General features: G+C 51.9%; 53 protein-coding genes and 1 pseudogene (2 of these 54 only partly in view). 26 read left to right on the forward strand and 28 right to left on the reverse strand.

Going from position 1 to position 57,451, the window contains the following annotated elements; genetic code table 11:
* The 3 genes from ACYVI1_RS19345 to ACYVI1_RS19355 all read left to right on the forward strand — a co-directional run.
* Positions 1-1,627: the 3' portion of a TonB-dependent receptor gene (locus ACYVI1_RS19345; protein ID WP_460912390.1), read on the forward strand. Its footprint begins 569 nt before the window's first position; 1,627 of the gene's 2,196 nt are visible here — the last part of the coding sequence; its start codon lies beyond the left edge, outside the window; the stop codon is at positions 1,625-1,627.
* A 33-nt stretch (positions 1,628-1,660) separates the two neighbouring features.
* Positions 1,661-2,578 carry a cation diffusion facilitator family transporter gene (locus ACYVI1_RS19350; RefSeq protein WP_460912391.1) on the forward strand — a complete coding sequence of 306 codons (918 nt, stop codon included), beginning with the start codon at positions 1,661-1,663 and terminating at the stop codon, positions 2,576-2,578.
* Positions 2,579-2,818: 240 nt separating this feature from the next.
* Positions 2,819-3,118: a putative quinol monooxygenase gene (locus ACYVI1_RS19355; protein ID WP_460912392.1), complete on the forward strand. Its 300-nt coding sequence runs from the start codon at positions 2,819-2,821 to the stop codon at positions 3,116-3,118.
* A 107-nt stretch (positions 3,119-3,225) separates the two neighbouring features.
* On the opposite strand, the gene ACYVI1_RS19360 is transcribed toward ACYVI1_RS19355, so the two are convergent.
* Both ACYVI1_RS19360 and ACYVI1_RS19365 read right to left on the reverse strand, forming a co-directional pair.
* Positions 3,226-3,957, reverse strand: a complete 732-nt coding sequence (locus ACYVI1_RS19360; protein WP_460912393.1) for a DsbA family oxidoreductase — start codon at positions 3,955-3,957, stop codon at positions 3,226-3,228.
* 8 nt (positions 3,958-3,965) lie between these two features.
* A complete protein-coding gene (locus ACYVI1_RS19365; RefSeq protein WP_460912394.1) occupies positions 3,966-4,349 on the reverse strand; it encodes a DoxX family protein in 384 nt (127 codons plus the stop codon).
* Positions 4,350-4,560: 211 nt separating this feature from the next.
* Between ACYVI1_RS19365 and ACYVI1_RS19370 the strand changes: the two genes are divergently transcribed.
* The 3 genes from ACYVI1_RS19370 (at position 4,561) to ACYVI1_RS19380 (ending at position 6,407) form a co-directional block, all read left to right on the forward strand.
* Positions 4,561-4,875: a winged helix-turn-helix transcriptional regulator gene (locus ACYVI1_RS19370; RefSeq protein ID WP_460912684.1), complete on the forward strand. Its 315-nt coding sequence runs from the start codon at positions 4,561-4,563 to the stop codon at positions 4,873-4,875.
* A gap of 112 nt (positions 4,876-4,987) precedes the next feature.
* Entirely contained in the window at positions 4,988-5,740 is a 753-nt protein-coding gene (locus ACYVI1_RS19375; RefSeq protein ID WP_460912395.1) for an SDR family oxidoreductase, read from the forward strand.
* Between the two features lie 82 nt (positions 5,741-5,822).
* A complete protein-coding gene (locus ACYVI1_RS19380) occupies positions 5,823-6,407 on the forward strand; it encodes a TetR/AcrR family transcriptional regulator (protein ID WP_460912396.1) in 585 nt (194 codons plus the stop codon).
* 16 nt (positions 6,408-6,423) lie between these two features.
* Here the strand turns inward: ACYVI1_RS19380 and ACYVI1_RS19385 are convergent, their stop codons facing one another.
* Positions 6,424-6,741 carry an antibiotic biosynthesis monooxygenase family protein gene (locus ACYVI1_RS19385; RefSeq protein ID WP_460912397.1) on the reverse strand — a complete coding sequence of 106 codons (318 nt, stop codon included), beginning with the start codon at positions 6,739-6,741 and terminating at the stop codon, positions 6,424-6,426.
* Between the two features lie 145 nt (positions 6,742-6,886).
* Between ACYVI1_RS19385 and ACYVI1_RS19390 the strand changes: the two genes are divergently transcribed.
* From ACYVI1_RS19390 to ACYVI1_RS19400, 3 genes are all read left to right on the forward strand, one after another.
* On the forward strand, positions 6,887-7,603 hold the full coding sequence (locus ACYVI1_RS19390) for a gluconate 2-dehydrogenase subunit 3 family protein (protein ID WP_460912398.1): 717 nt from the start codon (positions 6,887-6,889) through the stop codon (positions 7,601-7,603).
* A gap of 114 nt (positions 7,604-7,717) precedes the next feature.
* Positions 7,718-9,436, forward strand: a complete 1,719-nt coding sequence (locus ACYVI1_RS19395) for a GMC oxidoreductase (protein ID WP_460912399.1) — start codon at positions 7,718-7,720, stop codon at positions 9,434-9,436.
* Positions 9,437-9,459: 23 nt separating this feature from the next.
* The gene (locus ACYVI1_RS19400; RefSeq protein WP_460912400.1) at positions 9,460-10,086 is read left to right on the forward strand and encodes a Uma2 family endonuclease; all 627 of its coding nucleotides are present in this window, start codon (positions 9,460-9,462) and stop codon (positions 10,084-10,086) included.
* Positions 10,087-10,142: 56 nt separating this feature from the next.
* Here the strand turns inward: ACYVI1_RS19400 and ACYVI1_RS19405 are convergent, their stop codons facing one another.
* Complete coding sequence (locus ACYVI1_RS19405) at positions 10,143-10,598, reverse strand: hypothetical protein (RefSeq protein ID WP_460912401.1); 456 nt, start codon at positions 10,596-10,598, stop codon at positions 10,143-10,145.
* 72 nt (positions 10,599-10,670) lie between these two features.
* On the opposite strand from ACYVI1_RS19405, the gene ACYVI1_RS19410 reads away from it, so the two are divergent.
* Genes ACYVI1_RS19410 through ACYVI1_RS19435 form a run of 6 tightly spaced genes read left to right on the forward strand, consistent with a single transcriptional unit; the run spans position 10,671 to position 15,668 of the window.
* Complete coding sequence (locus ACYVI1_RS19410) at positions 10,671-12,479, forward strand: family 43 glycosylhydrolase (protein WP_460912402.1); 1,809 nt, start codon at positions 10,671-10,673, stop codon at positions 12,477-12,479.
* A 6-nt stretch (positions 12,480-12,485) separates the two neighbouring features.
* Complete coding sequence (locus tag ACYVI1_RS19415; RefSeq protein WP_460912403.1) at positions 12,486-12,995, forward strand: GNAT family N-acetyltransferase; 510 nt, start codon at positions 12,486-12,488, stop codon at positions 12,993-12,995.
* Between the two features lie 20 nt (positions 12,996-13,015).
* On the forward strand, positions 13,016-14,245 hold the full coding sequence (locus ACYVI1_RS19420; RefSeq protein ID WP_460912404.1) for an MFS transporter: 1,230 nt from the start codon (positions 13,016-13,018) through the stop codon (positions 14,243-14,245).
* A gap of 37 nt (positions 14,246-14,282) precedes the next feature.
* Positions 14,283-14,558: a hypothetical protein gene (locus ACYVI1_RS19425; RefSeq protein ID WP_460912405.1), complete on the forward strand. Its 276-nt coding sequence runs from the start codon at positions 14,283-14,285 to the stop codon at positions 14,556-14,558.
* A 19-nt stretch (positions 14,559-14,577) separates the two neighbouring features.
* A complete protein-coding gene (locus ACYVI1_RS19430) occupies positions 14,578-15,069 on the forward strand; it encodes a PIN domain-containing protein (RefSeq protein WP_460912407.1) in 492 nt (163 codons plus the stop codon).
* 56 nt (positions 15,070-15,125) lie between these two features.
* Positions 15,126-15,668, forward strand: a complete 543-nt coding sequence (locus tag ACYVI1_RS19435; protein WP_460912408.1) for a hypothetical protein — start codon at positions 15,126-15,128, stop codon at positions 15,666-15,668.
* 7 nt (positions 15,669-15,675) lie between these two features.
* Here ACYVI1_RS19435 and ACYVI1_RS19440 read toward each other — a convergent pair whose 3' ends face one another.
* Together ACYVI1_RS19440 and ACYVI1_RS19445 are read right to left on the reverse strand one after the other, a co-directional pair.
* On the reverse strand, positions 15,676-19,230 hold the full coding sequence (locus tag ACYVI1_RS19440; RefSeq protein WP_460912409.1) for a carboxypeptidase regulatory-like domain-containing protein: 3,555 nt from the start codon (positions 19,228-19,230) through the stop codon (positions 15,676-15,678).
* Positions 19,231-19,295: 65 nt separating this feature from the next.
* Entirely contained in the window at positions 19,296-19,595 is a 300-nt protein-coding gene (locus ACYVI1_RS19445; protein WP_460912410.1) for a putative quinol monooxygenase, read from the reverse strand.
* 84 nt (positions 19,596-19,679) lie between these two features.
* On the opposite strand from ACYVI1_RS19445, the gene ACYVI1_RS19450 reads away from it, so the two are divergent.
* Positions 19,680-20,651 carry an aldo/keto reductase gene (locus tag ACYVI1_RS19450; protein ID WP_460912411.1) on the forward strand — a complete coding sequence of 324 codons (972 nt, stop codon included), beginning with the start codon at positions 19,680-19,682 and terminating at the stop codon, positions 20,649-20,651.
* Between the two features lie 109 nt (positions 20,652-20,760).
* Here the strand turns inward: ACYVI1_RS19450 and ACYVI1_RS19455 are convergent, their stop codons facing one another.
* Together ACYVI1_RS19455 and ACYVI1_RS19460 are read right to left on the reverse strand one after the other, a co-directional pair.
* The gene (locus ACYVI1_RS19455) at positions 20,761-21,222 is read right to left on the reverse strand and encodes a type II toxin-antitoxin system VapC family toxin (protein ID WP_460912412.1); all 462 of its coding nucleotides are present in this window, start codon (positions 21,220-21,222) and stop codon (positions 20,761-20,763) included.
* Positions 21,219-21,422, reverse strand: coding sequence for a hypothetical protein (locus ACYVI1_RS19460; protein ID WP_460912413.1), 204 nt, complete (start codon positions 21,420-21,422; stop codon positions 21,219-21,221). The genes ACYVI1_RS19455 and ACYVI1_RS19460 overlap by 4 nt, the downstream gene beginning before the upstream one ends.
* A gap of 134 nt (positions 21,423-21,556) precedes the next feature.
* Between ACYVI1_RS19460 and ACYVI1_RS19465 the strand changes: the two genes are divergently transcribed.
* Complete coding sequence (locus tag ACYVI1_RS19465) at positions 21,557-23,764, forward strand: TonB-dependent receptor (RefSeq protein ID WP_460912414.1); 2,208 nt, start codon at positions 21,557-21,559, stop codon at positions 23,762-23,764.
* Positions 23,765-24,051: 287 nt separating this feature from the next.
* Here ACYVI1_RS19465 and ACYVI1_RS19470 read toward each other — a convergent pair whose 3' ends face one another.
* Entirely contained in the window at positions 24,052-24,774 is a 723-nt protein-coding gene (locus tag ACYVI1_RS19470; protein ID WP_460912415.1) for an SDR family oxidoreductase, read from the reverse strand.
* Between the two features lie 59 nt (positions 24,775-24,833).
* On the opposite strand from ACYVI1_RS19470, the gene ACYVI1_RS19475 reads away from it, so the two are divergent.
* Genes ACYVI1_RS19475 through ACYVI1_RS19485 form a run of 3 tightly spaced genes read left to right on the forward strand, consistent with a single transcriptional unit; the run spans position 24,834 to position 26,646 of the window.
* Positions 24,834-25,943 carry a DNA-methyltransferase gene (locus ACYVI1_RS19475; protein ID WP_460912416.1) on the forward strand — a complete coding sequence of 370 codons (1,110 nt, stop codon included), beginning with the start codon at positions 24,834-24,836 and terminating at the stop codon, positions 25,941-25,943.
* A gap of 2 nt (positions 25,944-25,945) precedes the next feature.
* Positions 25,946-26,515: an MjaI family restriction endonuclease gene (locus tag ACYVI1_RS19480; protein ID WP_460912417.1), complete on the forward strand. Its 570-nt coding sequence runs from the start codon at positions 25,946-25,948 to the stop codon at positions 26,513-26,515.
* Complete coding sequence (locus ACYVI1_RS19485; protein ID WP_460912418.1) at positions 26,512-26,646, forward strand: hypothetical protein; 135 nt, start codon at positions 26,512-26,514, stop codon at positions 26,644-26,646. The genes ACYVI1_RS19480 and ACYVI1_RS19485 overlap by 4 nt, the downstream gene beginning before the upstream one ends.
* A gap of 19 nt (positions 26,647-26,665) precedes the next feature.
* On the opposite strand, the gene treY is transcribed toward ACYVI1_RS19485, so the two are convergent.
* The 10 genes and pseudogenes from treY to ACYVI1_RS19535 form a co-directional block, all read right to left on the reverse strand.
* Positions 26,666-29,389, reverse strand: coding sequence for a malto-oligosyltrehalose synthase (treY, locus tag ACYVI1_RS19490; protein WP_460912419.1), 2,724 nt, complete (start codon positions 29,387-29,389; stop codon positions 26,666-26,668).
* Positions 29,389-31,251 carry a malto-oligosyltrehalose trehalohydrolase gene (gene treZ / locus ACYVI1_RS19495; RefSeq protein WP_460912420.1) on the reverse strand — a complete coding sequence of 621 codons (1,863 nt, stop codon included), beginning with the start codon at positions 31,249-31,251 and terminating at the stop codon, positions 29,389-29,391. The genes treY and treZ overlap by 1 nt, the downstream gene beginning before the upstream one ends.
* A gap of 178 nt (positions 31,252-31,429) precedes the next feature.
* Positions 31,430-31,846, reverse strand: a complete 417-nt coding sequence (locus ACYVI1_RS19500) for a hypothetical protein (protein WP_460912421.1) — start codon at positions 31,844-31,846, stop codon at positions 31,430-31,432.
* Positions 31,847-31,933: 87 nt separating this feature from the next.
* Positions 31,934-32,560, reverse strand: a complete 627-nt coding sequence (locus ACYVI1_RS19505) for a hypothetical protein (protein WP_460912422.1) — start codon at positions 32,558-32,560, stop codon at positions 31,934-31,936.
* An 88-nt stretch (positions 32,561-32,648) separates the two neighbouring features.
* Positions 32,649-32,818: pseudogene (locus ACYVI1_RS19510) on the reverse strand (Crp/Fnr family transcriptional regulator); the annotation flags it as partial.
* Positions 32,817-33,512 carry a hypothetical protein gene (locus tag ACYVI1_RS19515; RefSeq protein ID WP_460912423.1) on the reverse strand — a complete coding sequence of 232 codons (696 nt, stop codon included), beginning with the start codon at positions 33,510-33,512 and terminating at the stop codon, positions 32,817-32,819. The gene ACYVI1_RS19515 and the pseudogene ACYVI1_RS19510, both read right to left, overlap by 2 nt.
* Before the next feature lie 18 nt (positions 33,513-33,530).
* On the reverse strand, positions 33,531-34,112 hold the full coding sequence (locus ACYVI1_RS19520; protein WP_460912424.1) for a Crp/Fnr family transcriptional regulator: 582 nt from the start codon (positions 34,110-34,112) through the stop codon (positions 33,531-33,533).
* 390 nt (positions 34,113-34,502) lie between these two features.
* Positions 34,503-36,476, reverse strand: coding sequence for a sensor histidine kinase (locus tag ACYVI1_RS19525; protein WP_460912425.1), 1,974 nt, complete (start codon positions 36,474-36,476; stop codon positions 34,503-34,505).
* A gap of 74 nt (positions 36,477-36,550) precedes the next feature.
* Positions 36,551-38,011, reverse strand: coding sequence for a Gfo/Idh/MocA family protein (locus ACYVI1_RS19530; protein ID WP_460912426.1), 1,461 nt, complete (start codon positions 38,009-38,011; stop codon positions 36,551-36,553).
* A gap of 87 nt (positions 38,012-38,098) precedes the next feature.
* A complete protein-coding gene (locus ACYVI1_RS19535; protein WP_460912427.1) occupies positions 38,099-38,395 on the reverse strand; it encodes an SCP2 sterol-binding domain-containing protein in 297 nt (98 codons plus the stop codon).
* Between the two features lie 71 nt (positions 38,396-38,466).
* On the opposite strand from ACYVI1_RS19535, the gene ACYVI1_RS19540 reads away from it, so the two are divergent.
* A complete protein-coding gene (locus ACYVI1_RS19540) occupies positions 38,467-38,919 on the forward strand; it encodes a hypothetical protein (protein WP_460912428.1) in 453 nt (150 codons plus the stop codon).
* An 88-nt stretch (positions 38,920-39,007) separates the two neighbouring features.
* Here ACYVI1_RS19540 and ACYVI1_RS19545 read toward each other — a convergent pair whose 3' ends face one another.
* Complete coding sequence (locus ACYVI1_RS19545; protein WP_460912429.1) at positions 39,008-40,534, reverse strand: TolB family protein; 1,527 nt, start codon at positions 40,532-40,534, stop codon at positions 39,008-39,010.
* Between the two features lie 154 nt (positions 40,535-40,688).
* Positions 40,689-41,186, reverse strand: a complete 498-nt coding sequence (locus ACYVI1_RS19550) for a DinB family protein (protein ID WP_460912430.1) — start codon at positions 41,184-41,186, stop codon at positions 40,689-40,691.
* A 236-nt stretch (positions 41,187-41,422) separates the two neighbouring features.
* On the opposite strand from ACYVI1_RS19550, the gene ACYVI1_RS19555 reads away from it, so the two are divergent.
* The gene (locus ACYVI1_RS19555; RefSeq protein ID WP_460912431.1) at positions 41,423-41,878 is read left to right on the forward strand and encodes a DUF2147 domain-containing protein; all 456 of its coding nucleotides are present in this window, start codon (positions 41,423-41,425) and stop codon (positions 41,876-41,878) included.
* Positions 41,879-41,961: 83 nt separating this feature from the next.
* Here the strand turns inward: ACYVI1_RS19555 and ACYVI1_RS19560 are convergent, their stop codons facing one another.
* From ACYVI1_RS19560 to ACYVI1_RS19585, 6 genes are read right to left on the reverse strand one after another with little or no spacing between them, the layout of a single operon-like run.
* Positions 41,962-42,771 (reverse strand): SDR family NAD(P)-dependent oxidoreductase, encoded by an 810-nt coding sequence (locus tag ACYVI1_RS19560; RefSeq protein WP_460912432.1) that lies wholly within the window; start codon positions 42,769-42,771, stop codon positions 41,962-41,964.
* The gene (locus ACYVI1_RS19565) at positions 42,771-44,945 is read right to left on the reverse strand and encodes an alpha-glucuronidase family glycosyl hydrolase (RefSeq protein ID WP_460912433.1); all 2,175 of its coding nucleotides are present in this window, start codon (positions 44,943-44,945) and stop codon (positions 42,771-42,773) included. The genes ACYVI1_RS19560 and ACYVI1_RS19565 overlap by 1 nt, the downstream gene beginning before the upstream one ends.
* Positions 44,942-46,165 (reverse strand): mannonate dehydratase, encoded by a 1,224-nt coding sequence (gene uxuA, locus ACYVI1_RS19570; RefSeq protein ID WP_460912434.1) that lies wholly within the window; start codon positions 46,163-46,165, stop codon positions 44,942-44,944. Before uxuA ends, ACYVI1_RS19565 begins: the two co-directional genes overlap by 4 nt.
* 24 nt (positions 46,166-46,189) lie before the next feature.
* Positions 46,190-47,542 (reverse strand): MFS transporter, encoded by a 1,353-nt coding sequence (locus tag ACYVI1_RS19575; RefSeq protein ID WP_460912435.1) that lies wholly within the window; start codon positions 47,540-47,542, stop codon positions 46,190-46,192.
* Positions 47,543-47,589: 47 nt separating this feature from the next.
* Positions 47,590-48,873, reverse strand: coding sequence for a mandelate racemase/muconate lactonizing enzyme family protein (locus ACYVI1_RS19580; RefSeq protein WP_460912436.1), 1,284 nt, complete (start codon positions 48,871-48,873; stop codon positions 47,590-47,592).
* A 26-nt stretch (positions 48,874-48,899) separates the two neighbouring features.
* Positions 48,900-49,817 (reverse strand): RraA family protein, encoded by a 918-nt coding sequence (locus tag ACYVI1_RS19585; protein WP_460912685.1) that lies wholly within the window; start codon positions 49,815-49,817, stop codon positions 48,900-48,902.
* A 292-nt stretch (positions 49,818-50,109) separates the two neighbouring features.
* Between ACYVI1_RS19585 and ACYVI1_RS19590 the strand changes: the two genes are divergently transcribed.
* The 4 genes from ACYVI1_RS19590 (at position 50,110) to ACYVI1_RS19605 (ending at position 56,696) form a co-directional block, all read left to right on the forward strand.
* Complete coding sequence (locus ACYVI1_RS19590; RefSeq protein ID WP_460912438.1) at positions 50,110-52,623, forward strand: glutaminase family protein; 2,514 nt, start codon at positions 50,110-50,112, stop codon at positions 52,621-52,623.
* 358 nt (positions 52,624-52,981) lie between these two features.
* On the forward strand, positions 52,982-53,353 hold the full coding sequence (locus ACYVI1_RS19595) for a BlaI/MecI/CopY family transcriptional regulator (protein WP_460912439.1): 372 nt from the start codon (positions 52,982-52,984) through the stop codon (positions 53,351-53,353).
* Positions 53,350-55,260: a M56 family metallopeptidase gene (locus tag ACYVI1_RS19600; RefSeq protein WP_460912441.1), complete on the forward strand. Its 1,911-nt coding sequence runs from the start codon at positions 53,350-53,352 to the stop codon at positions 55,258-55,260. Before ACYVI1_RS19595 ends, ACYVI1_RS19600 begins: the two co-directional genes overlap by 4 nt.
* On the forward strand, positions 55,257-56,696 hold the full coding sequence (locus tag ACYVI1_RS19605; RefSeq protein WP_460912442.1) for a M56 family metallopeptidase: 1,440 nt from the start codon (positions 55,257-55,259) through the stop codon (positions 56,694-56,696). Before ACYVI1_RS19600 ends, ACYVI1_RS19605 begins: the two co-directional genes overlap by 4 nt.
* A 44-nt stretch (positions 56,697-56,740) precedes the next feature.
* Here the strand turns inward: ACYVI1_RS19605 and ACYVI1_RS19610 are convergent, their stop codons facing one another.
* Positions 56,741-57,451, reverse strand: the final stretch of a protein-coding gene (locus ACYVI1_RS19610; protein ID WP_460912443.1) for a M4 family metallopeptidase. 2,580 nt of this gene lie beyond the right edge of the window; the window shows 711 of its 3,291 coding nt (coding positions 2,581-3,291); its start codon lies beyond the right edge, outside the window; the stop codon is at positions 56,741-56,743.

Genomic DNA, 57,451 nt, shown 5'->3' on the forward strand with positions numbered 1-57,451 from the left:
TGGCTTTTCGAGCGGGTTGAGCCTCATGCAGGTGCCACCGCTGAATCTGAAGCAGGTAGAAGTTATAAAAGGGTGTCAGTCAACGCTCTACGGCAGCGGTGCCATTGCCGGGCTGGTCAATCTGGTGACGAAAGACCCGACCCGTGAGCGCAATCTGTCGTTTCTGATAAATGGCACGTCAGCCCTCGGTCTCGACCTGAACGGCTATTTCGCCCAGCGCAACGATAAAGTGGGATTGACATTTTATGCCACCCGCAATTTTCAACGCGCCTACGACCCTAACCGCGACCAGTTTTCGGACCTGCCCCAAACCAGCCGCACCACCCTGCAACCCAAACTGTTCTGGTATCCGAACCAAACTATGACCCTTTCGGCGGGCCTTATCTGGACCGACGAGCAGCGCACCGGCGGCTACCTGCCCACCATCCGAAACGAAGCCGCAGCGGGCTATACCGAAGCGAATGATTCCCGGCGGTTAGCCACGCAGTTCCGGCTGGAGAAACGCTTCGCCAATGATGCGCTTCTGACGATAAAAAACAGTTATAGCCTCTTCAATCGGGCTATTATTCTTCCCGGCTACCAATTCAAAGGACGGCAGCAATCGTCATTTACGGAGGTGAGTTATTTCAAACATCAGACAAAGACAGACTGGATTACTGGTCTGACTATCTGGACGGATAAGTTTGATGACATTAGTCCTCGCACGGCAGCTCTACTTGCCAATGTGTATCGGCAGAGTACAGTTGGCGTTTTTGTGCAGAACACCCTGACGCTTTCCGAAAAATTTATTCTGGAAACGGGTTTGCGGGGCGATGTGGTCGATACGCGCGTGCCTGTCAGTGCCGATGAAAGCAAACCAAAACTGTTTCTACTGCCCCGCTTTTCGCTGCTCTATCGCACATCAGGGCACTGGTCGAGCCGGTTGGGCGGTGGTTTGGGCTACAAAGCACCCACAATTTTTACGGAAGAGGCTGAGCGACAAAACTTTCAGTTTATCGACCTTCGTTCCATTCGGAACAGCCAGACTGAATCGTCGATTGGCGCGAACTGGGACATTAACTACCGCACCGAATTAGGCGATGAAACGACACTGTCCATCAATCAGTTATTTTTCTATACGCAACTGAACCGACTGACGGTGCTAACGACCACGGGCGTCTCTGCGTTTGCTACGGCCAACGGGCACCTTGATTCACGGGGTTTTGAAACAAACGTCCGGCTGGTTTTCCACGACGTTCATTCCTTTCTGGGTTACTCGTTCATTGACACGAAACAGCAGTACGACGGACTGACGGGCCAAATTCCGCTCACGGCAAAGCACCGGCTCTATTTCACGACGCTGTATGAAACCAAACGACTCAAAACGGGTTTTGAAGCGTTTTATACCGGAACGCAACAACGTACCAACAGGACCATAACCCGCTCTTATGTGACGCTGGGCTATATGCTGGAACGAAAATGGTCGTTTGGCAGTGTTTTCATTAATTTCGAGAACTTTCTGGATGTTCGACAGTCGCGGTATGAGCCATTGGTGAGTGGCACGAGTACACAGCCTGTTTTTGTTACCGATATTTATGCCCCTACCGATGGTCGAATTATTAACGGGGGTATTAAGCTGAAACTTTAGTCAGGTAGCCTAAACGTCCAGGCTACTCAACACATGGCACACGAACACACGCATAACCACCACCACGGCCCAACCGTGCTGACTTCCGTTAACCGGGCACTACTTATCGGGGCAGTGCTAAACGCGGTCTATGTGGCCGTAGAATTCGGCATGGGGTTCTATTACAACTCGTTAGCCCTCATTGCCGACGCCGGTCACAACCTCAGCGACGTAGCAGGTTTGTTGCTGTCGCTGCTGGCGTTTCGGCTGGCGCGAGTCCGGCAAACGTCGCGTTATACCTATGGCTATCGGAAAAGCACCGTGCTGGCATCGCTCACCAACGCGGTTATTCTGCTGGTGACGATTGGGGCCATTTTGTGGGAAAGCATTCAGCGATTCCGACACCCCGAACCCGTTGCCGGTTTGCCGGTGGCCTGGGTGGCTGGGCTGGGCATTGTGGTCAATACGGTATCGGCCCTGCTGTTTTTTCGGGATAAAGACCACGATATCAACATCAAAGGCGCGTACCTGCACCTGATGGCCGACGCGCTCGTCTCGCTGGGCGTGGTCGTGGCTGGTATCGTTATCAGCTACACGGGCTGGGTCTGGCTCGACCCGGTGATTGGGGTAGTCGTGGCGGCTGTAATTCTGGGGTCGACCTGGCGGTTGCTGAATGATAGTTTGCGGCTCTCTCTCGATGGCGTTCCGGCGGGCATCGACCTTGCCGTTGTGCTCGCCGACCTGCGGGCGGTGGCGGGCGTGCGCGATGTGCATCACGTACACGTATGGGCCATGAGCACGACCGAAAATGCCCTCACGGCTCATCTCGTGCTGCAACCGGGCCTCACCGACGTACAGATTACCACACTCAAACACGATGCCCGGCACCGGCTCGAACACCAGAACATCAGCCACGCGACGCTCGAAACCGAGACAGCAACCAAAGAAGAGCGCGAAGCCAACGATTGTTGAGAATCAGGATACGCTAAATTTAGTGGAGCCATGAATCTATTTTGGCTCAACGGTCGAACATACTGCATCCTCATTGGATCACTTTCTAAACTTAATCGAACGCTGATTTTTATGATTGGTAAGATTTATCACGATTTAATACAGTAAACGGGGAATAATACAAAAAATCAGTGAAAATCTTAACCGCAACGGCGGACCGTCACCATAAAAATCAGCGTTCGATTGTAAACTCAATCAATCATGGTTACTGTAGGACTATTGGTACGGCTGGAAGCCAAACCCGGCAAAGAGCAAGCCGTGGCTGATTTTTTAAAGAGCGGGTTACCGCTCGCCCAAAATGAACCAGCTACTGTTACCTGGTATGGCGTTCAGTTGGGACCATCGACATTTGGCATTTTCGACACCTTCCCCGACGATGCCGGTCGGCAGGCGCACCTCAGTGGTCCGATAGCCGCAGCCCTGATGGCGAATGCTGCCGAGTTGCTCGCATCCGACCCCGTTATCGAAATGGTCGATATTTTAGCCGCCAAAGGTGCCTGATTTATTGTTGACAAAAACACGGTTAGACCTCAATTTTCTGTAAATAGTTCGGCCCCGCAGCGTAGGTCTCCATGCACTGCGGGGCCGAACTATTCACAGAAAATCAGCTATTCGCAATCACCCTCAGGTGTACAAACCGGCCCCTCCACAACGGTTAATTCGGACTGACGATTGGCCTCCTTCCATTCGGAAAACGATTTTTCAATAGCGCCAGAAAATACGGTGCTGTCCTGCGCGCCCGATACGGCGTATTTTCGGTTGAACACAAAAAACGGAACGCCCTGTACACCCACTTGCCGGGCCTCACTGATGTCGGTCTGCACGGCGTCAGCGTACTTATCGCTTTGCAAAACCGCTTTTACTTCCTCGGCATCGAGGCCAATTTCGACGCCCAACTGAACCAGCGTGTCGTGGTCGGCGGTGTTTTTGCCTTCCGTAAAATAGGCTGCAAATAACCGCTCTTCGGCCTGGTCCTGAACGTCATATTCTTTCGCGAGGTGCGAAAGTCGGTGTGCATCGAACGAATTGGCGGTCACGGCCTTGTCGAAGTGATAGGTAAGCCCCACCTGACGGGCCAGGGCCGTTACATGGTCGGTCATTTGCCGCGCCTGTTCGAGGGTCCACCCTTTTCGTTCGGCTAAATACTGGTGAACCGTTTTATCCGTAACCGTTTCCTGGTCAGGAGCAAGCTGAAAGCTTTTCCAAACGATGTCAACCTGCTCTTTGTCAGGAAATTGGGCCAGGGCTGTTTCAAATTTCCGTTTGCCAATGTAGCAGAACGGGCACATCACATCCGACCAGATTTCTACCTGCATTTTTGTTGCTGCAATTGCATTCATATTCTTATTTAAGCTAACTGGCTGTGTTGTAACGTGTTCAATTTATGGAAGTAGCGATAAGACACCACCAGAAAAACTAAGAACATCAGGGGCGCAACAACCATTCCCGCAGCATCACCACTGCTGATATGAGCTATCACGGCAGAAATAAACGTAATGCCAATTGCGGCATAAGCCCACTCTTTCACCCAAAAAGATATGCCCGGCACCAGTAATACGACAGCCGCGATGAGTTTAGCGATGCCAAGTTCAATCCGAAAGTAATCCGGGAATCCCAGGTGCTTAAAACCAGCCTGCATCGCTGGATTTGTCAAATACGAATAACCCGAAAAGCCCAATCCGAGGGCGACAATGACCGTGATGCTCCAATAAACCACTTTATCCTTTTTCATCTGCTTATTTTTTAATAGCCAATTCGTTTGTTTGGCACTGCAAACCTATCTATATTTGCTATACTAAATAAAGTACTATACCAAACGATAGCACTATACTTCGGGATAGTGATGTTAGCAATAGATGGAAACTCAAGTTGAAACCCCGCCCCCGGCAATCAATGGCTGCCCCGGTAACCTGCCTGAGGGTACTCAGAGCGAATGCACCCGAATGATACTGCCCGTTCGGGATGCGCTGGACATGCTGAATGGCAAGTGGAAACTGCCGATTATTGTTGCCCTGTCGTTCGGCAACAAACGGTTCAGCCAGATTGCCAGAGAGATACCCAACATTACCGACAAGATGCTGTCGAAAGAACTGCGGGATTTGGAAATGAACGAGTTGGTAAAACGGACGGTCTACGACTCTTTTCCGGTTGTGATCGAGTACTCGCTAACCCCCTACGCCGAATCGCTCGGGCGAGTAATCGACGAATTGCGCGACTGGGGGTTGCAGCACCGAAAACGAATACTTGGAACAGCGTAGGGTGTTCTCTGGCCAGTTCAAAAAAAACATTCAAAATTTTCGATATATTTCTTGCAATCCTGAAAAACAACACACTACCTTTGTTTTGGAACAATCATTCTAAAACAAAATTATGAGCCGTTTAACAGGAAAAGTGGCCGTCATCACCGGCGGTAACAGTGGCATTGGGTACGCCACCGCGCAACAGTTTCTGGCCGAAGGAGCCGCCAAAGTCATTATCACCGGCCGCAATGCCGACGCCGTTGCCCAGGCTGCCCGCGAATTAGGCGAAAATGTGACCGGAATTGTGTCAGATACGGGTAATATGGCCGATATTGCCCAATTGGCCGACAACGTGAAAGCTGTTACTGACTCGGTCGATGTGCTGTTTGTCAATGCGGGCGTAGCTGGTTTTGCCCCAATCGATTATGTAGACGAAGCCGCGTTCGACCAAACATTCGACATCAACGTGAAAGGGGCTTATTTCACCATCAAGCACCTCCTACCGCTCATCAACGAAGGAGGTTCTATTGTGCTCAACGGCTCAATAAATGCCTATATTGGTATGGCCAACGCCAGTATTTATTCGGCCAGTAAAGCCGCCCTGCACAGTTTTGCCAAAGTGTTATCGGCGGAGTTGATTGGCCGAAAAATCCGGGTCAATGTGGTCAGCCCCGGCCCAATCAGCACCCCACTTTTTGGCAAAGTAGGTCTACCCGCCGATCAGGTTGAAGCCGCAATCGCCGGAATTCAGTCGCAGATTCCGCTTGGCCGGTTTGGCACCTCCAGCGAACTGGCCAAAGTTGTCACGTTCCTGGCGTCAGACGATAGTTCGTTCATGCTCGGTGCGGAAGTCGTTGCGGATGGTGGCATGAGCACCTTATAATTTTTTTTTCGTAATTTTGGAACAAGCATTCCATAAGATAGCCTGAGCCATTGGCCTGGGCTATCTTTATACAAAAAAACCTATGGCGCGTCCCAAAGCCTTTGACGAAAAAGTTGTCCTGAATCAGGCTGTCGATTTGTTTTGCCGTCGTGGTTACGAGGCCACGTCGGTGCAGGATTTAGTGGATGAACTCGGCATTAACCGCGCCAGTTTGTACGACACCTACGGCGACAAATACGCCCTTTACCGCCAGGCCCTTGAGCAATACCGGCAGTGTTCTCAACAGACGATTTACCAACTACTCGACCAGTCGCGCCCGGTTATTGATTTACTACACGACTTTCTTGAGGGTACCGTCAACGACATCATCAGCGATTCTGCTCAAAAAGGCTGTTTTATGGTCAATGCCGCTATCGAACTAGCCCCGCACGACACCGAAATCGCCAGACTCGTTGCTCAAAATCAGCAAACGATGGTGGATAAATTCGCTGAACTCATCGAGCGTGGTCAGCGTGAAGGTGACATCACCACCCGGCACCCGGCTGGCGATTTATCTCAATTCATTTTCAATACAGTATCGGGATTGCGCGTGCTTGGCAAAATGCAGTCTCCCGCAGCGACGTTGCAGGCCATTGTGGGCGTAGTCATCAGCAGTTTACATCCCTGACAATCAACGATTTTGTTCACGTTTCAAACCCATAATCCCGCTCGACTTTACAGATGCGGGTTTTATAGTTTTCGTACCAGCGGTCGCGGCCCGCTTGCTGGGCAATCTGGTGTTCGGCCTGTTGCTTCCACGCCCGAATCGACGCTAAACTATCCCAATACGAAACGGTAATGCCCAACCCGTCACGGGCCGATTCGACCCCCAGAAATCCCGGCTGTTCGTGGGCCAGTTCAAGCATGCGCGTGGCCGTATCACCGTAGCCCTCGGCATCGTCGGTGCGGATAGAGGTGAAAATAACGGCGTAGTACGGCGGGGGTGGGGTGTTGGCAATCATCAGGCTAAGATACGAATTTTAAGTAGGACCCCGGCCCTACTTCCCTTTCTGTGACAGACTTCAGCGCAACGGTCTTATCTTTACAGTCATCGGGATTACTGGCGTCAAAATACGGTATCAGCAACACGTTTTTACCTAATTTATCATGAAACGTAGAGAAGCAATTCTTCAGGTAGCCCTCACAATGGGCAGTGCGCTTTCGGCACCAACGATGGCTTCCATTCTTGAGGGCTATCAACCGCACCGCTCTGGCAAGCGCATGCCGTCAACATTTGTGTTGGGGGCTGAGCAGGCAGCCTTGCTCGACGAGATTACGGAGGTTATTATGCCCACTACGTCGACGCCAGGAGCCAAAGCAGCTAAGGTAGCGTCGACGATCCAGTTGATTCTAAAAGATTGCTACAAACCGGCCCAGCAGGCTCACTTCCAGAAAGGCTTAGATGCCGTTGAAGCCGAAAGCAAAAAGGCGTATAGCAAAGCCTTCATTGACTTGTCGATTGACCAGAAAACGGCTATACTGAAAGAATTTGAACAAAGGGCCAAAACCGAAGCGAAACAACACCCCAAACGCCAGGAGAAACCAGAAGCCACCAATACCGAAACCACGCTGGGGGCGTTTGCTCCGGCGGGTTCTGACCAGACTCAGGCTAAGGAAGTCGATGCCGAAACAGGCGTTGTTACGAAAGATGCGGAGAAAAATGCCCCGCTTTCGCCCTTTTTCACTTTAGTGAAGGAGTTAACGATTCTGGGCTATTTCAGTTCCGAGATTGGCTGCACTCAGGCACTGGCCTACGTCCCCATTCCGGGCCGCTACGAAGGCGTTGTCAAACTCAAAGACGGACAAAAAGCGTGGGCAACATAAATCAGTCAATCAGTTAGCGAGTCGGTCAGTCGGTCAGTGGCTGACGCCGAAATCAATACATGTGCGTCAGCCACTGACCGACTGACCGACTCGCTAACTGATTGACTATACACTATGAACCTCAACCTTGACGCAAAAAAAGCCGGAACCTACGACGCCATCGTGGTCGGTTCCGGTATATCGGGTGGCTGGGCCGCCAAAGAGTTAACCCAGAAAGGCCTGAAGGTGCTGATGCTGGAACGAGGCCCTGACCTGAAACACGTAACGGACTACCCCACGGCCATGAAAGACCCCTGGGAGTTTCCGCACCGGGGCAAAGTTGAACTCTGGGCCGCTGAAGAGTATTGGGCCAATGCGCGGTCGGGCGGTAAACCCGGCGAAGATCAGCGGCACATGTTTACCAAAGATGTCGATGTGCCGTATATCGAAAAACGCCCGTATGACTGGATTCGGGCGTATCACCTCGGCGGCAGGTCGCTGGTATGGGGGCGGCAGAGTTACCGACTCAATGAACGGGACTTCACGGCCAACCTCGAAGATGGGCACGGAACCGACTGGCCCATCCGGTACAAAGACCTGGCACCCTGGTATTCCTACGTTGAGCGGTTTGCGGGTATTTCCGGCAACCGCGATGGGCTGGCGGTCCTGCCCGATGGTGAATTTGTGCCGCCCATGCAGATGAACAGCGTTGAACGGCTGGCCAAAGCAGGCATTGAAAAGAATTTTAAAGGGCGTCATTTGGTCATCGGTCGACCAGCGATTATCTCGGTGGCCCAGAAAATTCATACCGATGTGGGTCGGGCTTCGTGCCAGTTCCGGAATTTATGTGTGCGGGGTTGTCCGTTCGGGGCCTATTTCAGTACACAGTCGGCTACGTTGCCAGCCGCCGTGAAAACGGGCAATCTGACGGTGATTACGGATAAGATTGCGTATCAGGTTATTTTCGATGAGCAGAAAAATAAAGCGACCGGCGTTCGGGTTATCGACCAGAATACGAAGCAGACCCAGGAGTATTACGCCAAAATCATTTTCCTGAACGCATCGACGATGAACACGGCCTGGATCATGATGCAGTCCACCTCAACGCGTTTCCCGAACGGGTTAGGCAATGATTCGGATCAGTTGGGCCGCAACCTCATGGACCATCATCTGGGAGCCGGTGCTTCGGGTGAGTTCGAGGGCTTGCAGGATATGTATTACTATGGTCGGCGGGGCAATGGCATTTATATTCCCCGTTTCGCCAACTGGGGCGACGATAAGCGTCAGGATTTCATCCGGGGATTCGGGTATCAGGGCCGGGGTGCCCGTCAGGATTGGGTGGCCGGAGCGGCCAAAGATGGGTTTGGACCAGCGTTTAAGGACAACTTAACGAAGCCGGGCCGCTGGGAATTCAACATTGGCGGCTTTGGCGAGACCCTGCCCGACCCAAACAACCGAATGCGCCTGTCCAACAGGAAAGACAACTGGGGATTGCCCATCATCGAATTCGATGCAGCCTGGGGGGAGAACACGGTGGGTATGCGGAAAGCCATGATGAACGATGCCGCTGAAATGCTCGAAGCAGCCGGTCTGAAAAACGTGAAAACCCGCAACGACAACACCAAGAATCCGGGCATTGGCATTCATGAAATGGGCGCAGCACGCATGGGCCGCGACCCGAAAACATCGGTACTTAATTCCTGGAATCAGGTGTGGGGTGCCAAGAACGTGTTCGTTACCGATGGGGCAGCTATGGTTTCTTCCTCGTGCGTGAACCCGTCCCTAACGTACATGGCCCTGACCGCCCGTGCGGCTGCCCATGCGGTTGGCGAACTGAAGCGAATGAATTTATAGTCCCTTGTTAAAAAAATCCACGTATGGAGACAGTAGCCCAACAGCAACCCCGTAAACGACGCAGCCCATCAGCCCGAAAGCAGCCAGTTGCTCTGGAATCGCTGGTGTATGAGGTCATGGACGGCCGACCCCTGTATTATCGGGGGTATGAAGATGTTTTGGCGGGTAAAAAATCACCGGAAGAAATTATGGGTTCCGGTTCATTGCAGTGGGTGCTTGTCTCCTATTTTATGCGTGTTATGATTCGTCAGTTAGACGAAAAAAAGTACTGGTTCGCATCCAATGAAGCGGGCGTTCACATCGACCACCGAAATAACCTGTCGCACGATGTGGCTATTTACGATAAGCAAGTATTGACTCCAGACAAAATCAACACGAAATATGCCGATGTACCGGCGATTATGGCCGTCGAAATTGACGTGAAAGCGGACATTTCCAACCGGAGCGCCGGACCGTTTGCCGATTTCAATTATGTCAATCGCAAAACGAAGAAGCTGCTTGATTTTGGTTCGGATAAAATTATCTGGGTTTTCACCAGTACGCAGCAAGTGATGATTGCCGAGCGTAACGCCGACGCCTGGCTAACCATGGATCGCTCCGGCGACCCGGTGGCACCGCGACTTAGAATTATTGGATGGTCAGACCTTTAATATTGGAGAGTACTTGACCAGCGAAGGCATTACTGCTGTACAGTAAGCTTTATTCCTCACCGTCTCTTCAGCAACGTATAGGCCGCACCCGTTGCCAGCCCGCCCACTAAATACCAGCCGATGGTCATGGCTATTGTAGCCTCTGTTCGGCTGGTAGGTGCTGTTCCTAAGCCCATCGGACCGGGCAGGGCCACTCCCCCAACGCCCGCAGCAATACCTAAAGCGGCACCCGTTAACAGGGCATCTTTTGGCTTCGATAGTCCAATCAGGCTGTAATAAAGCGCATTGGATAGAATGTCACCTCCCAGCGCCCAGGTATGCAATTCATCGTCGGCGGGTGGCTCCTCATCGGTACTTTCCATCACTTTCTTAATGGCCCGCATACCCAGAATGTCGGCGCGGGGAGCGCTGGGAATGAATTGGCGGGCTGTTTCGTGAAGAACCGTCAGGGCAACGGCCCCAATTAACCCACTGCCCAGGGCTGGTAGTATGGTCTTGTTTATATCCATCATATTGGCTTAACTTGGCAGGGCATAAACTGTTCAGGACAGTACCTAAGACGAACGCCTAAACCTATTGCTCCAGTGCGGCTCCAACTCCTGTTTTTCCTGTTTTTTTTCCCAGTTAAGCCGTTTGCTCAAGCGCAGCAAAAGACCTACTGCAACCCGATGGACATCAGCTATCGGTACAATTTCGAGCAACTCAACGAGCGAATTTCGTATCGTTCCGGGGCCGACCCGGTCATTATTAACCACAAAAACGAGTATTACCTGTTCGTCACGATTCAGGGCGGCTGGTGGCACTCGAAAGATTTGGTTAACTGGAAATACATCGTTCCCGACAAGTGGCCGATGGAAGATATGTGCGCGCCAGCGGCCCTGTCGGTGCGCGACACACTGTACCTGTTTCAGTCCACCTTTGAGCAGCGACCCATTTTCTATTCCACTGAACCCGAAAAAGGGAAGCTGAAATTTTATAACCGCTGGTTGCCCCGCCTGCCCAAAGACATCGGCCCGTGGGACCCGGCCCTGTTCCACGACGACGACACCGACAAGTGGTACATGTACTGGGGATCATCGAACGTGTACCCAATTTTTGGGGCCGAATTAGATAAAAGCCGCAACCTGACCTATGCGGGCAACAACCCGGCGCAGGCCTACAAAGCCATGCTCTGGCTCGACCCCTATAAACACGGCTGGGAACGCTTCGGCCCGAACCACTCCGACCCGTTCAAGCCCTTCACGGAGGGCGCGTGGATGACCAAACACAACGGTACCTATTACCTGCAATATGGCGCGCCCGGTACCGAATACAACGTGTATGGCAATGGCACCTATGTTGGCAAAGACCCGCTGGGGCCATTCGAATATGCACCCTACAATCCCGTTGCCTACAAGCCGGGCGGTTTTGCCACAGGCTGCGGGCATGGGAACACCTTTCAGGATAATTTTGGCAACTACTGGAACACAGGTACGACCTGGATTGGCTATAACTGGGGCATGGAACGCCGGATTGTGATGAATCCGGCAGGGTTCGACAAAGACGACCACATGTTTGCCAATACCCGATTCGGCGATTTTCCGCACTATTTACCGACGAAAAAGATACAGAATCAAGAGCAGTTATTTACGGGCTGGATGCTTCTCTCCTACCGCAAGCCCGCCATTGCCTCGTCGACAATGCGGGCGGCTCCCACCGATACGCTGACGGCCGACCGGGTAACCGACGAAAACCCGCGCACATTCTGGGTGGCCAATCAAAATAAACCTGGCGAAACCCTAACCCTCGATTTGGGAGCCGAGCGCGATGTTCGGGCCGTTCAGGTTGATTACATTGATTACAGGCAGACCGTGTATGATTCGGATTCAACTGTGTACACGCAGTTCAAAATTCTCACCTCCACCGACAACAAAACGTGGGACGTTGTGGCTGACCTGACGAAAGAGCCGAAGCGCGACCGGGCCTGCGCCTATGTGGAGTTGGCCCCTCGTAGAGACGGTGAGCCACTGCGGGCGCGTTATGTGCGGTACGAGCATGTGTACGTGGCTGGTTCAACGCTGGCTATCAATGCGTTTCGGGTATTTGGCAATGGACTGGGCAAAGCCCCGGCTACGCCCGCCACCCTGACAGCAAAACGTCAGAAAGACCAGCGCAACGCCGACCTGACGTGGAGCAAAGTGCCGGGTGCGGTGGGCTACAACATTCGCTGGGGCATTTCCCCCGACAAGCTTTATCAAACGTATCAATTCTGGAATGACGACCCAAATACCTTCGAACTCCGAGCCTTAAATGTGAGCGTTCCCTATTATTTCGCTATCGAAGCGTTTGATGAAAACGGCGTTTCGGTATTGAGTAAGGTAGTGGATGATGGGTCGGGATTGAGCAAAAAATAATCAAGTATGACATTCGCCTTCCGAAACGACCAGCCCGCCCTGGCTGTTGAGATACTCCGCGAAGTAGGCCAATGGCTGGCTGATAATGATCACACCATGTGGGAAATTGACACGCTCACGCCCGAAAACCTGCTGGACGAATACACCACCGGCAACCTCTTCGTCATGTATGCCGACCGCAACGAAGGTGACGGGCCTGAACCCGCAGCGGTGTTTATCCTACAATGGAAAGACCCCCTCTACTACGCCGACGTGCCAGACAATACTGCCGGATTTATTCATAAAGTGGCTATCCGACGCCCGTTTGCCGGACAAAATTTATTTACGGCTGTGCTGGACTTCTGCCGGAGCGAATGTCTGAAACGCAACATCCACAAAATCCAGTTGGAAACCGACGCAACTCGCCCCAAACTGATGCAGTTCTACGAGCGGCACGGCTTCGAGCCAACCTATCAAAAGCGAATTCACGAATTCGGGCAATCATTTGACTGCCAGTATTATGTGCTGACGTTTTAACCTGTATAACCGCTTCATTCATGCTCCGCGACCGCCGTTTGCTGCTGATCTACACCATTATTTTTATTGATGTACTGGTCGGGTCGGCAGTGGGGCCTATCCTGCCGGAGTTTGTGAAGGGATTGCAGCGCCCGCAGCTTTGGCTGGCGGTTGGCACGGCCCTGTTTCTGGGTATGCAGTTGTTTTCGGCCCCACTGCTGGGCAAACTCTCCGACGGGTACGGTCGCCGACCCATTTTTATCATCTCTGCCATCGGTACGTTTCTGGCCGATTGCCTGCTGCTGCCCGTGCGCGTCGGTTATTATTTCGCCAACCGTTTGAGTGATGGCCTGACCAATGGCATGTACGCCACCGTCCGGTCGGCCATTACCGACATTTCGCCCAAAGACCAGCTCTTCAAAAACCTCGGCATCGAAGGGGCCATCATTTCGCTCGGCTTCGTTATTGGCCCGGCGGCAGCGGGTCTGCTGCTCACCACCTTCGACGTGGTAAATGGCGAGCAGGCAAAAGTTGTGGCGATGATGGCCGTTACGTTATCGGGCATCAACATGCTGCTAAGCTGGACTCTTCGCGAAACGCACCCAAACCCACCGGGACGGTCCGACGCTTCGGTTGAGACCGCTGTTCTGAAAACTGAACTTGTCCAGTCGCTGAACGCCCTCACGCTCTGGAAACGCCTGACAGCCAAAGACCGACAGCATCGTGGCCTGAAACAATTGGTGCTGATGCAGTTAGGTCTAACGCTGAGCACGGGTTACTATAATTACTTCGTGACGTTTATCAGCTTCGGTGCGTTACAGATGGATGCAAAGGCCATCTCGTATTTCTTCATGTATTTCGGCCTGTTGAGCATCGTTATCAACTACGTTTTCTACACCTACATTGCCGACCGAATCAATCAGCAACGCGCCATTTTCTGGTTCGCACTGCTGGGCGCACCAGTTCTGCTGGCCTACGGATTTGCTGGCAGCTCAATTGTGCTGATTTACGTCATCGTCACCTTCGACTGCCTGACGCTGTCGCTCATTCAGGGGTTAATTGAAGGGCTGATGGCGCAGCTTACCAGCGATGACGATCGGGGCGAAGTTTTTGGTATTAATCAGGCCTTGCAGGGCCTGGCGAGTTTTGCCACCACCTTAGTTTTCGGTGCCTTGTCGCTGCTTGATTTGCGGATACCGTTCGGGTGGTTTGCGGCTTGTATGGCGGTTGTTGCCTGGCTGGCGTGGCGACCGGTGCGCGTACAAGTGTGATGCTTTCTAATTATATTCGTTAAAAATTTCTGTTACTATGATTTCAATTAAAGAAGCGGCACAACGAGCGGCTGACTTCTGCCAGCAACTCTTCCCGGATGCCCAGAATATATTGCTGGAAGAAGTAGAGCGCGATGAGGATAATAAATTTTGGCTTATCACAGTAAGCTATTTAGCAACGGCGACTAAACGAGCAGGAGTAACAATTCCAGGTATGGAAATCGACACAACGGTTGGACAACTTTTTACTCGTTTTGAGCGACATTATAAGAGTTTGAAAGTGGATGCTCAAACGGTGATGTTATTTCTATGAAGATTCGGGAGCTTCAAGCATGACCAGCATTACCCTGGCTAAAAAAGCGGGTTTATTGCTGGATACAAATCTATTAGTCTTATATGTAGTTGGCTACTATGATCCAAAACGCATTACCCAACACAAACGCACAAACAAATACACACCGGAAGATTTCGATTTACTACTGAGTTTTATGGCTCAGTTTAAGCAATTTGTAATCACTCCTAATATCCTGACAGAGGTAAATAACTTACTTGAAGGAGGCTCTTATCAATACGGCCCCATATTGTCGATACTGCCGCAATTAACCAGGAATTTTATCGAAATATACGAACCGAGTTATCTGGTGATGACTGACCAGAATAAAGTTTTTATAAAATTTGGCTTAAGCGACACTGTATCTTGTAAGGTAGCAGAAGAGAATTATCTGATTTTGACTGACGATTTAAAGTTGTGCTACTATCTTCAAAATAACGGGTTTGATGCACTAAATTTTAATCATCTAAGATCGGGCTACCTGCTCGCTTAGATTCCTCAACACCTGACCTATTGAGCTGACGTAGTTAAATTTAGTCTCTTGTTCCCATGCGCCCGCTTTCCTTATTAACACTATTGATTCTCTGCGGATTGGCAGCCTGCCAGTCGTCCAGTTCGCCACCTGAACCCGAACCCCCGCAGTACAGTGTGCCGGTTGAAGTAGAGCCCTTCTTAAAGACGTTTCGGGAGGAAGCTCAAAAGCGGAATAATTCCATTTCAACAGCTAATCTGATTGTTACGTTTGGCACTACGCAAGGCGAAAGTGTGTGCGGTGAGTGCCTGCTGCAGAACGGAAAAACACCCCGTATTACGCTGAATAAAGATTTGTTTTGCTGGCAGCAAGCCAGCCAGTACGAGCGCGAATGTCTGGTGTTTCATGAACTGGGCCATTGCCTGCTAAAACGAGATCACAAAACAGATAAGTTTCCCAGCGGAGCCTATAGTAGCCTGATGAACCTCGGCGATATGACAGTCTATGCTACCTGCCGCTACCCAATTGGCGGGGATGTGTGTGATAAACGCCCGCGCCGGGATTATTACATCGACGAACTTTTCAACGTTAATACGCCAGCGCCAGCCTGGAGTAAATAACACCCCGTTATTGCACGCGAATCAGGCTCATCCCAACCACAGACCGACCATCGGCAGTGACGCCCTGAACCGTAACGCGCATCGTCCGAACAACGTCTGACAGCGGAAAAATCAGTTGCGAATAGCCCTGGCTATCGGTTTGGACAGTGGGTTTCCAGTACAGCACATCCCGGCGATCCACCCGATCAGAGCGTATATTTGTCTGCTGCGCTTCGCTGGCCGTTTCGTAGCGGGGCACGTAAAATTCGCGCTGGACCGACGGGTAGCCAATTAGCGGCAGGACACTCGAGCCAGCTTTGGTGTTATCCAGTGTTTCATGGGACCGCCCGGTTTTGGTATAAAAAGCAACTACGCCGTTGCCGCCCCGTACACCATAAATACCGGTGGTTCCGGCGTTCTTCAGCAGTTCAACCCGCTCTATCTCACCAGGATTAAAGGTTAGCAATCCTGTTCCATCCTCGTCCTGTATGGGCATACCGTCCACCATAAATAAAGGGGTTGTACTTCCCAGAATGCTGCTGACACCCCGAATCAGTACCCGGTAGCCGCCTGCGGGTGTTTGCAGAACGGTCACACCCGCCAGCCGCCCCCGAATCATTTCGTACAAGTTTGAGTATGGGGGCGATTTCTCATCAAAAATAAGGGTAGCATCGGCCGCATTGTGTAAACTCCTCCGGCGAATATCGTCCGGGCGTTCATCGAACCTCCTCGCCCGAATGATCACTTCTTTCAACAGTTTCGCGGTTTTGTCCCGGTAAAAATCGGCATTTGTCTCCTGCCGGATTCGGGCCGCTTCGATCTGCGCCCGCCAGGCAGCCCAGTTCGGCAGCGTATCAGTTCGGCCCGGTTCCCAGGCCTGGCCCGGCCCTTCCTGTACCAAATGAGCTTCCCGGAGCGATAGATTTTTAAGTCGGTAGTCAGTCAGTTGGGCAATCAGCCGCAGCGTGTCGGCAATAGCCAGGCCCGCCAGCCGAAAACGGCCCCGGTCATCGGCTCCCGCCGAGCGCACAAATGACTTTCCGGGAGTTGTAGAGGCCAGCACAACCTGCGCCCCGGCAATGGGTTCATTCCTGGCATTCAACACGCGCCCCATCACCGATACGCCCCCCAGCAACTCGGTAGCCGACGTGCCCCGGACCCGTCGCCAGCCCTGGGTGAGCAGCAGATCATCCAGGGCCCGGCGGGAAGTCAGCGTGTTGGTTCTCAGGTAGGAATTGGGCTGCTCAATGCGGCCCCGCAGTTCGCCCGTCAGCAGCAGATGCGTTTGGATCGTAGCCGCTGCCGAGTCGTCGGGAACCTGGTCGGCATCGGTTATCGCTACCGACAAGGCGCCGGCTGCGGGTAGTCCGTCGTCATTCAATCGAACGGCCATTATTACCTGTTCGCGGGGCTGATACCGGGTTTTGTTAGCCGAGATTAGCACCCGAACGGGGACTAATCGCTGGGGCACAAACACCAATCGTTCGGCCTGGGGCTGGGCAATGGCATCGTAGAGAGTGAGTTGATTCAGGCCGGCAGGCAGCGTGGCGACGGGAAGATGAACACGGGCGATACCATTTTCGAGGAGAATTTTCCGCTGGTCTACCAATCGGCCCTGCTGCTGAATCAGGACGTACACGGAGTCGCGCGGGGGCCGATTGGTACCCGTAATCGTTAACCCGAGGAGTGTGGTATCACTGACCATGTCGACTGATAAGACCAGACCCTCCGGCTCGGCGGGCGGCAACGGCGTCGGTTGCCGCAGGCTGCTGCCAGTCAGTAACTCCGCGTAGTATCGCTGGCCACGCTGGGGCGTCATGACCACGCTGCCCATGCCTGCGCTGTTGCTGGTGAACTGGCCCATTTCCTTGCTGGTGCTGTCCATAATCCGGCCCGATGCCAGCACACCGTGCCCATCCGGACCAACGAGTTTGATACCCAACCGCGACGGTATGCCTGCTACCCAGCGCCCCCCTTCGGGAAGTAACTGTACGTCAATTGGTTTGGCCATTGTGTCGGCTTCGCCCGGCGCCGTCGATTGAAACAGATTATAGACCGCAACCGACCGCTCAAAAGCTGGACGACGCTGAGCGTCGTCCTCATCGGTATAGGCCCGCAACCGATACATACCCGAAGTCAGCGTGTCAGACAACCGAAAGTCGCCCGCAGCGCGACCATCTACCACCCGAAGCCACTGGTGCTGAACGAGTTGGCCGGTGGGTGTCAGCAGGTCAACGTGGATAGCCGTTTCACCTACAGGCCGACGGTTGGTAGCGGCATCGAGCAGGTAAGCACTCAGCCAGAGCCGGTCGCCGGTGGCATACAGGGATTTGTCGGTATGCACAAACAGCACTGGCGCCAGCGTTTGAAACCGGCTGGTAAACGCTGTGGCAATTCGGCCCATCCGGGCGTCGGGAGGCAACAGTTTTCCCTGCGTAGCTACGGGCGGGCTGGTTTTAACCCCCTCCGTCTGCGTCGGTTTCCAGTCGGCCGGCAACAGGGTAGAGAGTCGATCGTCGCCCAGGGAGCCTTGTACTTCCATTCCATTCGGAAGCGTGATAACGCCGTCAACGGTTAGTTCCATGTAGCCACCTGGCAGCCTAATCTGCGAGTAGGCATACCGGGCATCCCGGTAGGGCGAGTATGTTGACGAAGCACGGGTATTGAAAACCACTACCTGACGAGCCGATACGAAACGCCGTTCGAACGGTAACCGACCGGGCCGAATGAGCTGGCTAATTTTGAGGGGTAGCAATCGCTGGTTGATAGCTCCCTGCAACGTGGGTGGGTTGCCATTTCGGGTAATGGGCACAGTCAAATCTTCCTGATAGACCAAAAATCCTTCGCGTTCGTAGGTGCTATCGACTAAGCTGGCCAGCAGATGCCGCGTCGATCCTAAATAAGCCCGCATCTGATTTCGACGGAAGCGATTCGCCTGACGCTCATCGGCAGCTTGGATTGCCTCGAAACGGGTTGTACCGGCGTAGAACACCCCCTGATACGTGCCGTCGAAATGCAGCAAATCATAAAAGAGTCGATACCCCAGAGCCTGATTCTCAATAAGTAATGGTTCCGTAGCGGTCGCCATCAAATGCCCGCCGTTGTCGGTGAAATTCAGTACGTGGGGATTCGTAATCTGGCACTGACCGCCAAAGGGTTCGCCCAGTAACTGTTGCCTGAACTGCCTGAGCTGGCGTTGCCACTTCTTATCGTTTCGGTTCGCTTTTACCGTCACAGCCGCCAGCGTCTGGTCGGCGGGTTTTAGCCGAAAATTAATCATTTGAGGCTGGTCGTCGTTGAGCCGCAGCGTTCGCTGTTGGGGCTGATAGCCAAGAAATGACGCGACCACTTCGATTGTGCCGAGCGGGACACCAACGAGTGAAAAATGACCTTTGTCGTTGGTGATGGTGCCGCGCGTGGACGTATTCAGGTAGACATTGACAAACGGCATCGGCTGCCCCGTAGCCGCATCCGTCACCAAACCGGTAAGCGTAGTCGTTGTGGTCTGGGCAAATGCCCGTGGAGCCAGAAAACAGGCCAGCAGACAGACAATCACCCAACCGATACTGAACTGGCGACGCATGACGATTCGGGGTCCGGTTTACTCAACATGAAAAAGAATCCACCTGAGCGATTTTACTGACTGTATCAGCGACTTACTTCGTCCAGCCTCTCGCCTGAAAAGGCGATGGCCCGTTCGGCGAACAACGCTTTGGTGGCAGCCCAGGTAGTGCGAAAGAGATCACTCTGGCGATAGGATTCGAGGGCTTCGGCTGACGCCCACAGGCTGTAGGTCATCCTGACATTGGGCTGGTCAGGGTCGCGCAACAGTTCGAGATGATGGTTACCGGGAAAGGCCCGAATGTAGTGTTTCGAGTTATCAAAAATAGCGTGAAAGTCGGTTAGCTTATCTTCCTGAAATGTCATGCGAACGATACGAACGAGCATATTTTTAGTGAAGAATGAAGAATGAAGAGTTAAAAATAAGTAGTTCTTTACTTTTCATTCTTCATTCTTCACTCTTCATTAAAAATGAATTACCGAACTTTTGGCCGAACGGGCTGGAAAATCTCTGAAATTGGCTATGGCATGTGGGGCTTAGCGGGCTGGACGGGCTCCGACAAAGAGGAAGTTCTCCGCGCCCTCGAACGCTCTGTAGAGTTGGGCTGTAATTTTTTCGACACCGCCTGGGCTTATGCCGACGGCGTTAGCGAGCAAATTCTGAATCAGTTGCTGAAAAATCATCCCGACAAACAACTGTATGCAGCCACCAAGATTCCACCCAAAAACCGCATATGGCCTTCCAAACCCGACTTTAGAGTCGATGAGGTTTTTCCGGCTGACTACATCGTTGAGTACACGGAAAAAAGCCTGAAAAATCTCGGCGTCGACACCATTGATTTGCAGCAATTTCACGTTTGGGAGGATGGCTGGGCCGACCATGACGACTGGAAAGAAGCCACTACCAAACTCACCCGGCAGGGCAAAGTACGGGCATGGGGCGTATCGGTGAATCGCTGGGAACCCGACAACTGCCTGAATACCCTCCAAACGGGTCTTATTGACGCGGTGCAGGTCATTTATAACATTTTCGACCAGAACCCCGAAGACAACCTGTTTCCGCTCTGCCACCAACTGAACATCGGCGTGATTGCCCGCGTACCGTTCGATGAGGGAACCCTCACCGGCACGTTCACCAAAGAAACGACCTTTCCGGCCAGCGACTGGCGTTCGACGTATTTCGTGCCCGAAAACCTCAACAGCAGCGTCGACCATGCCGACGCGCTCAAGCCGCTCATTCCGGCAGGGATGACGATGGCCGAATTGGCCCTGCGGTTCATTCTGAGCAATCCCGACGTGCATACAACCATTCCCGGTATGCGCCAGATTCGCAACGTCGAAGCAAATATTGCTTCCAGCGATGGCCGTAGCCTGCCACCAGAATTAGTACAGGCGTTGAAAGCCCATCGCTGGAACCGCACCCCGACGGCGTGGAGCCAATAAACTCATAAGCTGGCTCCTCAGCTTCAGATTGTCTTTATAATTGATGCCGTAACTTGCCGGTGAATTCTGCATGGTATGAAAACTTCTTTTCATCGAGTACTATCTAAAATTAGCGCAATAAAGGTCGTAGATCGGTCGGTGCAATTTTACGTAGGTCGAGAAATGAATTGGCCAGATGATCGAAATCGCCGTCAGTGGTTATTAATGTTAAATTAAGGAGCGAAGCCGTAGCAGCAATCCAAAGATCATGTTTACCCATATTTCGGGGTGTCATAAACGGATAGTCTGAAAACTCAGGATGATTGAGTTGGCTATATGCGTCGAGGTCAACGTATGTTGTCAGAAACGTATCACTAAGTTCAATAAGTTGCGCTTCGTCAAGAACCAGTTCTAATCGCTGTCGCTTAGCTTTTGACCAATTTTGCTGGAATGAAATAGATTCTATTTCTGCAATGCTGGCAAAGGAAACATGTACATTCAAATTATCGGGGTTAATCGCCTGAAGTACTTTATATCCTGACTTATCACGGGCAATGTAAATTAAGATGTTGGTATCAAACAAAATATTCATTTACGCTCCAAATCTTTAAGTGCGGCTTCAAACTCCTCTTCTGAGAGAGCCTCTCCCCCCAGATTATACATCCGCTTAGGGTCGTGTCCGGTGAGTTTGCTAAACTCAGTAGCTCCTCCCGCAGCGATAATTTCAGCGGCTGAGTACGTTTTGAATTTCTTAAATAAAGGCGGACGGCCTTTTAGTTCGTTCGGTTTCACAGAGCTTCGGTTTACGTTCAACTACGAAACAACAAAAAAAAGCGCAAGATTCATACTAAACAGGCAGCCAGTTTGCCCGTCTTCAAATTGTCTTTATAATTGATGCCGTAACTTGCCGGTGAATTCTGCATGGTATGAAAACTTCTTTTCTTTTTGCCCTACTCCTGCTGGTGGTTGCGCCGGTTTTTGGCCAGGTTAACCTTCTTATCCGCGTTGAGGATAGCCTGACCCGCGAACCCATCATCGGGGCAACTATACGCACGCTTACAAAGCCCGTTGTTGGGGCCGTTACTGATGTGAACGGTATGGCTCAACTGGTCAGTTTACCGGGCGACAGTAAAACGCTCACGGTTAGCGCCGTTGGCTACCAAACCGGGCAATTTCCGGTCGGAACCGGGACCGACACGCTCGTGTTCCGGCTGAAGTCCGCCGAAGAGACCATCGACGAAGTGACCGTAACGGCAACGCGCACCAACTCGCGGATTGAGGATTTGCCCATTAAGGTTGAGGTATTGGGGCAGGAAGATATGGACGAAGAAAGCGCCGTTGTGCCGGGCAACGTGAGTAGTATTCTGGGCGACATTTCGATTATTCACGTTCAGCGAACGTCGGCAGTCAATGGCAATCAGGCCATTCGGATGCAGGGCCTCGACCCCAAATACACGCAGATTCTTCGCGACGGATTACCGCTCTACGAAGGTTTTTCGGGTAACCTCGGCGTGTTGCAGATTCCGCCATTGGACTTAAAGCAGGTGGAGGTAATAAAAGGCTCTGTCTCAACGCTTTATGGCGGTGGCGCTATTGGTGGCCTGATAAATATCGTTTCTAAAAGCCCTCATTCGGAGACACCCGAATTTACGGCCCTGCTCAACCGCTCGAACCTGAAAGAAACCAACCTGAATGCCTACTATTCGCAACGGTACGGAACGACCGGCCTGACGCTTTTTACGGGCTACACCAACCAACAGGCGGTCGATGTAACGGGCGATGGGTATACCGACAGCCCCGAAATCAGGCAGTTCAATTTCCACCCCCGGTTTTTCTGGAATCCTTCCGACCTCACCAAAGTAGACGTTGGTTATACCTTCACGACCGAACACCGCGAGGGAGGCTACCTGCCCGCCTTCGACCCAGGTGGCCCGCCCAATGGCTACCGAAACAGTACCGACCTGCAACGGCATACGGTCGATTTCAACGCCAGTCACAACACATCCGAAAGAAATTCGGTGGCGCTCAAAGGGGCAGTCAGTACGTTTCATCGGCAAAATACCGACTACCAAAAACTCTCCGACGGCCGGCAGTCGTCGGTTTATCTTGAAGCTAATGACCTTGTGCGTTTCGGCAAGCACCAACTCATTGGCGGGGCCAACCTGACGGTCGAAGCATTCCACAAAAATCGCGACAGTACCCGGCTTGTCGACTACACGTACCAGACTGTTGGCGGGTTCGTTCAGGATGACTGGCAGGTGGGCGAAAAAGTGGCCATTCAGGCGGGCCTGCGCTTTGATCACCACAATACGTTCGGGAGTTTTCTGTTGCCCCGCCTGTCGGTCAAGTTAAAACCATCAGACCCCTGGACGGTGCGGCTTAGCGTCGGAACGGGCTACAAGACACCCAACCTGTTTGTCAACCAAACGCCCGGCCAATTGGGGGTTAGTCTTATTTTCCCCCGCTTGTTACCGATTGATGTCAAAACGGTAAAAGCAGAAAAATCGGTAGGGACAAACGTGGATATTGCCTACTCGAAGACGTTTGAAAGCGGGTTTTCCATTCAGGTCGATCAGGCGTTTTATTACACGTATGTCAACTCGCCGGTGGTGTCTGCTTTCGCCAGCACGTCGAGCAACCTGGGGGCCTACACACAGTTGGTCAACGCGCCCTACAATCTGTTCAGTATCGGGACGGACACCTACGTCCGGCTCGAATACAAAGCCTATGAATTTTACTTTGGCTATAACCACACCCTTGCCCGTCGCGACGGAGGTGCCAACGCTGATCCTGCGGACAACAGCTATTTACCATTGGCTCCGCAGGACAAGTTTTCGACAACCCTCGCCTGGGAGAACGACCATTTTCGGTTTGGCATCGAGAGCAGTTATGTAGGTACGCAATACCTCTACAACAACCAGAAAGTAGCGAATTACTGGTTCTTCGCCGGAGCCGCCGAATACCACTACAACGACCACTGGCGGCTGGTGCTGAACGCCGAAAACCTGTTCAACATCAAACAGGCCAACTACGAAACCGTGGTGAGCGGCCCCATCACGCAACCTACTTTCCGGCCCGTCTGGGCACCACTGGAAGGCCGGATTGTGAATGTCGCGTTGAAGTACACGTTGTAGTCGTCAGTCGATAGCCATTGGTTAAAAATCGGCATTAATCAGGTTGTTGGACTGACTACCACCGATTTTTAGTTGCGTCAGGCAAATTGTAAGATAGAACTATCGTGAGATGATTTTATCGTATAATTCCGTTTGGTAAGGAAGAAAAAGCCCTGTATGAATTGCCCAGAGAGCAGCGTATCTTTTTTGAGCGGGAAATTCTGAAAAAGCCAGTTGAGTAGACTGAACAACGGATAATGGAAGCAGTCGTAGCATTATCCATTGTTCACTTTACCTCATCCGTTGGCTTAATACTCCTGCTCCAGCGGATGCACCATGAATTCGTCAATCACAACGTGGGCCGGGCGGCTGACGATGAACAGCATGGATTCGGCCATGTCTTCGTTTTGAAGCCAGTTTTTCGACGTTTCGTGGCCGTGTCCCTTCGCGTGAAAGCTCGAGTCAACCAAGCCCGAATAGACGCCCGTCACCTTGATGCCGAACGGCCGGATTTCCTTCCGCAACGCACCCATGAACGCTTCCTGAGCATATTTACTGGCAGTGTACAGCGACCCACCCGCAAAGGTCCGTTTGGCCACGTCTGAGGCTACGATAACAATATGCCCCGACCCCTGGGCCTTCAATGACGGCAGGGCGGCCTTCGTCAGGAGAAAGGTGCCTTTTACATTGGTTGCCATCAGGTCGTCCCACTCGTCAACCGTGATTTCATCGACATTTTTGAAAACGCCATAACCCGCGTTGTTGATTACCACGTCGATGCGGCCAAACTGGTGGAGGGCTGTTTTCACAACGGCTTCCATATCGGCTTCGCTGGCCACGTCACCGGACACGGCTACGATTTTTCCGCGTACTGATCCTTCGGTTGCTTCGGTTTCAAGTTGGTTCAGATCGTCGGCGTTGCGGGCCGTCACGACCACGTTGGCGCCGTGCTGGGCCAGCAACAGGGCCGTTGCCCGGCCAATTCCCCGCGACGCGCCGGAAATAATGATGGTTTTGTTTTCGATAGTCATAGGACAAAAGTACGGGGAAATTTAGGGCAATGAGTGAAGGTGATTGCTTACTTTTGTTTATGCAGACTTCCCACCAGATTCATTTTGGCCTTGCCCAAGGCATGGATGCCGTTGCCGATGCTTCGGTTGATTTAGTTGTTACCTCTCCGCCCTATCCGATGGTCGAGATGTGGGATGAAGGAATGGGCATTCAGAATTCGGCCATTATCAATGCTTTAGCCAGAAATGAAAGCGCAACGGCCTTTAGCCTAATGCACGATGAGTTGGACAAAGTCTGGAGCGAAGTTTGCCGCGTATCCAAACCAAGCTCGTTTGTCTGTATTAATATTGGCGATGCCACGCGTACAATAAATGGCGAGTTTCAACTATTTTCCAATCATAGCCGAATTATCCAGTATTTTCTCAGTAAAGGTTTTTGTTGTTTACCTCCGGTTCTATGGCGTAAACCAACCAATGCCCCTAACAAATTTATGGGGTCGGGGATGTTGCCCGCCGGGGTCTATGTAACACTTGAGCATGAGTACATTCTGGTGTTTCGGAAAGGGGGCAAACGTCTTTTCAAATCAGAGCAGGCAAAGATGCTTCGTCAGCAAAGCGCATTTTTCTGGGAAGAGCGAAATCAATGGTTTTCAGACTTGTGGGAAATTCGCGGAACGGGACAAAAAATGCTGACCAAAAACTCGCGCGAACGCAGTGGAGCGTATCCGTTCGAAATTCCCTACCGGCTCATTAATATGTATTCAGTGAAGGGCGATATGGTCTTAGACCCCTTTCTGGGAACTGGCACAACAACCTTAGCGGCTATGACAACCGGGCGCAACAGCATCGGTTATGAGATGGACGAAAGCTTGTCTGAAACAATTGGTGAAATGGTATTGCCCGATAAAGTCCCCGCACTCAACACCTTAATTCGTGACCGACTGCAAGCCCATATTGATTTTGTTGAAAAACGCCTACTGGCAGGCGATTGGGATGTTAAACACATAAACAAACACTATAATTTCCCGGTCGTAACGAGCCAGGAAACTGAGTTATTGCTGAATTTCCTAACCCATATTGAGCCATCGACAAATTTGTATATGGTTCACTATTCCCTTCAACCCGAATTGAAGGCGACCTATGTACCAACTCAACCTAATAAAAAAGGCCAGCAGGTTTTGGCATTTTGACGATGGCAAAGAACAAGGAGATTAAACGGTATTCATTGGACTTTGGCAAAAAAGAGAAGGTTCTAAATTACACCTGCCAAACCTATCAGCTTTCGCGTCCAAACAAAGTAGGAGCCGTAATGTCGCTCATTCGGGATTGCCAGCCCCAGTCTATTACGGAATGGGAAAAATGGTACTTCGAGAATGCCGTAACAGAAGGTAAACAGGCTCATCGGATAACTCAAATAGACATGGAGGAATTGGGTGAACGACTATATAGGGCTATCAAAGACAAAGTAATCCCTGAATGGGAAGCTGCTTTCAACAGCCTTACCCGTGAAGATTGCATCGCCTACATTTACAACCTGACAATCAACCGCACCTTCGATGGTTATCTCCGCGAAAAGTCAGTGGTGTACGACGGTCTCGCCAAAATCTTCCCGGATGTTCAGTTTGAAGAAAGTCTGCCCGAACTTGACCACTCCGGCGATGTTGACTACCTCGGTTACGTTGGCCAAAAAGCGTTTGGCATTCAAATCAAACCCACGACAGCTAAAGCAAACTTTGGCACTATTCTGTCTCAGAGCGCATGAAAGCCAGCTTTGCATCTTTTCAGCAGGATTTCACTGGTAAAGTTTTCATCATCTTCAGTTTAGATGGCGAGATTGGCAACCCGGAAATCATCCCCGAAATCGCCGAAGAAATCAACCGTCTCCGGGCGTAAACGTCCCCGCACCAACCCTTCATTTATCCTCTATTCTCAGCAGCGCAACCGGCAACTGACGCAGTACCGACTGCACAAAAACCTTCTTATCCCCATTCCCAGCGACTCCCGACAGGCAGTCCGTCCACGCAGTAGGCGCGTTGGCGGGTAGCGAAACACGTGTGTCGCTCCAGTCGAGGTCGAGCACAGCTTTCGTCTGTTCGCGGCAAAGCTGAGCCATGTGCAGGGGCACGATAACTACGTACCAAACAGTGTTATGCTGACGGGAAAAAGCCAGGATAAAATCGCGATAGGCACCTTCGACCGATACCGGCACATACGCCCCTTCAGCAAATAGAAGCGCATTTTTCTGCCGTTCGTGCAGGAGGGCGTGGGTCAGCCAGAACTTGACGCGGCCATCGAAGCGGTGCTGCCACAGATCGAGCCACAGGTTTTCGCCCAATTGTTGGCGGGCAGTCAGGTCAGTTAACCACAGTTGGCGTTTGGCGAAATCAACCGGCCGGCGGTTGTCGGGATCAACGAAGCTCAGGTCCCAGCCTTCGCCCCCCTGATAGACGTCAGGCACACCGGGACAGGTGAATTTCAGCATGACCTGCCCCAATGAGTTCGTTACCCCAAAATCAGCGATTTCATGATGAAACGCCCGGAATCGTGCCCAAAATGGACTTTGTTGATTTAACAAATTATCCGTAAACCACCGAACGCCCGCGTGGTAGTCCCCCTCCACAACCCAGCCGGTGGTATGGCGTTTGGCTTCCTGCAACGCTTTTTCCAAATACTGCCGGAAGCGATTCGGGAAATCGTCCTCGTCCTGTCCGGGCATGGGATACGCACCAAGCAGATTCTGATAAATCAAATACTCATCGTTGGCATCGGGCGCATTGTTTTCTTTAAAAGGCTTAGTCAACTGCTGCCAGTGTTTCAGCTCCGCCACCCATTCGTGGGGCAGGTCGGTGAGCACATTGAGCCGCGCCCGCACATCTTCGCCCCGCTTGGTATCGTGGGTGGCCGTGGTATTTTGTGCTAAGGGCCATTGGCGTTGGCGGTCCTGCATGGCCTGGTGAAACCCATCCACCGCCAGGCCAAATCGCTCTGGCGAATCCCCTACTTCGTTGTGGCCAATAAAGCAATTGTATGTATAGAGCAGTGTGTCTTCCACGCCCTTCGCCATCAGCGGCCCCGAAAACTGCATGAGTCGCTGATAAAATCGCACGGCCCGACTGTTATACTCCGCATCGGCTACCGGAGGTTTCAGCAGAAGAGCGCCCTCCAGTACGCCAACCGCCGTTGCCAGATCGGGGTTCTTTTCGCGAATGGTTTTGAGCAGTTTCCGCATGACACGCGCTTCGTTGTCCGGCATTGGAAACTGATTACTGTAGTACCGATAAACCGGGCACGCTACCAGCAGTTCGCCAATCGCGAGTTTAAGTTCGCCAGCCGCCAGGGTGTCTAATCCGATTTCGTCGGCCAGGTTCAGCGAGAAAAAATAATGGTAGAGATTGTCCAACTCACCCCCCATGTACTGCGCCAGAAAATACGCTTTTCGGTCCCGAATCCGGTCGGGCAATGGCATATCAGTGCCGACGAGCGCGTGATAGAACTCGCGAAACTGAGCTTCACTGTACCTGTTGGTCAGGAGGTTGTTGACCATTGCCAGGAATTCGTAGCCCGACGTTCCCTGCACGGGCCAGTTTTCGGGCAGGGCTTCGTCGGCCTGCAGAATTTTCTCAACCACGATGTAAACGTTCGCTCCGGCCAGTTCGCGCAGCCATTCTAAATAGGTTGCCGGGTCGAACAGGCCGTCGATATGGTCGACGCGTAATCCCTGAAAAATACTTTCGTCCACTAATTTTTTGGGCAGGCTATGCACAGCCTGAAAGACTGCCTCGTCGCGCATGTTCAGGCAAATCAGGCCATTGACAGTAAAAAACCGCCGGTAGTTCATAACCTGACGGGTTTCTGGTTCAGTACACAACCGATAATGTTGCTCGCCGGCGAGTTTATGCAAGCGGACGGGGTCGGCGTTCAATATGTCGACACAAGCCTGCACATACGTCCCGATTTTGGGAGTTTCGGCTAACGCGGTCAATTGCTGTCGAAATTCGGCCCATTCAATGGCATACGTTTCTGGCTCATCAAGATGTCGGAGTTGGTCGAGTTGAGCCAGCAATTGCTGCACAGAATCGACTGGTTCGTCGACAGAAGCCTGCAGGATCGATGCGTAACTACCCGGTTTCATAGGCAGCGTATTTCCGCTGACTTGCAGCACAAACCGATCCCGTTCATAGGCCAGCGCCAGGTTGCCCTGCGCCGGGGTTTCATCCATTGGTTCAGGCAGAAACGGAGCCAGGATGCGCCCGGAAAAAAAAGAACTGGCTAAAGAGGTCTCAAAAAAATGGGCATGGCGCGAGAGGTGTCCTTTTTCGAGTACATCGGTCAGCCACTCGTTGTCGATGTGGTACGCCATGTGGTTCGGCACAATGTCCTGCACCCAGCCCATACCTGCCTGTTTTAGCCGTTTACTTATGGTCTGCAACTGGTCGATGGTGCCGATTTCGGGATTTATCCGCGTAGGATCAACGCCATCGTAACCATGCGAACTTTCGGGGGTAGCCCTAAAAATAGGCGACGCATAAATAGTGGCTACGCCCAGCGTTTGCAGATACGGCACCAGCGCATCGAGGTGATCAAACGTAAAATCCTTATGAAACTGGATGCGATAAGTAGAAACAGGATTGTACATTATTTATTTGTGTAAATCAGAATGGATTGTGGCTGAACCGTAACGGGCGTGTTTCCAGCCACCATTGATGGAGCCGCAACGGGGCCAAGCCATCGTGGATCAGCCGAATCGAGCAGATTGCGCCAGTGACCGTCCTGGGCGGGCAGAGTAAGCGATTGCGGCTCCGACGAGAAATTCATCAGGCAAACAACTGTTTCCAACAACTCCGTTCGGCTGTTTGGTTTTGGTTGCTTATGCTGGCGAAACAGGGTTAGCGTTTGGCGGGCTTCGTCCACAATCACCGCCACCGATTCGCGGTCGGGGTGGCGCAGGGAAGACTGTTTACGGAGGGTCAGCAACGTTTGATAGTAACGGAACAACGTCTTGTGCGGCTCCTGCGACAAGCGGTGCCACTGCAATTGCGACCGCTCGAAGGTGCGCTCATCCTGCGGGTCGGGGGCTTCCTGCGTGGTCTGAAAAGCAGCGAATTCTTTTTTGCGTCCTTCGCGCACCGCTTCGACTAAAGCGGGGTCGGAATGGCTCACGAAATACAAAAACGGGTTCAACTCGCCCCATTCTTCGCCCATGAACAGCATCGGCAGATACGGGCTGCTCATAACAGCCCCGGCCATAAGCTTCTGCATCTCCACACTCACCAACTGACTCGCCCGTTCGCCCAGCATTCGGTTGCCAATCTGGTCGTGGTTCTGCGAGAAAACCACGAACTGTCGCCCTGCGTGCCCCTGCGTCGACTTCCCGACGATTCGGGCACGACGCGGCATATAAGTTCCGTCGTAGACGTAAGCATCTTTATACGACTTAGCTAAATGCCGAATGCCTTCATAATCCGCATAATAGCCTGTGGGTTCACCCCCTGCCGTTACGCGCAGGGCGTGGTGAAACTCATCGTTCCACTGGGCATCCATGCCGTAGCCCTGCTCGGCGACCGGTTGAATAAAGCGCGTGTCGTTCTGGTCCGATTCGATAATGAGGTAATGCTGCCGACCCGTTTGCGCCATCAGTTCATCAACATACTGCCTGATTTCCTGCAACAGATGGGTTTCGCCCGCATCATGAATGGCATGAACAGCATCTAATCGCAGCGCATCAACATGAAAATCCCGAAACCACATCAATACATTCTCGATGAAATACCGCCGAACGCTATCGCTGTAATTGTCGTCGAAATTAAGGGCATTCCCCCAGGGCGTCTGATACTTGTTGGTAAAATAGGGGCCAAAGTCGGCGAAGTAATTGCCTTCCGGCCCCATATGATTGTACACTACGTCGAGCACCACCGCCAGCCCGCGCCGATGGCAGGCATCGACCAACCGCTGCAAACCGGCACCACCGCCATAGGAATGCTGTACGGCAAAGGGGAAAACGCCGTCGTAACCCCAGTTGCGGGTGCCGGGAAACTGCGCCACCGGCATGATTTCGATGGCATTAATCCCCAGTTCAACCAGATAATCCAGCCGGTTTTCGATGCCCGAAAACGTGCCTTCGGGCGAGAACGTACCCGTGTGAAGTTCATACAGCAAATAATCTTCTAAGGGCAGGTTGTGCCAGTTGGCATCCGTCCAGAGGAACGGGGCCGTGTCGATGGCCTGCGAGTGGCCATGCACGCCTTCGGGCTGGGCTAATGAGGCCGGGTCGGGCCGTTCAAGGGTTCCGTTGAGGATAAATGTGTAGGTGTCGCCGGGCTGTAGCTGATTGGTTGTCGTTTGCCAGTAAGCCCCATCGGGCTGCAATGGAATTAGCTGATTTTGAGCGCAGTGCCGAAGGGCCACCGAGCGGGCGAAGGGTGCCCAAACCCGCACACACGCGCCTTCAGACGTAAACGTAACGCCCAGCGTCCGGCGGTTAAGCAAGGATTTATTCATTCGTTAAGGTTGGTAATCAAGTACACGCGATTACTCACACAACGCCAACAGGGGCTGATGGATGAGGAAGCAAATTAACTGAACACAAGCAACTCACAACCTTTACACCCTCATTTTTGTTGGGCTGAAAACTCCCCTCCGGGGGCGTGCTGCCTGTCGCCGGAAACCTGAAGATGCGCTAACCTCCAACGTGTTTAATTAACTTTGTAAAACCCGTATCGTCGTAAAATATCACACTTCCACAATACTGAAATAGACACTGTAAAAATTCAATTATGGCTTGGTCATCGCCACATTCAAAATGAATGCAGGTTACTTTGTCAGTTTCAACTTCATCGTTTTCTACGCGTATCAGCGTTTTTAACGCACCATCTTTGAACAAACCACAAACCCAGTTTTCACCGTTAGCTTCTTCTATAAATTCCTCACGTTCCACTTCATACGAAGTCCGAGCTGCTGCTTCGTTAACTTGCGAAAGCGTAGGGTAGTTAAATGGTGGTGTGTTGGTCAGAACAAGACCAGCCTCTATTGCAAATCCTTGTGTTTTACTGTCCTCCTTGTTGTCATAAAATGCACTAAACTTCCTACGAAGCACTGAACCGCTACTTTTGCAAAACCCGTGTTGGTGGCTGGTGTTTTATCTGTCTTTATTATTTATTGAAGTTAGTTCACTGATAAGTTATTAAAAATTAAACCCAAAATGAAATCCCGGTTCGCCGAAGACAAATTTCGACCATTTATCGTCTAACTGTTTAAATCCATCAGGCATTTTTGTGTGATAAGGACGGTGGGTAGTTGCAATTGATGGTTGAATAAAAAATCTGTCCTTAAAAAGTTTGATGTGATAACCAACGCGGTAAGTATTGAAAATCTGAAATCCATTGTCAATTTTTTTGCCGTCATCATTCACAAAAGTTTGCCAAGTAGGCATTACATTAAGTTCGGCATATAAACCTTTCCACAAAAATCGTTGGTAAGCCACTGAAATGCCATACTCCCGAATATACCCCGGAAATTCTTCTTCCGGCTTTCCGTATGATTTGTTTAAAAATGGGTGAATACCATTTGGCCAAGCATACTTCCAGGTTTTTGGTTCTAATGTAATTATATCTTTTCCTGTAATACGATAGCCTAAATTAAGTTGAGCGAAGTCGGGGGGATTTACGGGTGCTAAATTACCTAATAAAAAGATAGAGCTACCAACGAACCACCGTTTGTAAGTGCTGTCTGTTTTAGCATATTGTGCTTTGAGTTGGAGCGTGCTTGTCATCATTAAGACAAAACCAATGAATAAAATTTTCTTTTGCATTTCTTTCTTTCTTTTTTATGTGAAACGATACCGCAAAAGTAGATTGGCGAGATACAATAACACGTTCACTTAAGTTAAGAAATACGTTTTAGCTCTTTTTCTCAAGAATTCTTGCTCTTAGTCTGCTTAAAGATTGAGGTTTGATACCTAAAAAACTTGCTAATTGGTGTTGTGGAACACGCTGAATAAGGTCCGGTCTTTTTTGTATTAAGTTCAGGTATCGTTGTTCAGCGAAGAAGCCTTAAACTCGTCAAAATTACTGGAAATTATACCCAAAATGAAGGCCGGGTTCATACCCAAAGTAATTAGGCCATTTACTATCCTTTAATTTAAAAGATTCTGGTGTATTAGTTTTTACAGGCCAATGAGTTAATCCAATAGATGGTTCAAAAAAGAAACGGTTTTTAAAAAATTTAACCTGGTAACCCAAACGGTAGGTCATAAATAATGTGTATCCATTGGCAATCTTTTTATTATCCTCATTATAATATTTTTGAAAAGCATTCATTGCATGAACGGCTGTATATAATCCTTTCCACCAAAAACGATTGTAGGCTAATCCAATTACATTTTGGCGTACATATCCGGGATAATTTTCTCCCGGTGCATCAAATGATGGTCCCCAGGGGATACCTAATGGCCAGGTAAACTTAGATCTTTTAAATTCTAAGAAAACAACATTTTTAGGTGTTATTCTATAGCCAACATTTAATTGTATAAACTCAGGTGCATTTGGGTCATTAGGAATTAAATTTCCTAACATCAAGAATGTACTCCCAACAAAATACTTTTTATAAGTACTGTCTTGTTTGGCATATTGTGCGTTCACCTGTAAACTGATTGCCAACACTAAGGCAAGTCCAAGCCATAAAATTTTCTTTTGCATATCTTTTTTAATCAATGTTAAACGATACTGCAAAGATAGATTGGCAATAGACTTAAAATCGTTCACTTAAGTTAAGAAATGAAGTTACTCTTTGCTTTTTTCTAAAATTCTTGCTCTTAATCTACTCAGTGATTGAGGTTTGATACCTAAATAGCTCGCTAATTGGTGTTGTGGAACACGCTGAATAAGGTCCGGTCTTTTTTGTATTAAGTTCAGGTATCGTTGTTCAGGCGAAGAAGTCTTAAACTCGTCAAAATTGATTTGTTGTTTGGCTAACAATTCTTCCACCAATATTCTACACATTATTTCAAATTTAGGAAATTTAGCAAATAGTTCAACTTCCATGTCAGGGTTTGCAATCGTTAGTATCGTATCTTCTACACAACTTATGAAATATTCAGACGGAGCATTATTTTTTACACAATGCGGTGTCAGTTCTTCCATTTCTGTAAAAAAGGCGGTAGTTTTTTCTTCACCATCTATGATGTAATATTTCCGTATGCATCCTTTTAAAACAAAATAGCAATCTTGTGATTTCTGTCCTTCTTTGAGTAAAATAGTCCCTTTCTTAACAGAGCGGAATATGTCTAACGAAAGTATTGCGTTCTTCTCATCTTCTGTCAGAGAAATGTATTTTGCTATAAAGTCAAATAGTGTGTCTTGCATTGTTTTTATATATTGTTATGTTACTGCCTTCTGTTACACTTGCTACCAACTCGCCGATTGCCGCACGTTCAATACAAAATACGCACCGCACGGCAGCGGCCGACCGTCGGCGGCCCGGTTCGCATTTTGTATTACTGTAGTATCGCGCCCTTGACTGTCGGGGCGGTTGCCCTGTCGCCAGGACACTGCCCCGCAAACCTAAACCTGCCCAACCGGGGCATTCGCTCTGTCAGCCGAAACCCGCCGAACAAGCAAAAAACCTAACCTCTGCGGCCTGCAACCTGTCGCCCGAACGCTGCCTTGCAAGCTAATTAATTTATGGACTTGCACACAACCAGCGGTAAGGTTCGTGTGCTGGCAGGAGGCTGAAAAAAGACCGGCAGCTTTCCCTCAGACGTCAACTTCTACGGTTGTTCCGTCGCTGGAGAAAACCCGGAAGGTGCCACCGAGTTCTTCGGCCCGCGTCTGCATGTTTCGCAAGCCATAGTGCTGCTCAAGCACAACGCCGTTTGTGGAGTCAAACCCCTGGCCATTGTCATGAATGCGAAGGTTAAGGTGCCCGTCTTCGTGGACGTGTAACTCGACCATTGCCTGTGTTGCCAGAGCGTGTTTCATCACATTGTTAAGGGCTTCCTGCACAATCCGAAACAGGTTCAGCACCTGCGTTGAGGTAAGTCGGTAGGTCTGCGCCCCCGCAACATGGACATCTACATGCAGCCCGTCGGTTTCGTGAACGTAGCGGTTGATGTACTGGTTAAGCCGCTCACTAAACTCCTCGACGGTAAAGCTTTCCTGATGGATGGCCCAGATCGTTTCGCGCAGGAGTTTGACGGCTTCGCGGGTGTAATTAACCACCGTTCGCAACTGCGTGGCCCATTGTCGCCCATTAAGGATGGGTTGTTTTTCGGCCTGACCGCTGATGTGTGTCAGGTTGGTGACAACAAACGCCAGGTGCGCGCCCACGTTGTCGTGCAGGTCGCGGGCAATGCGTTCTTTCTCGACCAGCATACTGTTTTTCATGGCCAGGGTCTGCACTTCGGCCTGGTAGGTACGTTGCTGCTGAGCCGTGCGTTCGTTGAGTAACTGTTCGGCCTGGTCGCGGTCCATTTTGTAACGATAGGCCAGCCCAACTGTCAGCACCAGAACCTCCAGCAGGGCCACGCAGGCGTAGTAAGCGAAATCAGCAATCGGCTCATAGGTTGGCAGCCAGCCGAAATTGGCGAAAACCAGGCCAAGATTCAGCGTGTAGAACGGCGAAACCGCCACCAGATATAGCCACGCTTCGGGCACATGATACCGCCGAACGATGCTGACGATGATGTAGGCAATGATGACCGGCAACGGCAGCCAGTACAACGCCGTGAACAGGCGTATCAGCATCAGCTCCAGCGGGGGTGCCAGGGGAATGAACCACTCGGCGGTTAACGCAATCAGGCAAACAACTCCGCCCCAAAGTACCCCGGTTCCGATGCGGTGCCAGCGATGCGAGGCCGTATACCACAGCGGTAGAAACGCCCGCACAAAGGTTAACTGCGAGTAGAACAGAACGAGCGGGAATAGAAAGTAAATATTTTGCCGGGGCATCCAGAACTGCACGTCGAAAGCAAATTGATTCAGGAAACCATCATTGATGGCGAAAAATCCTACTAAGCCCAGCAAACAGAAAATGTATTTTGAATAAATAGGATCAAAGGTCGTCAGGAAGAAGATCAGACTCATCAGCGCCACGAACGTCAGCGTGGACAACACCCCACCCCAGAACAAATAACTTTTCTGGACGACGGTCTCGTAGGCTGACTCCCGAACAAGCGTAACGGGTATGAGCTGAGTGCCCCGGTGCTTCACTATCCGCAGATAAGCCGTTACACCCTGCCCGGCAGACAGAGTAAATGGAAACCAGAAATGCCGGTGATTGCGAATTCGCTGAGCTGCGGGGGTCTTCCAGCCAATGACGGGTGAGGTCGATAACACCCGATTTTGGGCATCGACAACAAAAAGCCGAAGTTCATCGAAACACCTGAAGTCAATCTCAGCCAGCCACTGTTGCGACTGTGCGGCCGGATTCTGCAGCCGAAACCGTATCCAGATAGGTTTAGCCGACTGCGTACCGCTTATTACCCCAAAGTTGGGAACAGGGGACGTAACCGGCTGAAAGGCAGGACCATTGCTTAGCCTGACAACATCGGCAATGGTTTTGGCAGGCGACGAATCCAGATAATAAGCCAGATTCCCCCGCAGCGAAAGCTGGTCTTTATCGACGGGCAACAGCACAACCGGCTGGCTCCTCAACGGTTGTGCTGCCATAGAAGTTGGCAGCAGGCAAGCGGTCAGGGCTATCAGCAGCAGTTGGCAAAAACGTTTCATCAGCTCGTAGTCAACAGTAATTGAGTATAAGTCTATCCCGGCGGAGCACCGCACAATCGGCTAAGGACCATCAATTACAACGTATACCCACCGTTATACTGCCGTTTCACAAACTGGTTGGCATAATCGAAGTTGATGATTTTCATGGTATTGCCATCCCAGAACAGTTTTTTGCGGCCGGTAAATTTACCGTCTTCGCGGGCCAGATACGACCGCGTAGCCAGATTGCCCATCAGCACGGTTTCGGTGAGTGGCCCCGATTCATCGAAGGACGAGGAGGTGTAGGCCCCGAAGCCCTGTTTGCAGGCTTTTACCCATTGTTGCTGATGACCTTCCGTTTTTCCGTCCACAAACGGTTTTGCGGGCGCAGGCAGAGCTTTGTTCGCAAACTTATCGACCGGCAATAGTTTCGGGTCGTTGCCGAACAGCCCGCCGGTTAGCATGCCTTTCGTGCCGATAAACAACATACCCCCGTTGTGGTCGCGGAACACATCGCTATACTCGACACCGTCGGGCAGTTGGGGGCGGATGCCCCCATCGAACCACGAAAATTTGATTTCCTTCACCTTCCTGTCGTCTGATGGGAAGGTCAGATGGATGGCTGACGAAGGGGGGCAAACGTCGTCGTAGAAGGCTTCTTTGAAAAAGTCGGCGTAGACCGACCCCACGCTGCACTCCACCGACGTGGGGTATTTGAGTTTAAGGGCGCGAAACGGCACGTCCATAAAGTGGCAGCCCATGTCGCCAAGTGCCCCCGTGCCAAAATCCCAGTACCCCCGCCAGCGGGTTGGCATGTAGGCTTCGTGATAGTCGCGGGCGGGGGCCGTACCCAACCAAAGTGGCCAGTTCACCTCTGCCGGTATGGGCTGCGACTCGCCCTTATCTTTGGGCGACCGAACGCCCTGCGGCCATACCGGGCGGTTGGTCCAGCAGTACACCGTATGAACATGGCCAATCAGTTTTTCCTGAATGGCTGTTTCGATGATGCGCGTGGCATCACCCGAACTTCCCTGATTCCCCATCTGGGTCACGACTTTGTATTTACGAGCCGCTTCGGTCAACATGCGGGCTTCGTAGATGTCGTGGGTGAGCGGTTTTTCGACGTAAACATGTTTGCCGAGTTGCATGGCCGCCATGGCAATGGGCGCGTGCATGTGGTCGGGTGTGCTCACAATCACCGCATCGAACGTTTTACCCGCTTTGTCGAGCAGTTCGCGGTAATCCTGAAAATAAGGCGCGCTGGGAAATTGAGCGCGGTATTTCTTCGCCTGCCGGTCATCCACATCGCACAAGGCCACCATGTTGTCGGAGCCGCTATTGTAGGCCAGCCGGATATTAACATCAGCCTTGCCGCCACAGCCCACAGCCGCCATGTTGAGTTTGTCAGACGGGGCAATAATCCGCGTGCCATTGGCCGCTTTTCCGCCCAGCACATGGCGCGGCACAATGAGGAAGTCCACAGTGGATACTGCAGCCGCAGCAATTGCGCTGCGTTTCAAAAATTTACGACGGGAGGGTTTAGGAGAATGAGTCATTTTTGAATGAGCGAATGAGTGAATATTCGTAAACGCCTAAAGTTACGTCTTCCATCTATTCACTCTTTCGCTCGTTCACCTTTAATTTCACCCCATCACCTGTCCCATTTTCATGGCGATGCTCATATCGCCTTTTATTTTGAGTTTACCCGTCATCACGGCCATCATTGGGTTGAGGTCGCCAGTGCCCATTTTTACAAGGTTACCGACGCTTACCTGCAAGTCGCAGTCCGCCGGTTTATCTTCATTCGAAACTACAGCGGGCGACTGGGTCGCGTCGATAAACACAACGCCCTGATCGGTCACGATTTTAGCCGTAGCGTTAATGTTGTCGGCATGTGTAACTTTGGTTCTTATTTGGTCGGTCAATTCCTGAAGGGTCATCTGCTTTGGGTTTTAGTACGGCTAAGAAACACCGATACGATAATAAGGTTTATTCATTGATAGGATTACGTATGCGTTCTCAATTTTTAACGGTTCTTTGCATCCTGACGTTTCTTAGCTGTGCCCTGGGGCTGGCCGATGCGGTTGTCTCGTTCGTGCAGACCAATGCTGCCTCCGAAACGCCTTATGTCGGGCGCAAACTTACGCCCGAAGAACAAAAAAACGAGCCGAAGCAATATTTTGAAGATCGTTCATCGGGCGATGCTCCCCTGCCCGGCGACCCCGACGTGATCAAATCGCTGGCGGTGGCGCAGTTTATTTATTCGCTGCTGACCCTCGCCGGGGCTGTGCTGATGTTCCATCTGCGCCGAATTGGGTACTGGGTTTATGTCGTAGGCGCAGCCGCCGGCCTTATACTGCCCATAATCCTGGCAGGTTTTGGTGCATTGAACACCTCATTCGGCGCTTTCTTCAGTTTACTGTTTGCCGGACTTTACTGGCTGACACTGAAGGAGATGCGGTGAGAAATAATCCCCAACCCCCTGAAGGGGCTTTAGCTATCTCTAAGACCGGCTATAGCTCCCTTCAGGGGGTTGAGGGTTAGTATTAAACCTATTTCACCGCCACGTCAGCCGGGCTGACTACGCTCACATCCGTATTGCTGACAAACGCAACGTGCTTTCCATCGGGCGACCAGGACGGCGTGTTGATGGTGCCCTGACCACCGTAGATGTAGGCAATCACCTTGGGCTTCCCGCCCGAAACAGGCATCATTCGGAGGTAAACGTGTTTGTAGGGCGGGTGGTCGCCCGGCGTTACTTCGTCTTTCAGGAACGACAGAAACACCATCGATTTTCCATCGGGCGAAATATGGGCGAACCAGTCGTGAAACTCCCCGTCGGTAACGGCTTCCTGCTGGCTGCCGTCGGGTTTCATTCGCCAGATTTGCATGGTGCCGGTACGGTTGGAGTTAAAATAAATATACTTACCATCGGGGGAGTATTCAGGGCCGTCGTCGAGTCCTTTGGTATCCGTCAGCCGAACTTCGGGGCCACCCGCAGCGGGTACTTTATAGACATCGTATTCGTTGTTGCGTGACCCGCAGAAAACCAAATCTTTACCATCCGGCGACCAGCCATGCAAATACGATGGACCTTTGGGCGTAATCTGTTTAGGAACTCCTCCACCAACGGGAACGGTGTAGATGATTGACCCACCCAGGTCGGTTACGCCACTGCTCAGGCCCAGCATCTTGCCATCGAAGGAAAGTACGTGGTCATTGTTGTTATTTTTTACATCACCTGTGTTCAGCACTTTTTGGGCGCGGGTGGCTAAATCAAAGGTATGAATCAGGCCACCACCGTTGTAAATCAGCGTTTTGCCATCATTTGTCCAGTTGGGAGCCTGAATGGAGTTGGGAGCCGTATGAATCACGTTGCGCTTGCCGGTAGCCACGTCCAGCAACTCTAAGCGGCTGGCCAAGTTCATCCGGCCCGGTTTTTCATCAGGACTGACCGGCACCGAAATCCGCACATCCTCATAAACGACCTTCTCCACAACATCCTTATTGTGGGCGCTGATGAACAGCCCTACATACAATTCCTCGCCTAAGATGATGTCAGTCACTTCCTGCGTTTGGAAGGGTTCCCCAAATTTGGCTACCCGCATGGTGTAGGTGTTGCCACGCCGTTCTAACTGAATAACATCGGCATGAGTCAGGGTGGCGCGTTTTTCTTCGGTTTCACCCCCCGCCGTTCGCCGAAACTGTAAGGAAGTCAGGCCATCGCCATGTACAGCGGCACTCATGTGCGGTGCTTTCGGGTCTGCACCGGCGCGGGCCATCCAGCCAATTTTCCGGTGTGGGTCTACACCCTTCCCCACCAAATTACCACGCACATAAACAATGAAATCGCCTTTAATCCGCTTCCACAGGAATTGAAATTCATCCTGAGTGCCCCAAATGTTCGTGCCCGACCCGCTTAGTTCATAGGTCTGGGTAGCGGCTTTGTAGGCACTCATACCCGGATGCAGCACCGGCCCAACATCCGTTTGACCATCAAAAACGCCAACTGGTTTTTGCTGCGAAAAGGCCGCCTGACTTAATAGAATCAGCAGAAAAAGGTTTAGTAAGAAGTTCATTCGCTCGTTTGTTAAAGGTCGGTCAACATTATTGGGCAAGTCTGTTTGCAAAAGAGGGGAGCGAATAAAGTTTACTTCATTGACTTATACAACCCATTCAATGATTCAGTAAAAAGGCCAACCCTGCGGTTGGCCTTTTTTACTGAATCACCGGCTAAAAATCCGGTTCATCGGCACTTGGCCCGTAACTGCCCGGTATCGGAATGTTGAGCAGACGCAGGTAAACACCCAATTGCGCCCGGTGATGGACAATCTGGCAAAGCGTCATCCGAATAACTTCGTGCTTCGGCGAGGTACTGTATATCTCCCCGCCGTTGCGGAGTGTCCAGGCTTTAGTCAGGATTGCTTCATTGGCGGGGACTAATTGGGATTTGCCATTGATTAAACTTTTGTCAAAAAAATGCATCAAATCGGCCGTGTTCGTAATCACTTCCTCCCGATATGGATTCGCAGCGAAATCCAGCTCATTCGTTGTCAGAGCCATGCTTACCCAGTTGGGTAAATCGGCAATATGCACGGCCAGCCGCCGAACGGTCATGCTTTTTTCGTGGGGTTGCCAGTCATACGTATCATCCGGCACGCGGCTCAGCATCTTCCGGGTGGTAGCTGATTCACGCTCCAATTCCGTTAAAAACAGGGGGATTAGTTCCATCGTAACCTTTGCTTGGTGATGAAACAAAGGTATCGCCGGGTGGTGACAGCCCTATGTCAGCAGGGTATGGTTACCTGTCAGCTATACCGTCATCTGCCTGAGTCATGGCCAGCCTGAAGCAAATCGTGGCCAGCGAGTACCTGACCGAAGCCATGATTTTTAGCCTTAACCTGACAAACAGCCCTGCTATTTGTTTATACAACACAAACCATTAACCACAGTTTAGATACTCACTTATGAACGCGTCTCGTCTGACCACACTTCTTTTAGTTGTTTGCTTTTCACTCACATCCATAGGGGCCAGTGCCGACGATCCCGACGCTGTTCTGGGCCGATGGCTTAGTGCGAAAAAGCGGAATCAGGTTCAGATTTATAAACAGGGCAACAAGTATTACGGGAAGTTAGTCTGGATGCTGGAGCCAAATGACCCGGTCACCAAAAAACCCAAAGTTGACCGCGAAAACCCCGACGAAAACCTGCGGGATCGCCCCATGATGAACGTAGTGCTGCTGACGGGCTTAACCTACAAAGGCAACAACGTTTGGGGCGACGGTGAAATTTATAACCCCGAAGATGGCAAGACCTATAGCTGCGAGATAACGCTGAAAGATGCCAATGCGATTGACCTGCGTGGCTATGTCATGGGCATTAGTTTCCTAGGCAAAACCCGAACCTGGACGCGCGTGCGGTAGGACGATTGAGTGGGGTCGGTATTCCGTATCCCATATCTTCAAGATATGGGATACGGAATACCGACCCCACTCAATCGTCTCTATTAAAACCCAATCGAATTGCCCCCATCGACCGGCAACGAGACGCCCGTGATGTAGCGGGCGGCTTCGGAGGCCAGAAAAACAGCAGCCCAGCCAATATCGGCGGGTTTACCAAAGTAACCCATTGGCGTTCGACGCATGGCGCGGGCGAAGCGGTCGGGGTCGCCACCCATTGCCGTTTTGCTCATGGCTGTTTCGATGAAACCCGGCGCAATGGCATTCACCCGGACGCCATTCCCTGAAAACTCCGACGCCAGCACTTTCACCATGCCCTCCACCGCCGACTTGGAAGCGGCATAAGCCACCACCCGGTCAATGCCATAATATGCAGCCATTGACGAGATCATGATGATGGAACCACGCTTACGGGCCATCATCCGCCGGGCACACACGCGGGTCAGGCTGAACACTGAGTTTAAGTTGGTGTAAACAATCCGGTCAAACTCTTCGTCTGTAACGTCCAGCGCCGGTTTTTTCATGTTAATTCCGGCATTGTTAAGCAAACAATCAATTGGGCCGTGCGTGGCTTCGATGTCCTCGACCAGGCCATCCAGCGACTCACGGGCGGTTACGTCGTTGACCCGGTACTGTGCCCGTTCGCCCAATAAAGTAATGGCTTCGCGGAGCGGCTCTTCCCGCCGGCCCGTGATGACAACGCGCCCCCCGGCTTCCACCATGCACCGGGCAATATCCAAACCAATGCCGCTGCCCCCGCCCGTAATCAGGGCAAGTTTGCCTTCGAGGGAGAAAACAGACGTATTGGTCTGACTGGTAGCGAATGGCTCACGGGCACTATTTTCTAACTGATTCATTAGCGTAACTGGTAGATGTCTACCAGGCGTTTTACTTCGTCTAACGTGCGTTCTGGTTTTTTGAATGGGGCCGGAATGGGTTGCCGGGCGTAGGGCTGGAGATACAGCACCCAGGCATCGCGCCACCAGATGGCCTCTTTATGCTGCGTTGCCAGCCGTCCGGCCACGTCGGCAAAAAGAGTTGGGTCAACGGAAGGTTTAACCTGTGCCCATTGCTGCTGCATCCAGCCAACCGAATCGGCGCCGGTGTAGAAGCGGGTGCAGAGTTCATCCCAAAGGATTCGCCCCGTGCTCAGTTTTTTCGTCCAGGGAACGTGGTGAAACCAGAGCAGATACGGCAGCGGGCAGGTTTCGGGGTTACGCCACTTTTGCTGAACTTCGGGCTGATACTGCGCTAATGCATTGCTGCCTGTAGCCGTCCGGTCGAAGCCCAGCCCTGCAGAATCGGCCCGGTGATAATAAATGGCGGTCCAGTCGGGACGCGAACTTTTTTCTAACCAGGGTTCGGGGGCAAAATGGACGCCCGACCAGGGACGCGACAGGCCAAGTGGAGTATTGTAATTCACATAAATCTCCCGCGACCGCAGCATCAGCCCGGTTATCGTTTTTACGGCTTTCGGCTCAGTGGTAAGCGTCATGTTTACCCACTCATTCGCAATGCCCTCCGCCGATAGTGTGTGGTCCCATGCCAGTCGCCCGAAGGCATACCAGTTGGCCTGCGCCATCGGGTGGCCCGTCCAGTTACGGTCAGAACCAGTATTGGCCACGCCCGCAATGGCCGTCAGCGGGTAGCCGTGCAAACTGCCATCAATCACGTTCGCTACGGATGACTCACCGGATGATGCCCCACCGGATGGTGCCCCACCGGATGGTGCCTTTTTTCCTTTAACGTAGGTATTCGACGCTAAACATTCTTTAAACAACGGGGCTTCATACACCAAATGGGTGGCAAAACCCATGTACTCCTGCGTTAGCTGAAACTCCATCGACAGGGGTGTTTTGGGCATCGCGCCGAACAGGGGCGAAAAGGGTTCACGCGGCTGAAAATCAATCGGGCCGTTCTTCACCTGCACAATCACCTTCTTAGTAAACTGGCCATCCAGGGGCGTAAATTCTTCATGAGCGGCTTTAAACCGGTCAGCTTTGGGGCGGTCCGGCGTTCCGGCAGCTTTGTAGACAAAGGCCCGCCACATGACCACGCCATCAAAGGGCGCTAAGGCTTCGGCCAGCATGTTGGCCCCGTCGGCATGGGTTCGCCCGTAATCCTGCGGACCGGGTTCTCCTTCAGAGTTGGCTTTCACCAGAAACCCGCCAAAATCGGGAATGATGCTGTAAATTTCTTTAGTTTTATCGGCCCACCATTTCCGCACCACCGGGTCGAGCGGGTCGGCGGTTTTCAGACCGCCAATGGTCTTCGGTGCCGGAAAATAGACGGATAAGTAAACCCGAATGCCATAAGCCCGGAAGACGTTCGCTAAAGCCGCCACCTTGTGCAGATACTCGCTGGTTAAAAAGCGGGCGCTGGCGTTAACGTTGTTGACAACCGTTCCGTTGATGCCCACCGACGCATTGGCACGGGCATAGAAGCGGTAGCGGGGATCAACCGTTTCGGGCAGTTCAAACCATTTCCAGAGCGACCCGCCGGCATATCCCCGTTCGATGGTACCGTTTGTATTGTCCCAATGGTTGAGCAGCCGATAGCGGATTTTAGGGTGGCTGGTCAACGAAAGCTTGTCGATTGATTGCCCCGTCTGGAGGTGTCGAAGCAGCGCAAAAACGCCATACAACACGCCTGCATCGGTTTTGCCCGTAATGGTAATGTTGCCCTGGTTAGAAATCTGGTAGCCTTCGCTGGCTGCGGTGTTGGCATCGGCGTTTAGCAGCAGCACAATACCGTTGGTCCGGGTTCCGGCATTGGTAACAACAGGAATGGATTTACCCAGCAAGCCCTGTAAGCCGGTTTGTAATTCGTCGGTGGCTGATTTCAGAACAGGACTTTGCTGGTTTACCGCTATGAATTGTACCGAACGGGCATACGCATCCCGTTTGGCTGCGTCTTTAATCAGATCATATTTCAGCCAAAGTCGGTACCCATCGTCCGGGTCTGGTAGTCGGGCGTGGGTGGCTCTGGCTACGAGCAATAGGATTAGAAGCCCGTTCAGAATTTTTTTCATACGTCCGTCAGCGAGCGTTCAATGCCCATTTCCAGGCCCCGGAGTTCGGCCAGGCCCCGCAAACGGCCAATAGCCGAATAACCGGGATAGGTTCGGGCCGCGTTTGGCTTTTTATGCAGATCATCGAGCATCTGATGGCCATGGTCGGGGCGCATCGGAATGGATGCTTCACCCATGCCGGCCTGCTGGCGCCGACGCTGCTCCCGAACGATTTCTTTCACAACTGCATACATATCCACATCGCCCGCCAGGTGGTCAGCTTCATGGAAATTACGCGACTCCTGCTCCCGTTTCGTTGTGCGTAAATGAATGAAGTGAATGCGTTCGCCGAACCGCCGAATCATACCAGGCAAATCATTATCGGGGCGAACGCCCAGCGAACCCGTGCAGAAGGTAATGCCGTTGGCCGTTACGTGGCAGGCATTCATTAATTGGGCCAAATCGGCCTCCGTGCTCACCACGCGCGGAAGTCCCAGCAGCGGATACGGCGGGTCGTCGGGGTGAATGCACAGATTTATGCCCACTTCCTGCGCCACGGGAGCCACCTGCTGAACGAAATAATACAGGTTTTGCCGAAGGGCAGCGTCATTAATCGAAGCGTATTCATTGAGTAACCCCTGAAACGTATCGAGGGTAAAGGCTTCTTCGGAACCGGGCAGACCAAGCAGAACCGTGTTACTTAATTCCGTAATCTGCTCCGGCAACATAGCCGCGAATTTCTGACGGGCCGATTTAATGATTTCGGGTTCGTAGTCCGTTTCGGCACCGGGGCGCTTGAGAATGCACAAATCAAAGACCGCAAAATCTTCCCAAACAAACCGAAGTGCCCGCGAACCGTCGGGCATTTCGGAGCTCAGGTTCGTGCGCGACCAGTCGAGCACGGGCATAAAATTGTAACAAATGGTTCGAACGCCACAAGCCGCCAGGTTACGAATCGACTGCTGGTAGTTTTCGATGTATCCGGCGCGGGTTGGGCGGCCTTTCTTGATGTCCTCATGAACGGGCAGGCTCTCGACCACCGCCCAGTGCAGGGGCGAATACCGGTCATTTTGGGCTATTATGATTCGGTTTCGCTCGTTGATAGCGTCGACCGGCCACAGGTCACCTACTGGAATCTGGTGCAGGGCCGTTACCACGCCCGTGCAGCCAGCCTGCCGAATGTCCATCAACGAAACCGGGTCATTTTCGCCAAACCAGCGCATGGTTTGCAACATGCTCATTTGTGCAGTTTCTAAATGCGTTCGTCAGGCCGTTCGTACCCGGCGAAAAACAAAAATGTATAGCATCGTCCAGGCCACTAAATAGGCCAGACCGGCGATGTAAAAAATGATGTAATACCCTTCCGACAGTTGATTCAGCAGTTTGTAATGATCCAGAATACGCCCGACGATGAGCGGGAAAATAGCCCCGCCCAGCGTTCCGGCCATAGTGCCCAAACCAACCACCCGGCTCAGCACCTGCTTGGGAAACTGGTCGGCGGCTACGGTGAAAATATTCGCCGACCACGCCTGGTGAGCCGCCACCGCCAGCGACAAAACGCCGATAACCGGCCAAATTCCGTTTAACTGACTGATGGCCATAACCGGCACCACGCAGAGTGCAAACAACGCCATGGCCCACTGCCGCGCCCGGGTTGGGTGCCAGCCCTTGCGGATGAGCATGGACGACAGCCAGCCTCCACCCACGCTGCCAATGGTTGCGGCTGAATAAATGACAATCAGGGGCAGGCCGAGTTTTTTCAGGTCGAGGTGGTAGATGTTCGACAGGTAAGAAGGCAGCCAGAACAGAAAAAACCACCAGATGGGGTCGGTCATGAATTTACCACTCATGAACCCCCAAATGGCCCGGTTCGAGAAAATCGAGTAGTTTTTTGCGGTCGTATCGTCAATCAGATTGGTCGAAGCGGCATCGCCTGCCACGATGGGTTCGGCGGTAATGTAGGCCAGTTCGGATGCGCTAACCCGCTTATGCCGGGCCGGAACTTCGTAGTAGAACCACCAGGCCGCAATCCAGATAAATCCCAGCGCGCCCGTCACGATGAATGCCATTTGCCAGCCTGCCACGACCGCTATCCAGGGCACCACTGCCGGAGCTGCCACCGCACCGATGTTGGCCCCGGAGTTAAAAATGCCGACCGCCAGCGCCCGCTCTTTCTGCGGAAACCATTCGGCCACCGTTTTGATGGATGCAGGAAAGTTACCGGCTTCGCCAATGCCCAGAAACGCACGGGCAACCATGAAGCCAAAAGTGCCGCCTGCCAGCGCATGACCCATTGCTGCAAAGCTCCAGACGATGATGGCCCAGATATAGCCTCGTTTCGTACCAATCCGGTCAATGACATAGCCAGCCAGCAACGTGCTGGTGCCGTAGAAAAAAGTGAACACCGTCACGATGTTGCCGTAGTCGGATTCGCTCCAGTTGAATTCTTTTTCCAGAATCGGCTTCAACAGGCTGATGACCTGCCGGTCGAGGTAGTTGATGGTGGTGGCAAAGAAAAGCAGGCCCACGATTACCCAGCGGTAGTTGGTCTGTTTTGTCATATCCAGGGCCGTCGTCAGGACGCTGCCAGTGGGCGGAAGATTCTGATTTCCAGTCATAAAGAATTAGCGTATAAGCATGTTGGTGATGGTCGTGGACGGTTTACTCAAACAAAAAACGGCACGTCTTTGGGAGCGTATTTCCGCATCCCCTCTTCATTGATTTCCACCCCGATACCCGGTTTGTTAGACAGCGGAATAAATCCTTTTTCCACCATTGGCCCATCGAACGTGACGATCTCTTTAAACATCGGTTCTTCGTGGAAGTAGATTTGCCATTCCAGAATCAGGAAGTTCGGCACCGACGCGCACACGTGGCTCGATGCCATTGCGCCCAGATACGAAGCCACCATATGGGGGGCAAAGGGCACGTAGTACAAATTAGCTAAGTTGGCAATGCGCTGCGCTTCACCTAAGCCGCCTGCCTTCTGCAAGTCGGGCATGATGATGTCAACGGCTCCGATTTCGAGGAGTTTTCGGAACCCATGGGCCAGGTAATGGTTCTCACCCGCACAGATGGGCGTGTTGGAAGCTTCGCGGATTTGCCTGTAAGCTTCGGGGTTTTCGGCCGGGATGGGTTCTTCCAGAAACAGGAGGTTGAGCGGCTCCATCAGTTTGGCCACCTTGCGGCCCGTGGGCAAATCGTAGCGCCCGTGCATGTCCACGCAGATGTCGACTTTTGGGCCAACCGCCTTGCGGACACCGGCAATCTGGTTATACATCCGCTCCAGTTCGGCGGGGCTGGCCGTCCAGTTGTAGGCATCGTATTTGTTGGGGTCGTTGCGTTCGTCGATGTCATATTTCACCGCGTTGAAGCCCATATCGACCGCCTTCTTAGCGCTTTTTCCGAAGGCATCGGGGCTGGTGTCTGTTTCGCGGTAGGCACCCGTGTCGCAGTACACCCGGATTTTGTCCCGAAATTTCCCGCCAAGCAATTGATAAACAGGTAGTCCGAGGGCTTTTCCAACTAAATCCCACAGGGCCGCTTCAACCGCCGACAAGACGGCGACGTACATGCCCGCCTGTGCGCCCTCAAAAAAGCCCGCTCGCCGGACATCTTCAAATAACCGATTGACATTGAGCGGGCTTTTGCCTTTAATGCGCTCGGCCATTAGCTTCACCAAATGATACGTTCCGGGCGTGGCATCAACGCCTTCGCCACAACCCCAGATGCCCTGATTCGTATGGACCTTTACGAACAAGCTGTGGCCGCCACGGGTGAAGCCACATTTGATGTCGGTAATTTTCAAATCCGACGGGGCCGAAGAAAGGGGAGCGCGGTCGACGGCCGTTTCCAGTCCTGAGCCAAAACTGGACAGGGCAGTGGCACTGAAGACACTGGCTAATGCGCTTTTGGTTAGAAAGGAACGGCGGGAGGTCGTGGTTGTCATAAGGGAGGGATTTTAATACGTTTTAGCTACCATGTCCGCGTCTTTAAAAAATCCTGAATCTGCTCTTTCGGGACCGGAAGTTCGCTAACGTGCGCGTTGAGCCATTGCGAAAAATCCTTCTCAATTTCGTCCGACCAGCGCGTATCAATTTGCCCGGCCGTGTATTTCTGTTCGCGCAGGCGCAAATGGCTGAACATGTCCCGCAAGCGGATAATCTCCGACGTTTTCACCACTTTTTCGGCCAGGTGGGGTGGAATGAAACACACGCCCCCATCGCGGCCCAGCACCACGTCGCCCGGCATCACCATCACTTTGCCAATGCGCGTTGGGCGGTTGATTCCCACCAGCGTGGTGTTCAGATTGCCTTCCGGGTTGTGGTGCGAGGGGTGATAACTTCGGAAATACGACGTAAACCCACCAATTTCTTTCAGGCCGGCCACATCCCGAACGGCGCCTTCGTAGACAATGCCATTGCCCGTTTTCGCATAGATGGAGTTGCCGAGGTTGTCGCCAATCGTTGGCCCATCTTCGTGCATGCCGAACTGGTCAACCACATACACATCGCCTTTCACGAGGAGGTCAATTGGCCAGGCATTCTGCGACTTTATCCGCCCATCTTTGGTATGTCCTTTTTCGTCCGTCACCCGATGCACATCGGGCCGGCCGGGCATGAATGTGGCCGTTAACGCCCGGCCCACCAGCACACTGTCGGGGTTGATGGTTTGCCAGTCGCCGGTGAACTGGTATTTATAATTTTCGTTCTTCAGCACGGCCCAGGCTTCTTCCTGGGTCACTAATTTCATGCGTTTCAGAATGGCATCCGGCACTTTGGGGCGACCATCGGCAAAGCGTTCGCCTTTCCAGTCTGGAGTCAGAAAAATCAGCTCTTCTTTCGAAATCTGCTGGGCAACCGATGCCGTTACCCGGCCAATCAATGCCAGCATCACCAGCCATAAGAGTCCTCGTTTCATGTGTATATGCGGCAGTTAAATGGGTTTAGAGAAGGTATGTCGAATAAGAATTACCGGTGGGCATTCTACCCATTGACGGGCAGATTAGGTTGTTCACCCTCACCCCCAACTCCTCTCCCAGAGGGCGATGGGCTTTTCCATCCACTTTTTTAGCCCATCGCCCTCTGGGAGAGGAGTTGGGGGTGAGGGAAAGGATAAGTAAAGCTTGTTTATTCTTTTGTTTAGGTAATAAGCCTTTTCACCAATACCCAAACCAACCTTGTCGATGCAGAAACTTACGATGCGTTCCATTTTGTTTACCCTGCTTTCCCTCCTGATCGTTGGCCCGATATACGCCCAAACCCTGCGCCCACCCGCTTACCCGCTCATTACCCACGACCCGTATTTCAGCGTCTGGAGCACCACCGATAAGCTAACTGACTCACCCACGCGCCACTGGACGGGCAAGCCACAATCGCTGGAAGGGCTTATACGGGTGGATGGGAAAGTCTATCAGTTTATGGGGGCCGTGCCCACTACCTACGAAGCCATTCTGCCCACCGGCGAATCGAATTCGTACATCGCACAGTACACGACCAAAAAACCCGATGCGGGCTGGGAAAAGCCCGATTTTAACGCAGGCGACTGGAAGTCAGGCTTAGGGCCGTTCGGCGATACGCCCGATGCCCGCACAAAATGGACAAACAGCGAGAAAGACGGAATTTATATTCGGCGGGAGTTCACCTACGATGGCAAGGCCGACCCGGCCAACCTGCTGCTATCGCTCAACCATGACGATGATGTGGTCATTTACCTCAATGGCACCAAAATTTTAGACAAACCCGATTACATCAGTGAGTACGTGTATTTACCACTCTCGGCAGAAGGGCAGAAAGCCTTGCAGAAAGGTAAAAACGTTCTGGCGGTGCATTGCGTGAGTCCGCGCGGGGGGTCGTTTATTGATGTCGGCATTGTGAAACCAATTACCTCAACGGCTTTGGCAACCGCCACCCAAACGGATGTAACGGTGTCGGCCACGCAAACCCAGTACGCCTTCACGGCTGGCCCGGCGAATCTGACCGTCAATTTCCTGTCGCCCCTGTTGCTGGATGAGCTGGAGGTTGCCGCCCGGCCTATCACTTACGTCACCTTCGAGGTTCAGGCAAAGGATGGTCAGCCGCATTCGGTGCAGGTCTTTTTCAGCGAATCCGGCACCATAGCAACCAACACCATTGGGCAGGAGGTCATCACCAAAGCCGGACAAGCTAATGGATTAACCTATCAATCGGTTGGCACACAGGCGCAGGCTTTACTGGCCCGAAAAGGTGACAATGTGCGGATTGACTGGGGCTACGCTTACTTAGCCGTTCCACAACAGGCTGGAAACCAAACAACAGCAGGCATGGCCGATGGCCTGAAACGGGCATTTCTGACGACGGGAAAACTACCGGCTGCCGCAACGAAAGCGGCTCCCCGCGCGGCTGTTGATGTGGCCCTGGCTACTGTATTGAACTTCGATAAAGTAACTAAACAATCGACCGCCAAACATCTTTTGCTGGCCTACGACGACCTGTATTCGGTGCAGTATTTCAAGCAGAACCTACGTCCGTGGTGGAATCGGGACGGCAAATTAACGATGCCCACGCTGTTGCAAACCGCCGAAAAAGATTATGCCCGGCTCCGGCAGAAGTGCACGGCCTTTGATGCTCAACTCCGCGCCGATGCCCGGAAAGCCGGTGGTAAAGACTACGCCGATTTATGCGTTCTGGCCTACCGGCAGGCTATTGCTGCCCACAAAATTGTGGCTGGTCCAAAAAAGGAAGTGCTTTTTTTCTCCAAAGAAAACTTCTCGAATGGCTCCATCGGCACGGTCGATATAACGTACCCGTCGGCCCCGCTGTTTCTGCTGTATAATCCAACGCTGCTGAAAGGGATGATGGAGCCGATTTTCCAATATTCAGAAAGCGGGAGATGGACCAAACCCTTTGCGGCCCACGATGTGGGTACCTATCCGCAGGCCAACGGGCAGACGTATGGAGAGGACATGCCGGTCGAAGAAAGCGGCAATATGCTGCTGTTGACAGCCGCCATCGCCGGAGCCGAGGGCAACGCCGACTACGCCAAAGAGCACTGGAAAGCCCTGACAACCTGGGTCGAATACCTTAAAAAAGATGGCTTCGACCCGGCCAATCAACTCTGCACCGACGACTTCGCCGGCCACATTGCCCGCAACGCCAACCTTTCAGTAAAAGCCATATTGGGGATTGCGGCCTATGGGCAGTTGGCGGCCCGTTTAGGCGACAAAGCAACGGCTGAAACCTATCTGAAAACGGCAAAAGATATGGCTGACAAATGGCAGCAACTCGCCCTCGACAAAACAGCGTCGGCTAAAACACACTACGACCTGACCTTCGAGAACCCGTCGGATACCTGGAGTCAGAAATACAACTTAGTGTGGGATAAGCTACTGGGTTTCAATCTGTTTCCGAAAGAGATAACTCAACATGAAATCGCTTATTACCTAACCAAACAGCAACCGTATGGCCTGCCCTTAGACAGTCGTAAGACCTACACCAAATCGGACTGGATTATCTGGACAGCCACCCTGGCTCGCTCCAACAACGATTTTGAAGCCTTCATAAAACCCGTCTGGAAATTTGCCAATGAAACACCTTCGCGCGTACCCCTCACCGACTGGCATGTAACCACCAATGCCAAACAGGTTGGCTTTCAGGCCCGGTCGGTGGTGGGCGGGTATTACATCAAAATGCTCGAAGGTAAACTAACGAAACGGAAGTGATTAGGACCTAATTTGTAGATGTAGCTTTGTTATTCCGACGCAGCGGGGCGGCCCGCTGCGTCGGAATAACAAAAAAAAACAGTACTCTGACAATTTTTGTGGTCGGGTGCATCCTCGGCCTGTGTCCTCACAGAACGCTTTAATGGGCATTACGTAAAAGCGTTCTGTGAGGACACAGGCCGAGGATGCACCCGACCACAAAAATTGTCAGACAACCAAAAAAACAAACAAAAAAGCCTTTTCTGATGCCAGGAAGGGCATTTTTGTTTGTTTACAATAAAATAACTAATAAATTAGTTGTAAAACTAAATCATTAGTCATAGATTTCGTCCAGAATTTCATACTCCTCCACAACAGCATGACGATACGCGAACTTACGAAGGCCGAAGAAGAAATTATGCGGGTACTCTGGCAACTCAAAAAAGGCTTTGTCAAAGACGTTTTAGTCGAACTACCGGAGCCTAAGCCTGCCTACAACACCGTCTCGACCATCATCCGCATCTTAGAGAAAAAGGAGTTGGTCGGCTACACGGCGTATGGAAAAACGCATGAATACTACCCGCTGATTACCGAGGAAGAATACCGCCGTTTCCAGACCGAGCAGTTAATGACCAACTACTTCGACGGTTCGCTCAAAAAGCTGGTGTCGTTTTTTGTGCAGGATAAAAACATCAGCCTGAACGAAGCCGACGAAATCATTAACCTCTTAAACAAACAGAAAGACCAATGAACGCCCTCCCCTATCTCCTGAAAGCCAACCTCTATGGCCTGCTGTTTGTGGGTTGCTATTGGCTGTTGCTGCGTCGGCACACGTTTTTTAGCGTCAATCGGGGGTATTTGCTGCTGTCGGCGGTGTTATCGCTGGTGCTGCCGTTGGTGAGTTTGTCCGCTCAAACGGTTGACACACTGCCCGTTCCGATGGGGGTTATTTCCCTGCCCATAACTGCCGTTGTCAACGCACCCATCGTAGCGGGTCCTGATTGGGAACAAATCGGAATGATTGCTTACGGTCTGATTTCGCTGGTTTTCCTGTTGCGCGTACTTGTTCGGGTTGGGCGTTTGGCGTCGCTGATTCGCCGGTCGCCCCGGCAAGTAGGTGATGGGTATGTGCGGGTGCAGCCCAGCGACCTGACCATACCGACTTTCTCGTTTTTCCAGTACATGATTCTAAACCCAGCAGATAGTGAGAATGACCTGATTATTTCCCACGAATTGGTTCATATTCGGCAGCACCACAGCCTTGATGTTGTAGCTATAGCCCTGCTACGCGCCATATTCTGGCCCTGCGCGGCCCTTTGGCTGATTGACCGGATGCTGCGGCAAGTACACGAGTTTCTGGCCGACAAACCCGCAAATCAACCCGCCGATTACGCCCGATTCTTAGTCGAATACACGTTTGGTGTCTGGCCCGACACGCTGACCAATGGTTTTTTCAACCCGTCGCTGCTCAAACAGCGCATTCAGATGCTGCACCAACGCGCCACAACCCGCTGGGCGTTGGGCAAATACGTCTTAGTTATTCCATTGGCAATGAGTCTACTGGCAATGACCACGGCGCGGGAAGAAATCGCGACAATGGTGATTCAGGCAACCAACGAAACCATCACCGTTTCGGGCCGGGTGACGAGTGCGGTGGAGGGCAAGGGCTTGCCGGGAGTTAACGTGGTGATTGCTAACACGACACAAGGAACGACCACGGATTCAGAGGGGAAGTACACCCTGACAAATGTCCCTAAAGACGCTTCGTTAGTGCTCAGTTTTGTTGGCTTTACAACTCAGGACATTAAAGTTAACGGGCAAACGACTCTGAATGTAAGCATGTCGCTTCAAACCAATAAGTTGAGCGATGTAGTTGTGGTAGCGTATGAACCCGTTCCTGAGCCAACACTACCAAAGCAATCATCAGAAACTAAACCGACTAGCCAGACCAGTCCAACTGGTGAAGTTTTTACGGTTGTGGAACAACAACCCCAGTTTCCAGGAGGTATGACAGCATTGGGTCAATACCTCACCCACAACCTGCGCTATCCGAAAGAAGCGCAACAGAACAAAGTACAGGGCCGGGTTTTTGTACAATTTGTGATCACCCAAACGGGACAGATTCAGGATCTACGCGTTCTGAAAGGTATTGGTAGCGGGTGCGACGAAGAAGCCGTGCGCGTCGTGAGTCAAATGCCGAAATGGAATCCTGGTCAGCAGCAGGGCCAGGCAGTAGCCGTGCAATACAATCTACCCATTCAGTTTTCGCTGGAAAAGCGGCAGGAAGATAAACGCACAGGGCAGGTACCAGGCCCGCAACCTGATTCAGCTAAAAAAGTGGGATTTATTATTGACAACAGCAAAAATGGCCGGTTTGCGCTCTATAATGACGTCACGACAGAGAGTAAAGAACGCTACTCCATGCCTCTGCCCGATTCGCTTAGACGTTCAGGGCTACCCATCACAATTCGGGGAAATGGCTTGAGTGCAGGAGAGCCCCTCTACATGCTTGACGGTGTTGAGATTCCAAAGAGTATTATAAACACTATCGACGCGAAAAATATCGAGACGATCACCGTGTTAAAGAACGCAGCAACGGCTGTATACGGCCCCAAAGCCCTGCATGGTGTTGTCCTGATAACAACGAAAAAGAAATGACTTCCCTCCCCTATCTCCTGAAAGCCAGCCTGTTTCTGCTGTTATTTTATGGCTGCTACGGGCTGCTCCTCCGCCGAAACACATTCTTCGGGCTGAACCGCGCGTATTTGCTGACTTCAGTCATGCTGTCGCTTCTGCTGCCATTTGTCGAATTGCCAGACAGAGCGACTAAATCGCTGCCCGTTGGCAGCATCACCTTACCAACCTTTGTTGTGGGCACGGCACCCCAAACGCCAACCGATGGGCTGACGACAACCCAATGGATTTTATTGCTGTATGGGATTGGGGTGGTCCTTATGCTGGTTCGGCTGGGGCTGAACCTGTGGGCCGTGCACAAGCTTATTCAGCGAGGCACGTCGGAACGCAACGTGAACTACACCCTTATCCGGTTGCCCGACGATAGGGCGCCGTCGTTCTCCTTTGGGCGGTGTTTAGTGCTCAATCAAACCGATGGTCGCACTGAACCCGACGCACTGATCCGCCACGAAGAAGCGCATATTCGTCAGGGCCATACTGCCGATGTGCTGTTTCTGGAAATCGCACAGGCCATCTTCTGGTTCAATCCTGTATTGATTTTCTACAAACGGGCCGTGCAGGAAGTCCACGAATTTCTGGCCGACCGGGCGGTGTGTAGCCGGGCTTCCACCCCGCCGGCTTATGTGCATCAATTAGTTGCCTACGCGCTTAACGTTACCCCGGCTGAACTCATTACTCCTTTTGTATCTAAATCAACCCTCAAACAACGAATCGTTATGCTGCAAAAACCACAAACGCATCGCCGGGCCTTGCTCCGTTACGCGCTGGCCCTGCCCCTCGCAACCCTATTGGTCATGTGTACCCAACCCGACCGGGATCAGCCCCAGAGTGAAGCCGGTCAGGCTCGTCTTGCCACGCCCAATCGCGTCGTGAAGGTACAGGGTAAGATTTATGACGCTGTCGAGGAGTCTCCGCAATTTCCGGGTGGCATCGAAAAACTATACGAGTATTTAAGCAAAAACCTGAAATACCCGGAAGCTGCACAGAAGGTGAAGGCTGAGGGTCGGGTAATGGTCCGTTTCGTCCTTACGAAAGAAGGTGACATTACCAATGTTCAGATTTTGAAGGGTATTGGTTACGGAGCAGACGAGGAGGCCGCGCGGGTTGTATCACAAATGCCGCGCTGGACACCCGCTAAACAGGACGGAAAAGCGGTGAATGTGCAGTACCATTTACCAATTAACTTTCAGTTGGAGGATAAAGAATGGGAAGCAGCAGCGAAAGGCAAAAAGTCAGCTTTCTTTTCGTTCCCCCTAAACGATGCCGACATTCGGAAAGCCTACAAACATTTTGTCGTAAATGGTAAAGAAGTAGCCTTCGATGAATTCAGCAAATACAGTAAAGCGGACGTTGTTGAAGCCAGTTCGAGTAAGCAACTGATGCGGATAGAAACGAGGTAGCTTATTGACTTGCACCGAACTTAAGTTCGGTGCAAGTCAATAAGCTACTCTTTCACCACCTTCCGGTTTGCCGTGCCGGTGGGCGTTTGAATTTGCAAAAAGTAGAGACCCTTTGGCAAATGTCCGATCTCCAGAGTAGCCGTGTGCTGACGACTGCGAACGGCTGGCTGCAGAACGGTTGTTCCAGACAGCCCACGCAGGGTCAGGCAGTCGATGGTCTCGGTGCCGGGCAGTTCAACGGTTAGTGTAGTGTTGGCCGGGTTTGGGTAAACCGCCAGCGCATCCGACCAGAGTGGCTCAATAGCCGTGACGTTCAGGATTTTAAACGTTCGGTCGATGGAGGTAGCCGCGCTGAATTGAGCGTTGCCATCCTGATAGGCCCGCACGGTAACGGTACCTTCGCCCGTGAATCTCAGCGTCGTGCCGGTTAGCGTTGCCGGGCCGCTCCTGACCTGAAAACCAACCACCAGATTCGACGAACAGGTTGCTTTAAGTACTAAATCACCCTGATTGGTATACCGGTCGCCGATGGCATCGAACGTAATCGTCTGGGCGGTTTTCTGCGGAATAACCCGGTTCGACTGGGTGTACCAGACCGGCCATTTCGCGCCGTTGTATAAGACCGTTATGCTGCCCGAAGCCGAAATTTTATCGGCCCCGAGTTTGATACTCGCCACATCTTCACGGGAACCGGTTAGGGTACTAAACACCAGCCGGTCATCCAGGCGGGAGTAGCTCGGAAAGCCCAATGTATT

It is taken from the genome of Spirosoma areae, from assembly GCF_054781775.1.

What these genes read in the sequence shown, in the direction of transcription:
- ACYVI1_RS19385 (WP_460912397.1), bottom strand. Translation starts at nt 6,741, where the DNA reads ATGATTGCCAACACCCCACCCCCGCCGTACTACGCCGTTATTTTCACC.
- ACYVI1_RS19435 (WP_460912408.1), top strand. Translation starts at nt 15,126, where the DNA reads ATGCGCCCGCTTTCCTTATTAACACTATTGATTCTCTGCGGATTGGCA.
- ACYVI1_RS19540 (WP_460912428.1), top strand. Translation starts at nt 38,467, where the DNA reads ATGCGTTCTCAATTTTTAACGGTTCTTTGCATCCTGACGTTTCTTAGC.
- ACYVI1_RS19415 (WP_460912403.1), top strand. Translation starts at nt 12,486, where the DNA reads ATGACATTCGCCTTCCGAAACGACCAGCCCGCCCTGGCTGTTGAGATA.
- ACYVI1_RS19590 (WP_460912438.1), top strand. Translation starts at nt 50,110, where the DNA reads ATGCAGAAACTTACGATGCGTTCCATTTTGTTTACCCTGCTTTCCCTC.
- ACYVI1_RS19555 (WP_460912431.1), top strand. Translation starts at nt 41,423, where the DNA reads ATGAACGCGTCTCGTCTGACCACACTTCTTTTAGTTGTTTGCTTTTCA.
- ACYVI1_RS19430 (WP_460912407.1), top strand. Translation starts at nt 14,578, where the DNA reads ATGACCAGCATTACCCTGGCTAAAAAAGCGGGTTTATTGCTGGATACA.
- ACYVI1_RS19370 (WP_460912684.1), top strand. Translation starts at nt 4,561, where the DNA reads ATGATACTGCCCGTTCGGGATGCGCTGGACATGCTGAATGGCAAGTGG.
- ACYVI1_RS19440 (WP_460912409.1), bottom strand. Translation starts at nt 19,230, where the DNA reads ATGCGTCGCCAGTTCAGTATCGGTTGGGTGATTGTCTGTCTGCTGGCC.
- ACYVI1_RS19455 (WP_460912412.1), bottom strand. Translation starts at nt 21,222, where the DNA reads ATGAATATTTTGTTTGATACCAACATCTTAATTTACATTGCCCGTGAT.
- ACYVI1_RS19450 (WP_460912411.1), top strand. Translation starts at nt 19,680, where the DNA reads ATGAATTACCGAACTTTTGGCCGAACGGGCTGGAAAATCTCTGAAATT.
- ACYVI1_RS19605 (WP_460912442.1), top strand. Translation starts at nt 55,257, where the DNA reads ATGACTTCCCTCCCCTATCTCCTGAAAGCCAGCCTGTTTCTGCTGTTA.
- ACYVI1_RS19545 (WP_460912429.1), bottom strand. Translation starts at nt 40,534, where the DNA reads ATGAACTTCTTACTAAACCTTTTTCTGCTGATTCTATTAAGTCAGGCG.
- ACYVI1_RS19565 (WP_460912433.1), bottom strand. Translation starts at nt 44,945, where the DNA reads ATGAAAAAAATTCTGAACGGGCTTCTAATCCTATTGCTCGTAGCCAGA.
- ACYVI1_RS19580 (WP_460912436.1), bottom strand. Translation starts at nt 48,873, where the DNA reads ATGACAACCACGACCTCCCGCCGTTCCTTTCTAACCAAAAGCGCATTA.
- ACYVI1_RS19465 (WP_460912414.1), top strand. Translation starts at nt 21,557, where the DNA reads ATGAAAACTTCTTTTCTTTTTGCCCTACTCCTGCTGGTGGTTGCGCCG.
- ACYVI1_RS19420 (WP_460912404.1), top strand. Translation starts at nt 13,016, where the DNA reads ATGCTCCGCGACCGCCGTTTGCTGCTGATCTACACCATTATTTTTATT.
- ACYVI1_RS19375 (WP_460912395.1), top strand. Translation starts at nt 4,988, where the DNA reads ATGAGCCGTTTAACAGGAAAAGTGGCCGTCATCACCGGCGGTAACAGT.
- treY (WP_460912419.1), bottom strand. Translation starts at nt 29,389, where the DNA reads ATGTACAATCCTGTTTCTACTTATCGCATCCAGTTTCATAAGGATTTT.
- uxuA (WP_460912434.1), bottom strand. Translation starts at nt 46,165, where the DNA reads ATGAGCATGTTGCAAACCATGCGCTGGTTTGGCGAAAATGACCCGGTT.
- ACYVI1_RS19480 (WP_460912417.1), top strand. Translation starts at nt 25,946, where the DNA reads ATGGCAAAGAACAAGGAGATTAAACGGTATTCATTGGACTTTGGCAAA.
- ACYVI1_RS19445 (WP_460912410.1), bottom strand. Translation starts at nt 19,595, where the DNA reads ATGCTCGTTCGTATCGTTCGCATGACATTTCAGGAAGATAAGCTAACC.
- ACYVI1_RS19585 (WP_460912685.1), bottom strand. Translation starts at nt 49,817, where the DNA reads ATGCTGGCATTGATTGGCCGGGTAACGGCATCGGTTGCCCAGCAGATT.
- ACYVI1_RS19400 (WP_460912400.1), top strand. Translation starts at nt 9,460, where the DNA reads ATGGAGACAGTAGCCCAACAGCAACCCCGTAAACGACGCAGCCCATCA.
- ACYVI1_RS19595 (WP_460912439.1), top strand. Translation starts at nt 52,982, where the DNA reads ATGACGATACGCGAACTTACGAAGGCCGAAGAAGAAATTATGCGGGTA.
- ACYVI1_RS19475 (WP_460912416.1), top strand. Translation starts at nt 24,834, where the DNA reads ATGCAGACTTCCCACCAGATTCATTTTGGCCTTGCCCAAGGCATGGAT.
- ACYVI1_RS19600 (WP_460912441.1), top strand. Translation starts at nt 53,350, where the DNA reads ATGAACGCCCTCCCCTATCTCCTGAAAGCCAACCTCTATGGCCTGCTG.
- ACYVI1_RS19485 (WP_460912418.1), top strand. Translation starts at nt 26,512, where the DNA reads ATGAAAGCCAGCTTTGCATCTTTTCAGCAGGATTTCACTGGTAAAGTT.
- ACYVI1_RS19470 (WP_460912415.1), bottom strand. Translation starts at nt 24,774, where the DNA reads ATGACTATCGAAAACAAAACCATCATTATTTCCGGCGCGTCGCGGGGA.
- ACYVI1_RS19505 (WP_460912422.1), bottom strand. Translation starts at nt 32,560, where the DNA reads ATGCAAAAGAAAATTTTATTCATTGGTTTTGTCTTAATGATGACAAGC.
- ACYVI1_RS19350 (WP_460912391.1), top strand. Translation starts at nt 1,661, where the DNA reads ATGGCACACGAACACACGCATAACCACCACCACGGCCCAACCGTGCTG.
- ACYVI1_RS19530 (WP_460912426.1), bottom strand. Translation starts at nt 38,011, where the DNA reads ATGACTCATTCTCCTAAACCCTCCCGTCGTAAATTTTTGAAACGCAGC.
- ACYVI1_RS19425 (WP_460912405.1), top strand. Translation starts at nt 14,283, where the DNA reads ATGATTTCAATTAAAGAAGCGGCACAACGAGCGGCTGACTTCTGCCAG.
- ACYVI1_RS19390 (WP_460912398.1), top strand. Translation starts at nt 6,887, where the DNA reads ATGAAACGTAGAGAAGCAATTCTTCAGGTAGCCCTCACAATGGGCAGT.
- ACYVI1_RS19525 (WP_460912425.1), bottom strand. Translation starts at nt 36,476, where the DNA reads ATGAAACGTTTTTGCCAACTGCTGCTGATAGCCCTGACCGCTTGCCTG.
- ACYVI1_RS19365 (WP_460912394.1), bottom strand. Translation starts at nt 4,349, where the DNA reads ATGAAAAAGGATAAAGTGGTTTATTGGAGCATCACGGTCATTGTCGCC.
- ACYVI1_RS19380 (WP_460912396.1), top strand. Translation starts at nt 5,823, where the DNA reads ATGGCGCGTCCCAAAGCCTTTGACGAAAAAGTTGTCCTGAATCAGGCT.
- ACYVI1_RS19405 (WP_460912401.1), bottom strand. Translation starts at nt 10,598, where the DNA reads ATGATGGATATAAACAAGACCATACTACCAGCCCTGGGCAGTGGGTTA.
- ACYVI1_RS19535 (WP_460912427.1), bottom strand. Translation starts at nt 38,395, where the DNA reads ATGACCCTTCAGGAATTGACCGACCAAATAAGAACCAAAGTTACACAT.
- ACYVI1_RS19550 (WP_460912430.1), bottom strand. Translation starts at nt 41,186, where the DNA reads ATGGAACTAATCCCCCTGTTTTTAACGGAATTGGAGCGTGAATCAGCT.
- ACYVI1_RS19355 (WP_460912392.1), top strand. Translation starts at nt 2,819, where the DNA reads ATGGTTACTGTAGGACTATTGGTACGGCTGGAAGCCAAACCCGGCAAA.
- ACYVI1_RS19575 (WP_460912435.1), bottom strand. Translation starts at nt 47,542, where the DNA reads ATGACTGGAAATCAGAATCTTCCGCCCACTGGCAGCGTCCTGACGACG.
- treZ (WP_460912420.1), bottom strand. Translation starts at nt 31,251, where the DNA reads ATGAATAAATCCTTGCTTAACCGCCGGACGCTGGGCGTTACGTTTACG.
- ACYVI1_RS19360 (WP_460912393.1), bottom strand. Translation starts at nt 3,957, where the DNA reads ATGAATGCAATTGCAGCAACAAAAATGCAGGTAGAAATCTGGTCGGAT.
- ACYVI1_RS19395 (WP_460912399.1), top strand. Translation starts at nt 7,718, where the DNA reads ATGAACCTCAACCTTGACGCAAAAAAAGCCGGAACCTACGACGCCATC.
- ACYVI1_RS19560 (WP_460912432.1), bottom strand. Translation starts at nt 42,771, where the DNA reads ATGAATCAGTTAGAAAATAGTGCCCGTGAGCCATTCGCTACCAGTCAG.
- ACYVI1_RS19520 (WP_460912424.1), bottom strand. Translation starts at nt 34,112, where the DNA reads ATGCAAGACACACTATTTGACTTTATAGCAAAATACATTTCTCTGACA.